The following is a 57,671-nucleotide window of genomic DNA, read 5'->3' as shown; positions in this document are numbered from 1 at the left end:
CCGCATCGGCGACGGAGATTCGATCTTCCTCGAAATCGATCAGCACGCGCATGTCCTGCAAGGTATCGAGCCCGAGGATGCCGTCCGCGCCTATATTCCGCCGGTCGAGCAGGGGAGAGGTCAGGCCGCTCAAGGTGCGGTCGGCGAACTCGAGCTGGTCGATCGCGATCGTATCGACCAGCCTGCGCGACCCCATGGCGACAAGCATCGCGCGTCCCGAAGGTTCGAGGGCGAGGTCGTCCGTTATACGGTCAGTGACAACGGTGGCCTGCGCGCCGGTATCGATAAAGAAGCGGTAGGGCCCCTGGCCGGCAATAGTGACAGGGACCGTCATTCGTTCGTAGCGATCGCGGTCGAAGGCGATGTCGATCACATCTTCATCGGGGAGCGCAGGCTCGGTCACCGGGGCCTCTGGCTGCGCGGATGACTGGGCCGACGTGACGCTGCCGAGCAGCAGCGCAATTGCGGTGACGATAGATCTGGCGGCCATGTCTCTCTCCCATGGACCGGGCGCATCTGCCCGATGCCCGCATATATATACACGATCGACTCACAGCGGGCGAATCTGTCGGCAGATTCGATTCCTGCCTTCGTCGGAGCGTCCGCGGAGGTGGTGAATCGCCGATTCAGGGGCTCTGAATCGGGCGATTCACCCGGATCGGGGCACTTTCCTTGAAAATCGCTGCGGGCTCCCCACATTGGGGTCACGGGTCATTGGACGGCAAACCCGCGGAATTCTGCGGGTTTTCAAAAAAGTTCAAAAAACTTTCGAAAAGGGTGTTGACCGAATCCAACACCACGCCTAGATGGCCTCCACCGACGCGGCGCTGACGGCTTCCACCGCCGCCCGCTTCGGTCGCCAACACTAACGGATAGCCGGCTCCCCCGGTGTAAATCGGGGAACCAATCGCTGTCCGCTTTTAAGTGTCTCGGCGGCTCTTTGACATTGTTAGTTTTTGATGAAGGGACATGTGGGCGACGGCGCCCGGTCCGGGGACCTCAAGGCTCCGAGTACCGGTTAATTCAAGCCGATTGCCACATCCTTCCAGGCTCCACAGTCTGGTCGTGATGATGCATGTTCATTCGTATCCATTACGTTTGACAGTGCAGGTATCGGCTCCTTGAAGCTCATGCCAAGCAGGTTAGCGGGGTTTTCCCCGTGTCTGTTTAGTATGTGACACAAACTTGAGAGTTTGATCCTGGCTCAGAACGAACGCTGGCGGCATGCCTAACACATGCAAGTCGAACGAACCCTTCGGGGTTAGTGGCGCACGGGTGCGTAACGCGTGGGAACCTGCCTTTAGGTTCGGAATAACTCAGAGAAATTTGAGCTAATACCGGATAATGTCTTCGGACCAAAGATTTATCGCCTTTAGATGGGCCCGCGTTAGATTAGATAGTTGGTGGGGTAATGGCCTACCAAGTCGACGATCTATAGCTGGTCTGAGAGGATGATCAGCCACACTGGGACTGAGACACGGCCCAGACTCCTACGGGAGGCAGCAGTGGGGAATATTGGACAATGGGCGAAAGCCTGATCCAGCAATGCCGCGTGAGTGATGAAGGCCTTAGGGTTGTAAAGCTCTTTTACCAGGGATGATAATGACAGTACCTGGAGAATAAGCTCCGGCTAACTCCGTGCCAGCAGCCGCGGTAATACGGAGGGAGCTAGCGTTGTTCGGAATTACTGGGCGTAAAGCGCGCGTAGGCGGCTTTTCAAGTCAGGGGTGAAATCCCGGGGCTCAACCCCGGAACTGCCCTTGAAACTGGATGGCTAGAATACTGGAGAGGTGAGTGGAATTCCGAGTGTAGAGGTGAAATTCGTAGATATTCGGAAGAACACCAGTGGCGAAGGCGACTCACTGGACAGTTATTGACGCTGAGGTGCGAAAGCGTGGGGAGCAAACAGGATTAGATACCCTGGTAGTCCACGCCGTAAACGATGATAACTAGCTGCTTGGGTTCATAGAACTTGGGTGGCGCAGCTAACGCATTAAGTTATCCGCCTGGGGAGTACGGTCGCAAGATTAAAACTCAAAGGAATTGACGGGGGCCTGCACAAGCGGTGGAGCATGTGGTTTAATTCGAAGCAACGCGCAGAACCTTACCAGCCTTTGACATCCTAGGACGGTTTCTGGAGACAGACTCCTTCCCTTCGGGGACCTAGTGACAGGTGCTGCATGGCTGTCGTCAGCTCGTGTCGTGAGATGTTGGGTTAAGTCCCGCAACGAGCGCAACCCTCGTCCTTAGTTGCCATCATTTAGTTGGGCACTTTAAGGAAACTGCCGGTGATAAGCCGGAGGAAGGTGGGGATGACGTCAAGTCCTCATGGCCCTTACAGGCTGGGCTACACACGTGCTACAATGGCATCTACAGTGAGCAGCGATCCCGCGAGGGTTAGCTAATCTCCAAAAGATGTCTCAGTTCGGATTGTTCTCTGCAACTCGAGAGCATGAAGGCGGAATCGCTAGTAATCGCGGATCAGCATGCCGCGGTGAATACGTTCCCAGGCCTTGTACACACCGCCCGTCACACCATGGGAGTTGGATTCACCCGAAGGCGGTGCGCTAACCTTTTAGGAGGCAGCCGACCACGGTGGGTTCAGCGACTGGGGTGAAGTCGTAACAAGGTAGCCGTAGGGGAACCTGCGGCTGGATCACCTCCTTTCTAAGGATGATCACGAAAGCGCCGGTGCTAGCCATCGGAAGTGCTTCGCGATTTCCAAAGAACATTGCCGTCGTCCTCATGTCCTTTCATCAATCGGATACAGCCTAACGGGCATAGCCTCGTTAGATGCTGTTTGCCTGAGCTGGCTCATGCCGCCTGCGGCCGCAAGGCCCGCGCTGGCGCATAGGCCCGTAGCTCAGTTGGTTAGAGCGCACCCCTGATAAGGGTGAGGTCGGTGGTTCAAATCCACTCGGGCCTACCATTTACCTGGTCTTACGGGGCCTTAGCTCAGCTGGGAGAGCACCTGCTTTGCAAGCAGGGGGTCATCGGTTCGATCCCGATAGGCTCCACCAGGTAATGCAATCCGATAGATGAAACGAAAACAGATACCGCATCTGGCGGTTAGGTGGTTTCGACCACCGCTCTTTGACATTGTGAATGGGTTTTTAAATCGATGCCGTGGCGCATGGATTGTACGGTTTGCCTTCGGGCAGATCATGCAAGCTGTGCATCACAACAAGATCAATCAAACGATTATCTGGCTGAGATATTCCTCCGCACCTATCCCAACGCAGCTTTTATGCAGGCTTGTCGTTGATGGTGTGGATTCTCAAGCGTGAGGTAAGAGCATTTGGTGGATGCCTTGGCATGTGCAGGCGATGAAGGACGTGGCACGCTGCGATAAGCGTCGGGGAGATGTGAGCAATCTTTGATCCGGCGATTTCCGAATGGGGAAACCCACCCTCACCATTTCCTTTCGATCGACCTTCGGGTCGGCCGGAAAGAGGTGGATAGGGTATCACCAGACTGAATACATAGGTTTGGTGAAGCGAACCCGGGGAACTGAAACATCTCAGTACCCGGAGGAAAAGACATCAACAGAGATTCCCGTAGTAGTGGCGAGCGAACCGGGACCAGGCCAATGCTTCTTCGTTAATTAGCAAAACACTTTGGAAAGAGTGGCCATAGTGGGTGACAGCCCCGTATGCGAAAGTGACCGAAGAAGATTCGAGTAGGGCGGGACACGTGAAATCCTGTCTGAACATGGGGGGACCACCCTCCAAGCCTAAATACTCGCACATGACCGATAGCGAACACAGTACCGTGAGGGAAAGGTGAAAAGCACCCCGATTAGGGGAGTGAAACAGTACCTGAAACCGGATGCTTACAAGCAGTTGGAGCCCCATAGGGGGTGACAGCGTACCTCTTGCATAATGGGTCAGTGACTTAATCTACCATGCAAGCTTAAGCCGTTAGGTGTAGGCGCAGCGAAAGCGAGTCTGAATAGGGCGACTGAGTATGATGGATTAGACCCGAACCCCGGCGATCTAGGCATGGCCAGGTTGAAGGTGCGGTAACACGCACTGGAGGACCGAACCGGTGAATGTTGAAAAATTCTCGGATGAGCTGTGTTTAGGGGTGAAAGGCCAATCAAGCCGGGAAATAGCTGGTTCTCCGCGAAATCTATTGAGGTAGAGCGTCGGATGTATGCCGATGGGGGTAGAGCACTGGATGGGCTAGGGCTGCGCGAGCGGTACCAAACCTAACCAAACTCCGAATACCATCGAGTCTTATCCGGCAGACAGACGGCGGGTGCTAAGGTCCGTCGTCAAAAGGGAAACAGCCCTAACCTACAGCTAAGGTCCCCAAGTCATATCTAAGTGGGAAAGCATGTGGGAATCCCAAAACAACCAGGAGGTTGGCTTAGAAGCAGCCATCCTTTAAAGAAAGCGTAACAGCTCACTGGTCTAAATAAGGGTTCCTGCGGCGAAGATGTAACGGGGCTAAAGATATGCACCGAAGCTTAGGGTTGCAGTTTACTGCAGCGGTAGCGGAGCGTTCCGTAAGCGAGTGAAGGCGAAGGGTAACCGACGCTGGACGTATCGGAAGTGCGAATGCTGACATGAGTAGCGACAAACAGGGTGAGATGCCCTGTCGCCGAAAGACCAAGGGTTCCTGCGCAACGCTAATCGGCGCAGGGTTAGCCGGCCCCTAAGACGAGCCCGAAGGGGGTAGTCGATGGGAACCACGTAAATATTCGTGGGCCTGAAGATGTGTGACGGATGGTGGAAGTTGTTCAACCTTATTGGATTGGTTGGGCAGCCAGACTGTTCCAGGAAATAGCCTCTTCACTATAGACCGTACCCGAAACCGACACAGGTGGTCAGGTAGAGTATACCAAGGCGCTTGAGAGAAGTATCCTGAAGGAACTCGGCAAATTGCCTCCGTACCTTCGGAAGAAGGAGGCCCTGGATCGAGGCAACTCTTTTCAGGGGGCACAGGCCAGGGGGTAGCGACTGTTTAGCAAAAACACAGCACTCTGCTAAGTCGGCTTCAAGACGACGTATAGGGTGTGACGCCTGCCCGGTGCTCGAAGGTTAAGAGGAGGAGTGCAAGCTCCGAATTGAAGCCCGAGTAAACGGCGGCCGTAACTATAACGGTCCTAAGGTAGCGAAATTCCTTGTCGGGTAAGTTCCGACCTGCACGAATGGCGTAACGACTTCCCCACTGTCTCCAGGATATGCTCAGCGAAATTGAATTCTCCGTGAAGATGCGGAGTACCCGCGGTTAGACGGAAAGACCCCGTGCACCTTTACTGCAGCTTCAGAGTGGCATTAGGAAAGAGTTGTGTAGCATAGGTGGGAGGCTTTGAAGCGAGAGCGCCAGTTCTCGTGGAGCCATAGGTGAAATACCACCCTGCTGTTTTCTGATGTCTAACCAGCTACCGTTATCCGGTAGTGGGACCCTCTGTGGCGGGTAGTTTGACTGGGGCGGTCGCCTCCTAAAGAGTAACGGAGGCGCGCGATGGTAGGCTCAGGACGGTTGGAAACCGTCTGCAAGAGTGCAATGGCATAAGCCTGCCTGACTGCGAGACTGACGAGTCGAGCAGAGACGAAAGTCGGTCATAGTGATCCGGTGGTCCCTCGTGGAAGGGCCATCGCTCAACGGATAAAAGGTACGCCGGGGATAACAGGCTGATGATTCCCAAGAGCTCATATCGACGGAATCGTTTGGCACCTCGATGTCGGCTCATCACATCCTGGGGCTGGAGCAGGTCCCAAGGGTTTGGCTGTTCGCCAATTAAAGTGGTACGTGAGCTGGGTTCAGAACGTCGCGAGACAGTTTGGTCCCTATCTGCCGTGGGCGTCGATACTTGAAAGGAGTTGCCCCTAGTACGAGAGGACCGGGGTGAACGTGCCTCTGGTGTACCTGTCATCCTGCCAAGGGTGCCGCAGGGTAGCTATGCACGGACGGGATAACCGCTGAAAGCATCTAAGCGGGAAGCCTCCCTTAAGATAAGGTATCTTCGAACCGTCGTAGACCACGACGTTGATAGGCCGGGTGTGGAAGCGCAGTAATGTGTGGAGCTAACCGGTCCTAATAGTTCTTTTCGCGCTTGTAGGATCCATACCATCAACGACAGCCCTGTGCTGTCCGAGAGGTGGAGGAAACTCTAGCCGGATAAGCCCAGAAAAGCTCAAAGCATCGATTTAAACCCATGTCCGCCAGCTCTATTGCTTGGTGACCTTAGCGTCTGTGACCCACCCGATCCCATCTCGAACTCGGCCGTGAAACCGGACAGCGCCGATGGTACTAGTGCTCAAGCACTGGAAGAGTAGGTCGTCGCCAGGCATTAAAGCCGGCGGGCATGTGGTATAAACCCATTCACGATTTCAAAAGCCGCTGCCGGTGCATACCGCGCGGCGGTTTTTTCGTCTCTGGCCTCCATGGCCAAGACGAACACACGGTGCCGCGGGGTGGAGCAGTCCGGTAGCTCGTCAGGCTCATAACCTGAAGGTCGTTGGTTCAAATCCAACCCCCGCAACCACCGTCTTCCCAAAAATAACAAAGAGTGTCAGCCCGCTGCTTCCAGCGGGCTTTTTGTCGTGTCCCTATGTAGGCCGATCTCATGTGTTCTGCCATGAAGTGTTCGAGATCATGAGCGTCTTGGACGGCGGTTCGATGTGGCGGTATGAAACAGGAATTGGCGCGACCGCCGATGTCAGACCGTTGGCTCGCGCGCTCGAGACCCGTATGGGCCTAACATATGAAAGCAGCTCGACTAATCGTAATCGCTGGCGTGTCCGGGAGCGGTAAGTCGACGGTGGGACGCGGTTTGGCGGAACGGCTTGGTCTGCATTTCTTGGAGGGTGATGATTTTCATGGCCCGGCCAATGTCGCAAAGATGGCCTCTGGCAAGCCTCTGCAGGATAGCGACCGCAAGTCCTGGATCGAGGCATTATGTCACGCTTCCAATGCGCATTCCGGCGATGTTGTCGTGTCCTGCTCGGCGCTCTCTCGTCAGGTCCGCGATTGGATCAGGTCCGGTAGTGAAAAGCGAGTGATCTTCCTACTTCTCCAGGCTTCGGAGGAAACCCTGACCCAACGGCTCTCGGAGAGGCGCGACCACTTTATGCCTGCCAGCTTGCTTGCGTCGCAGCTTGCTGCTTGGGAAATGGGCGATGATCTGCTGGTGCTCGATGCCGAGGGTTCACCGCTGCAGATTATCGGGCAAGCCGAGCTCATGCTCGCCTCATCCGATTTGCCATAGCAGGGCGCACATCACCAATCCCGTCACGCCGACCAGCGTCGAGGCGATGGTCCAGCTGCGCAGAGTTTCGCCGGTCTCCTGTTCGAGGTAGCGATTAACCAGCCAAAACCCGCTATCGTTGATATGGCTGGCAAGTGTGGCCCCGCTACCGATTGCGGCGACCAGTAACGCCGTCTGCCATGCTGAAACCGGCGACACTTGGAGCAAGGGGGCCGTGAGGCCTGCTGCGGTAACCATTGCGACGGTCGCGCTGCCCTGGCTGATCCGCATGGCTGCGGCGATGGCAAAGCTCAGCAACAGGATGGGGAGACCGGTACCGGCAAGGGTATCGGCCAGTGCCTGTCCGCCTTCGCTATCGACGAGAACCTGCTTCAGCGCTCCGCCTGCGCCGGTAACGAGAACGATAATCCCCGCCGGCTCGAACGCTCTCGCCATCGCTTCGCGAATGTCGTGATGCCGGACGCCCGGAATGCGCGAAAAAAGAACCATTGCCAACAAGCACGCAAGCAGCAGTGCGGTAAAGGGATGGCCAAGGAAATCCGTGATCTTGGAAAACGGGGAACCCGGCAGGGCAAATCGTATCGCAGCTGCACCTACCATCAGCGCGAGCGGGACGAGAATGACGATAGCAGAAGCGGCGGCCAACCGACCAAGGCGGCCATCCTGCGGTGGTTTTGGGGCAGCATCTTCTCCGGAAAGGCCATCGTCCAAATGGCCGGCGGCGAACCGCACGAACAGGGGCCCACCCACCAGCATTGCGGGCACTCCGGTTGCGAGGCCGGCAAGAATGACCAGTCCGATATCGGCCGAGATGAGTCCTGCCACAGCTATCGGGCCGGGCGTCGGCGGTATGAAACTGTGTCCGACCGCCAGCCCCGCAAGAAGCGGTATGGCAAGGGTTACCGGTTTGACCTCCAGCCTTCGCGCGAGGGCAAGGATGAACGGAAAAAGTATTATGAAAGCTACGTCGAAAAATATCGGTATGCCGACCAGTACACCGAGAAAGCCGAGCGAATACCGACTGCGGGCGACGTCGCCGCGCTGCGTCAAGCGATCTGCCAACGCACCAATTCCGCCGCTGGATTCGAGTATGGCCCCTATCAGCGCGCCGAGCCCGACGATCACCGCGACGAAGCCCAGCGTTCCGCCCATGCCGGACTGGATCGAGCTCAATACCGCTTCGCCAGGGAGTCCGAGTGCCAGCCCACCGACGAGTGAACAGGCGATCAGCGCGAGAAAGGCCGGCCAGCGAAACTTCAGGACCAGCACAAGCAGCAGCGCGATGATCCCTGCAATCGCCAGCAGCGGTATCATCGTGCGAAATCCGCTCCGGTGATAGTGACGGGGATCCGCATCAGTTTGTCGTGCACGGTGAGGTAGAGCACCTTCCCGTCGCTTCCTCCGAAGGTGACGTTGGCTACCGCCCGCGGCGTGCGGATCATGCCGAGATGGGTTCCGTCGGGTGCGATCAGATGCACGCCGCCGGGGCCGGTCGCGAACAGCGTTCCGTCTGCGGCGATCGCCATACCGTCGGGCAATCCAGGCGCATTCTCGCCTACCATGCCGGTGGCATCGAACAGGACTTCTCTCGCTCCCCAGCCGGCGCCCTCTCGCCGGTAACGCACCCAGATCGCCCGCTCGGGATCGCTGTTTGCGACGTAAAGCGTCTGTTCGTCCGGAGACAGCGCTATGCCATTGGGCCGTGACAGGCTGGCCTCCAGCAGTGTCACCTTTCCATCGGGAGCCAACGCATAGACGCCGTTTTGTTTCTGTCGCTTGAGCTCAGACTGGTCCTGTCCGGCAAGACCATAGGGTGGGTCGGTGAAATAGATCGTCCCGTCGCTTGCCAGCGCAAGGTCGTTGGGGCTGTTGAAAGGCTCACCTGCGTATTCCGAGGTGAGCAGGCGCTTCTCTTTCGTAGCAAGGTCGACTTCGAACAGCCCCCGATTCCCGTGATCGGCCATAAGGATGTAGCCCGGCCTGCCTGCACGGATCAGCCCGTTGCTCCCCGCTTCGCGGAAGCTTGCAGCGTCGGCGCCGGCATAGCCAGAGGGGGCGAGCCACACCGACAGGCCCTCGTGCTGCGACCATTTGTAAGCCTTGTTTGCCGGGACATCGGAGAACAGCAGGTATCCGCCGTCGGGGCCCGTTATCCAGACCGGGCCTTCCGACCACTGGAAGCCCTCGGCGAGAGTTTCGAGCTCCGCACCGCCAGGCAAGAACCTGTTTGCCTGTTGGGTGGTCACCACCGCGGACTGCGTCAATATCGAGGCAGGCGACTGCTTGCCTTTCGCGCTTCCGACAATCTCGAAACTTGCGCGACTGCGGATGTCGTCGGAGGCGCTGCCGATCATCAGTTCGATCGCACCCGGCTCGATCAGCCACTTCTCATCGAGGCTCCACAGCGCAAACTGCCCGGAATCGAGGGTGAAGCTGACCGTCTTGGTCTCCCCTGCTGTGAGCGCAACGCGTGCGAAGCCGCGCAATTGCATGACCGGGCGCGACACGGAAGCGACCGGATCGCGCATATAGAGCTGGACCACCTCGTCGCCTGCGCGCTCGCCGGTGTTGGTAACGCGCAGGCTGACGGTGATTTTGCCACCTTGCGCCGGGATTGACGCTGCGCTCAGAGCCGCTGCCCCGTAATCGAAGGTGGTGTAGCTCAGTCCGTGGCCAAAGGCGTATTGGGGCGAAATCGGCAAATCCATATAGCGGGCAGTGTCTTTCGACAGGTCCGGATCTGCCGGTCGCCCGCTGGGAAGGTGATCATAGGTGAAAGGGACCTGCCCTGTTCGCCGCGGGAAGGTTGCTGGCAATTTGCCACCCGGGTTCGCATTTCCGAGCAGCGTGGCCGTGATGGCGGGTCCGGCCTCGATCCCGGACAACCATGTCGCCAGCACTGCATCAGCCTCTTCAGCAATTTCGGGTATCGCCAGGGGCCTCCCGCCCATGAGAACGACAACGATCGGCTTGCCGGCTTGCTTGACAGCACGGAAGAGCTCGAGCTGCCTGCCCGGCAATGTCAGTTCGCTGCGCGCCCGCGCTTCACCGGACCAGTCGTAGTCTTCACCCAGCGCAATGACGACAACATCGGCGTTGTGGGCCGCGCGTACTGCAGCCGCTATACCGCTAGCATCGTCGCTGCGGCTGTCTGCGCCGGCGGTATAGCTCGTTCCCGGCAGGGCCTCCTGCAAGGCGGCGCGAAGGGTGACAACATCCTCGGCCTTTCCCTGCGCGCGCCACGAACCGAGTTGGGAGAGGGCATCGTCGGCAAGCGCTCCGATCAAGGCGACACGTTGGCCTTGTCCTGCAAGGGGTAAGGTCGCGCTGTCATTCTTGAGCAAAACGAAGGATCGTTCGGCGATCCGGCGCGCAGCAGCGCGGTGATCCTCGGTCAGTATCACTTCCGCTTCGCGAGCGGTGTCGTGATAGGCCAAGGGATCATCGAACAGGCCGAGCTTCTCCTTCGCGACCAATATTCGCGTGACGGCAGCATCGAGTTGATGCTCTAGCGAAGGCCTTGCCTCAATCGCAGTCTTCAGGTCCGCACCGAAGACATCGGCGACCATGTCCATGTCGACACCGGCCTCGAGGGCAAGGCGCGCCGCATCGCTGCGGGTTCCCGCGACCCCGTGCGCCATAAGTTCCTCGATCGCGCGCCAGTCGGACAGCAGAACGCCGCAATAGCCCCACTCCCCACGCAGGAGATCGTTCAGCAGTTGCTTGTTGGCGGTCGTCGGCACTCCGCCGACGGCGTTGAAGGCAGTCATGTAGCTGGCCGTGCCGGCATCGGCTGCGGCTCGAAAGGGAGGCAAATAGCTTTCGCGCAGCGTCCGCTCGGAAATATCCGCCCCTGCATAGTCACGTCCACCCTCGGCCGCACCATAGGCACCGAAATGCTTTGTCGTGGCCATGATCGTGGCGCTGTCGGAGAGGTCCTCGCCCTGGAAACCGTGGACCTGGGCGGCCGCCATGGCACTGCCCAGATAGGCGTCCTCGCCAGACCCCTCGACAATCCGGCCCCAGCGCGCATCGCGGGCGATGTCGACCATCGGTGCGAAAGTCCAGTGCAAACCCGAGGCCGCCGCTTCGCGCGCGGCAATCCTGGCGTGTTCCTCGGCTGCCATCGGGTCCCAGCTCGCCGCGATGCCGAGCGGCACGGGGAAAATCGTTCGATATCCGTGGACTACGTCCATCGAGAAAAGGAGGGGGATGCCCAACCGGCTTTCCTCTACCGCCACACGCTGCAATTCGCGCAAGGGCTCGGCTCCGGCGACATGCAGATAAGAACCCACCTCTCCGCGTCGCACGCGTTCGAGTTCTTCGGGACCAAGCCTCGAATTCAGGTTTTTCGACCGTCCACCTGCTCGCTGGACCAGCTGGCCGATCTTTTCATCGAGGGTCATCCGGGCCAGCAGGGACGAGACCCGTTGGCTGGCGCCAGGTTGGCAAGTGCCATACGACTTGTCCGCTTCAGCGGAAGCTTTGTCGCCCGCCGACAGACCAGCGAGCGGCATACTCGCCGCTGCAATGGCGATGGCAATATTTGTCAGCCTCACTCCCGCCCCCCCTTGGAGATTTCCCTAGTCTCGCCTTGGTCGAAGATCGAGTAAGGAAAGACCATCTCTTACCTGCTCTTGTAACCGAATATTGCGTTCGATCGAGAAAAAGGGGGCGGATGAATTGGTATTCAGGAACAATGCAATGCCGTTCTCATGGCAGGAGTGCGTTCCCGCTTTAGAGGGTGTCCTTCCTCTCCCGCTGATATGGTATCGATTCCTGCGAAGCGGTCTTTAAGAAGGCAGGACGAGACCGGAAACGGCCGGGAAAGATGGCGACGGGGGAGGAGCCAAGGCATGAAGAAGATTGGGTTGTCGGTAGCCGTTCTGGCCTTCTTCGCACAATCGGCCTGTACAAGCGTAGAAGGTGCTGGCGCACCCCGCCCAGCGGCGTCCTTACCTGTTGGCACCTGCATCAACATGGGCAACATGCTTGAGGCCCACCAGGAAGGATCCTGGGGAGGCAAGCTGATCGAGCAGGCCGACTTCGAGCGTATCGCGGCTGCCGGTTTCGATACGGTCAGGATCCCCGTGCGCTGGCATAACAAATCGCTGGATACGCCGCCTTACACCGTCGATCCTGCGTGGATGGCGCGTGTGGAACAGGTTGTCGACTGGGCCCTGGCGAGCGACCTCAATGTCATCCTCAACAGCCACCATTTCGACCCGATCTACGAGGACCCGCTCGGTACCGCGGAGTGGCACGGCGGTGTCTGGAAGCAGATCGCTGCACGCTTTGCCGACCGTCCAACGGAACGACTCTGGTTCGAGCTGGAAAACGAGCCGCATGGCAATTTCGACGATTCCAACCTGCTGGAAACGCTCGCTCCATCGCTCGCGGCGGTGCGGGAAACCAACCCCGATCGGCCAGTCATCATCGGGGGAGAAAACTGGAGCGGGATCGACTCGCTCGCAACGCTGCACCTACCCGATGATCCCAACGTGATTCCGACTTTCCATTATTACGAACCATTCGCTTTCACCCATCAGGGTGCCGAATGGGTTGCTCCGGATATTCCACCGCCCGGTCGCCGATATGGTGGACCCGAAGACAAAGAGCGCCTCGTCGCGGATGTGGAAAAGGTCAGAGCCTACACCGAGCGCACCGGGAAGGTGCCATTTATGGGTGAAACGGGGGCTTACGGGAAGCACGTCTCGGTAGAAGAGCGCGTGGAATATCACCGGGCCGTTAGCCAGGCCTTTGCCGGTACCGGCGTCGGAATCTGTGTCTGGGCCTACGCCAATACCTTCCCGTTCTGGGATCAGGGAGTGGGCGAATGGGAACCTCTGCTTATCGGGTCCCTGGAGGCCCGCTGAATTTGCGAGAAAGCAGTAATCGCAAGGCGTGGCGTCTATCGTACCAAGAATATCGGTAACTTTGTCCTCGCCGACGCCCACCCTGTTCGCTAGCACCACTTGATGGTCGGCACGCTAGCCTACACTCTCGTCAGTTGCATTGCCGTGATGGCGTTCATTGCGTGGGTCAGCTGGCGAAAGACGCGCGGGACGGTGGAAACCCGCGATGGATATTTCCTCGCGGGCAGGGGGCTGACGGCGGGGTTCATCGCCGGATCCCTGTTGCTGACCAACCTTTCCGCCGAGCAATTGATCGGCCTCAACGGCTCTGCCTACGGTTTCAACCTCTCGAGCATGGCTTGGGAAGTAACTGCAGCCGTTGCGACGGTGGCGATGGCGTTCCTTTTCCTGCCGAGGTATCTGGCCGGGGCATTCACCACGCTCCCTGAGTTTCTTGCGGACCGCTTCGACCCCATGGTCCGCCGCATGTCGGTCGTGTTGTTCATGCTCGGCTATGGGCTCGTGACTATCCCGTCGGTGCTCTATTCCGGCTCGCTCGCGGTGATGCAGTTCTTCGACGTGCCGCGGTTGAGCGGGCTAGATATCTTCCCATCGCTGTTCCTTACCGTGATGCTGATCGGCGCGACGGGCGCTGCCTACGCCATTTTCGGCGGGCTGAGGGCGGTTGCAGTGTCGGACACGCTGAACGGCATCGGGCTGCTCTTCATTGGCCTTCTCGTCCCGGTCCTGGGTATGGTTGCGCTAGGCAATGGAGATTTCGGCGCGGGGCTCGACCGGCTACTGGCCGAGCACCCCGAAAAGCTGAATGCAATCGGGTCCGCCGATGACCCGACGCCTTTCGGCACCATTTTTACCGGGATGATTTTCGCCAACCTCTTTTACTGGTGCACCAACCAGTACGTAATCCAGCGCACGCTCGGCGCGCGATCGCTTGCCGAAGGCCAGAAGGGCGTTCTCGCTTCCGGCTTCTTCAAGGTCCTGGTGCCACTAATGATGATGATCCCCGGGGTCATCGCCTTCCACCTATACGGCCCCGGCCTAGGCACCATCGACCAGGCCTATCCGCGCCTGATCGAGGATGTGTTGCCGGCTTCGCTGACGGGCGTTTTCCTGGCGGTGCTGCTCGGCGCGGTGTTCAGTTCGTTCAACTCGCTGCTGAACAGCGCGGCGACGCTTTTCACGCTCGACGTCTATGCCCCCGCGCGCGGCGGCGAGGTGAGCGATGCGCATCTGGTGCGGGTCGCCAAGATCGCCAGCGTGGTCATCGCGCTATTCTCGTTCGGCGTCGCGCCGCTGCTCTACTTCGCCGAGGAAGGCCTGTGGCAGATTGTGCGCATCTTCACCGGCTTCTACAACATTCCGACTGTGGTGATCGTGATCATGGGCCTGTTCACCCGGCGTGTTCCGGCGATCGGGGCGAAGCTGGTCATACTCTTCCACGTCATTGCCTACGGTTTGCTGCGGTTCGTTTTCGATGATGTGGTGACACTTCACTTCATCCATCAGTACGCGGTGCTTTTCGTGATCGAAGTCGGGATCATGCTGGCATGCGGCTACCTTGCTCCGCGTGCGCAGCCCTATGTTGCGCCGAGCCGCGAGGAAGTGGACCTTACCCCCTGGCGCTTCGCACGGCCGACAGCCTTTACGCTGCTGTCCTGTGTGGTCGGGCTTTACCTTGTTTTCTCACCCCTCGGCGTCGCAGGCGCTGGGACCGCTACTATCGTCTTTCAGGCTTTGATGGCCGCGCTTCTGCTCGCCAATCTGCTCGTTTGGTTCTGGGCCCTGCGTCGGGCTTCGATCACCCGATAAGCGAAGCGAGCACCCTGCGCTTTCCGGAGAAGGGCTTGCGCCCGTGCATCACGGTGAAGTTGTCGACCAGCACCACATCGCCTGCCTGCCAGGCGTGGTCGTAGGTCAGTTCTTCGGACAGTGAGATTGCGCCAGCCATATGCTCATGCGTAATCGGTTCGCCATCGCCGAAGGTGACCGTACGCGCGGGATCGTTGCGGATGTCGGACCAGCCACAAAATGCCGCGATCAGCTGGTTGAAGAAGCTTTTCCGGCCATCGCCGAGTTCGCGGACGGCGGGCAAGACAGGCGTTCGCGCACGCAGGCTGTCGTCACCGCGCCATTCCCATTCGTAGCCGAGGTTCGCCAGTCGAGCCTCGGCCTCTTCACGTGTGTCCACGCCGAGGGTGCTGCGCCAGCTACGGCCCTGGCCGCTTGCCGCGTCGTTCTCGCCGGGCATGACATTTGAATAGCGCACCCCGCGCGTCTCGAAGGCGGAGGCGATTTGCGGATCCGCGTCTTCGAGTCGCGCAAAAAGATGGTCGGAGCGGCATAGCGGCGTCGCCCCGCCTTCGTCCGGGGCCACTTCGCAATAGAAGAACAGCTTGCTCGGATAGAGCGGGGTCTGCGCCATTTCGTGGTGGAGGAAGATCGTGGTCGAAGGGGGCGCTTCGTTGGCGGTGAACACGCGCTCGGTCACATTGACCCGTACCGCATTGCTGAGCGATTCCTCATAGGTGAAACCCGGCTCGCCATAGCCCGCGACGGCAGCATCGAAAGCGAAGGGATCGGGAACGTCGAAGCCCCGAAACAGGACGGCGCCTTTTTCCGCGAGCTGCGCATCGATCGCTGCCTTTGCCTTGCCGAGGTGCTCGGCAAGATTGCCGCTGCCTGCCACTATCGCCGGATTGCTGTCCATTCTCGTCGCCTCAGTCGTAGATCGGATTGAAGGTGCCGAAAGCCTTTTCGGTGAAGATGCCCGGATCGTTGAAGCGCCGGCCCTGGTCGAGCGCCGAGATCGCCTGCATTTCGGCCTCGCTCAGTTCGAAATCGAAGATGTCGAGATTCTCGCGCATCCGTTCCGGCTTGGATGTCTTCGGAATGATCGAAGTGCCGCGCTGAATGCCCCAGCGCAGCACCACCTGTGCCGGCGTTTTGCCATGCGACTGGGCTGCGCGTGCCACCACATCCTCGGTCAGCACGCTGTCGCTTTTCCCGGCCATGTCGAGTTCGACATAGGAAAGCGCGCCGAGCGGGGAGAAGGCCGTGACCTCGAGGCCGTAATCTTTCGCCAGCCTGATCAACTTGTCCTGTACGAGGTAGGGGTGCGCTTCGATCTGGAGCGCATAGGGTTGGACCTCCGCATAGCTCATCAGATCGTGGAGCAGGCCGGAATTGTAATTGCACACTCCGATACGCCGGGTCAGGCCGACCCGGACCAGTCCTTCCATTGCCTCCCAGGTCTTGTGTAGCGGCACCCTGGCGCGGCGCATTGCTGGATCCGATGCTTCGGGATCGTGAACCCATTCGGGCGGGTAGCGGGTCTCGATCGGCACATATTCGAGCGCGATTGGGAAATGGATCAGATAGAGGTCGAGGTAGTCGAGGCCGAGGTCGCCCATCGACTTGCGGCAGCCTTCCTCGACATGTTTCGGTGCGTGGAAGGTGTTCCAGAGCTTGGAGGTGACCCACAGGTCGTCGCGCGTGACCAACCCGTCTTCGATGGCGCGGGCGATCCCCTGGCCGACCTCGATTTCGTTGCCGTAGTCCGCGGCGCAATCGAGATGGCGATAGCCAGCGCGGATGGCTTCATATGCGACGTCGGCCGCATCATCGCGCGCGACCTTCCAGAATCCGAAACCGATGGCGGGGATGGTATCAGGCAAGTTCGTCTCCATTGTCGGTGAAATCGAGCGCGACGGGTTGCCCGCTGGCGATCGATTGCTGGGCCGCTGCGCCCATCTGGACCGAGCGCAATCCGTCGAACGCGGTCAGTTGCGGCGGTCCACCGGTGTCCAGTGCATCGAGGAAATGGCGCAGCTGGAAGTATGTCGCGCCGTGATGGTCACCTGCCGCCAGCGCGTCTCGCGGGGTTTCGACCTTCTCGACCAGAGGCCCACTGCGGTCGCGTGGGGACCAGGTGACTTCCGCAGCGGGGATGGCGACGTCGAGACGCCCCCGGGCGCCCAGCGCGTAAATTTCCTCCTGCTGCTCGGCCCCTTCGGCGAACATGCACAGGTCGAGCACTGCGCGCGCCCCTCTGGCGAAATCCACTGTCACGAAGGCGTTGTCGAGGATGTCCGGCACCTCGCCATCATATCGCTCGTCGAGGTGGTTCACATCCTGCCCGCCGCTGGCGAAGATGCGTACCGGCTCGTCTTGCAGCGTGTGCCGCATGAGGTCGAAGAAATGGCAGCATTTTTCCACCAGCGTACCACCGGTGTTGCGGTTGAAGCGGTTCCAGTCGCCGACCTTGGGGAGAAAGGGAAAGCGATGCTCGCGAACATAGAGCATCCGGACATCGCCCGTTTCGCCGCCATGTACCCGTTCCACGAAACGCGTCACCGGCGGCATGAAGCGGTATTCGAGGCCGACCCAGAACAGGGGGGGATACGCGGCCGCACGCTGCGCGATTTCGCGCGCATGCGCCACGGTCGTGCACAGCGGCTTTTCGACAAGAATCGCCACCTCATGGGGCATCACCTGTCCCAGGACGTCGAAATGGGTGTGATTGGGGGAGGCGATGATAACCGCATCGGGACTGGCTTCCTCCATCAAGGCGGCGCCTGTATCGTAGAATTCCGGATGCTGCCCCAGTGACAGCGCAAGGGCGCGAGCTTCCTCACGCGAACCCGCGTACGGATCGGCGATGGCAACCAGTTCGGTGTCACTCACAAGCGCGATATTGCGCATATGCTCGCGGCCCATCATCCCGCAGCCGATAATGGCGAGTCTACGCTTGGCAGTCATTGCTGCTCCCATGCTTTCCAGTACGGCTTGGCGCAAGCAGGTTCGTTATTGTCCATATGTACAGTTGGTATGGCCCAACCAATCCGCGATGGCGGGCAATCGATTTTTCCCGTTGGAGTGGGCGACCCGGTCAGTCTTGTCGAAGCGGGTGCTTGCGGGCCATGTAATCCGAACGGATCGCGGCAAATGCGCCGATTATCATGGTAGAGGTGAGATCTTCCAGCTCGGCCAATCCAATTTCGCGCCTCAGCAGGTAAGCCCCGGCATTTGCGGGAAGCCCGAAGCTGATATCGGTCACGGCATGCGCGATTTCGGGCGGGAGGTCGAAATGCCGGGCGGCAATGGCCGCGAGATATTCCACGGCGCCGTCACGGCCATATTCGGTCGGGTCATGAATTGCGCTGACCGACGGTTCGGACTGCAGCCGTTCGATGATTAGGCCGCGTTCGTCGATATAGTTGAGGTATTCGTGCGTCACCGCGCGGACCAGCCCTTCGAATGTTTCCACATTCTCCGCAGCCTTGCTCTGCGCGCGGCGCTGGCGGCGCAATTCGCGTTCGAGCAGTTCGCTGAGTACCTCGCGGGTATTCGAGAAGTAATTGTAGACCAGCGACTTGCTGATCCCTGCCTTGCGTCCCAGCGTCTCCATCGTCAGCACCGCCACGCCTTCCTCGGCCACGATTTCCGCAGCGCTGTCCAGGATGAGCGACCGGCGGGTTTCCGGGTCGAGACGCGTGCGTCGCTTGGTGGCGGTGCCTGGCATAGCGATGTTCTAGCAGACCCGCCCGGACATGCCAGTTCGTGTGCCAGCTTCATCGGCGCCCCGGCCAGTTACCATTCGCGCGAGAGAGATTACGTCGAAGAAGCCCGAGCGGAAAATCCGCATGCAACAGTTTCGCGGAACGATGAAGTCCAATAGGGGTGGCTGTCGGCTTTAGGGATCTCGACATTTGTCCATCAAACTCGCTTGCGGTGAATTCGAACTGTCCGTCGGCCCGCAGGCTGGCGGTTCGATCGAGACGGCGCATTGGAAAGGGCGGCAAATACTCGACCGTCGGCCCGGCAATTCGGTGCTGGATATGGCCTGCTTTCCCTTGGTCCCTTTTTCCAACAGGATTGCCGGGTCTTTCTTCGATTTCGATGGTCGTGAGGTCGCGCTATCCCCGAACCATCCTGCCGATACGGCATGCCCGGTGCTCCACGGCTTCGGCTGGCTGAGCCCTTGGGAAGTGACAGACAAGAGCGAGAGCAGTCTCGAGCTTTCGCTCGATTGCAATCCGGCGGATTGGCCGTGGCAGTTCGCCTCTAGTCTATCTTATGCGGTATCTCCCGGTGGCTTCACGGCGGAACTCGGGATCACGATCCTTTCGGAAGACGAGATGCCGGTGGGCCTCGGCTTCCATCCGTATTTCCCGCGCAACAAGCACACGCTGTTCAGTTCGCTGCACACGGGAGAATGGCAGACCGACGAGAATTGCATCCCGATGCACCTCGATCAGCATTCGCAGGCCATCGACTGGTGGTTCGGCCGCCCAGTCGCCACCCGCAAGGTCGATACCGTCTACACGGGGCGCGAGGGTGCGATGGTGGTGCAATGGCCCGACCGTGGAATTGGCGCCCGTATCTTGCCATCCGACGAGCTGACATTCACGACGGTCTATGTCCCGGAAGGGGAAGACTATTTCTGCGTCGAGCCGGTCAGCCACATGACCGATGCCTTCAATCGCGAACGTGACGACAGCGGAATGCGGGTCCTTGGCCCAGGCGAAAGCTGGAAAGTCTCGATGCGGATCGAGGCTTTCGACTTCTAGGTCACCCGGAGAACCTTGCCGTCACCTGCTCCGTCGATCTCGGCGGCGCGGCTTTCTGGAAGGACGACCACTACCGATCCGCCGAAGCCAGCCCCGGTCATGCGCGCGCCCCCGCTCGCACCCACTTTGCCTTGCAGGCGCTCGACCAACTCGTCGACGACTGGATGCGACACTTCGAACAGGTCCCTTAGCGAGGCATGGCCTTCCTGCAGCAACGTGCCGAAGCGGGCGAGGTCGCCCGTCTGCAGGGCTTTGGCAGCTTCTCGCACGCGGGCGATTTCTCCCACGACATGGGTTGCACGGCGAGCCTCGAGCTGGGGCAGGGCGGCGGCCACGAGTTTTTCCATCCGGACATCGCGCAGGCTGTCGACCCCGAGCGCTCTCGCTGCCGCCTCGCATTGCTGGCGGCGGGCGTTGTATTCGCCATCCACAAGCCCTCGCGTCACGCCGGAATCGACGATCAGTACTGCCCAGTCACTGGGTATGGCAAAATGCTCGTAGCTGAGGTCGCGGCAATCGAGCAGCATGGCGTGTTCCGGTTTGCCCGCGGCAATGGCCATCTGGTCCATGATGCCGCAGGCAACGCCCGCGAATTCGTGCTCGGTTCGCTGCGCCTGCCTGGCGAGGCTTGTGGGATCGATTTCCGTTCCCGTGGCAGCCGCGAAGGCACGGGCCAGCGCGATGCAGAGCGATGCCGAAGACGATAGGCCGCTTCCCCTTGGCAGGTCGCCCGTGATGAGCAAGCTGAGTGCAGGCAGCTCGCCATCCCATTGCGCTGCCATTCCGCGAACGTAGGAGCGCCAGCTTACCTCGCCGGGCTTCGTCGGCGCGTCGGGTTCGAAGCTGTCGCCTTCCCCGAGATCGGCCGCGTGGACGTGAATCCTGCCGTCATCGCTGCGCGCCCATGCAACCGCAGTTCCGGCATCGATCGGCATCGGCAATACGAGCCCGTCGTTATAATCGACATGTTCGCCGATGAGGTTCACGCGGCCCGGCGCAAAGGCAATTGCTTCCGGCTGGGCACCAAATTTTTCCGCGAAAAGAGTTCTCGCTTTTTCGGCCAGGCCGTCGTTCACTGTACAAGCTCCCTCAATCTGGCCGCCGCAGCCTCGGGCGTCAGGTCGCGCTGGACTTCGCCAAGCAATTCGAACCCGACCATGTGTTTGCGGATTTCCGCCGAGCGAAGCAGCGGCGGATAGAAATGCGCATGCAGCCACCAGTGGTCGTTATCCTCGCCCAGCGCGTGCGGCGCGCCGTGCCAGCCCATCGAATAGGGAAAGTCGGTGTCGAACAGCGCGTCATAGGCGTGCAGGAGTTTGCCGAGAAGCGCGGCCAGGGATGACTTCTCGCTCTCCGTCAAATCTTCCAGTCGGGCGATTTTTTTGCGCGGGAGCACCAGCGTCTCGAACGGCCAGGCAGCCCAGTACGGGACAATCGCGATCCAGTTTTCGTCCTCGGCCACCACCCGCTCGCGTGCCTCGATTTCGGCGGCGAGGACATCGGCCAGCAGGGTCGACCCCTGCTCCCCGGCATAGTGGCGCTGGTGCCTGTCTTCGCGCTCGACGATGGTGGGGACGAAGTCGCTCGCCCAGACCTGCCCGTGGGGGTGGGGCGATGAGGCTCCCATCATCGCGCCCTTGTTCTCGAATATCTCGACATGCGCCCAGCGCTTGCCGAGTTCGGCCGACTGGGCGCACCAGTTCTCGATGACGGACTGGCGCGCTGCATCATCCATCCGCGCGAGCGTCGAGGAGTGGTCGGGCGAATAGCAGATGACCCGTGCTTCCCCGCGTGCCGGCTCTTGCCTCAACAAGCTTCCGGCATTCTCGCCTGCCTCCTCGGCGAGGAGGGCGGGAAAGTCGTTGGGGAAGACATGCGTGCCGGAATAGGCGGGGTTACGGGTGCCTCCCATGCGCTCGTTTCCGGGGCAGAGGTAGCAAGCGGGATCGTGGCTTGGCCGCTCGGTCTCGGCGGCGGCTTTGCGCTCCCCCTGCCACGGCCGCTTCATGCGCTGCGGACTGACCAGAACCCATTCGCCAGTAAGGCGGTTGAGCCGGCGGTGGGGGAGTTGCTCGGATGTCATCGCTGGGCCTTCAGGTGGAAGATCATCGCGCTCTCGGCGGGAAGGGCGGGCACCGGCAGGCCCGAATGGGCAAGCCAGCTTCCGGCAAAGCCGTGCGGCTTGTCGCGAAGGTCATGGAAGAAGGGCGTTGCGCGAGGCGTGAGGACGCCGCCCGATACCGCGCTCCGCAAGATGCGGACCTGCCAGTCGGCCCCCTTCGCGAAGGATAGCGGCACGGGCTGCGCGCGGCGATCCTCGGCGTGACCGGCACGGGTGACCCACAGGAGGAGCTCGTCATCTGTCCCCTGCGCCTGCCACACCAGCCCGTCATTCGCCTCGCCCAGCAGCACCTTGCCGCCATGGATGAGGTGGCGCCATTCCTTGTAGAGGCGCACCCATCCAGCCAGTTTCTCGCGCTCCTGCTGTTCCATGGCCGCAGGATCGAGTTCGATGCCGAAGTGCCCCTGGCATGCGATGGCTGCGCGAAAATCGAGCGATTGGACACGGCCCGTCGCATGGCTGGGGCTCGCGCCAACATGCGCGCCCATGAATTCCGGCGGCATGAATGCGAGGAAGCCGCGCTGCATCGGGATACGGGCCAGCGCGTCGATATTGTCGCTGGTCCAGAAGCGATGGACGTACTCGAGAACGCCGGCATCGATCCGCCCGCCGCCGCCCGCGCAGCTTTCGATTTCGACTTCGGGATGCGCTTCGCGAAGGCGGGCGAACAGTTCGTAGCTCCCGCGTATCTGCTCGGACCCGCCGGAGGGCGAATGGTCGCGGTTGTGGTCCAATTTGAGATAGGAAATTGGCGCCGAACGCAGGATCGCATCCAGTCGCTCGAACAGGTGATCGCGGACATCCTCGCGCCGCATGTCGAGGACGAGCTGGTTGCGGGCGGTAGGCGGCTCGCGGCCATCTATGGCCAAGGCCCAGTCGGGGTGCGCGCGGTAGAGGTCGCTTTCGGGATTGACCATTTCGGGCTCGACCCAGAGGCCGAATTCCATGCCGAGCCCCCGGACCCTCTCGGCGATCCGGGCGAGGCCATCGGGGTATTTTGCCGGGTCGGGGATCCAGTCCCCGAGCCCCGCGGTGTCGTTCCCGCGCCCGCTGAACCATCCGTCGTCGAGCACGAAACGTTCGGCGCCGATGGCTGCGGCCGCCTCGGCAAGTTCGCCGATCCGCTTTTCGTCATGCGCAAAATAGACAGCTTCCCAGCTGTTCGAGTGAACCGGGCGCGGCGTCATCTCGCCTCCTGGCCATCTGGCGATAGCTCGCGCCATTGCATGCATGATTGCCATCGCCCCGTTTCGGCCGGCATCGCTGATCGCCAGCAAGACGGGCGGGGCGGAGTGTGAGCTGCCCGGCTCGAGCGTGACTTCGCCGGGCTTGATGAGAGCCTCGGCCTGCAAGGTCCAGAACCCCTCGTCGTCGCGCTCTATCGCAATCCGGCTGTCGCCCGACCATGCAAGTTGCGCCGCGAAAACCAGTCCGGAATGATGGTCGGCACCGTCGGCCAGAACATAGGCGCCGCAAGGACCACCGTGTCCGGTCAGCCCGCGCCTGGTTTCGCGCGACCAGCCATGCTGCGGCATCGGCTCCACGCATTCGACGAATTCGGCATTGTGACGCCCGCGCCATGATATGATGCGCTCGCAGCGGGCGGGGAGGGGCAAGCTGCAGCTAGCCAAGTGCTGGACCGAAAGCGGCGCACTACCGCGGTTTTCGAGCGAGGTTTCGATCCGGAACCCGCCCGAAACCGCGCGGTAATCGACCCGGACCTCGAGGCCGTGCTTCTTGTCCGAGAAATCGCATGTCAGCCGGTCATGTCCGCTCTCGATGCCGGTGCAATCCAGAATGAGGTCGAGGGCCTTCCCGTCTTTGGCGCAGACCAGCAGTGCGGCACGCAAAAAGGAGCCGTCACCAGGGAGTGGCAAGATGTCAGGCGCGCGGTCGGCATCCATCGAAAAGGTTGCTCTGCCGCGCGTCCGGTAAATCGATGGAATATCGCGCGCATCGACCGACAGTCCGAGATGACGCCAGAGCGGCACCCGCTCCCCGCCGGCCTCCAGCACGAGGCTCGCGCCTCCGGAATGCAGCGCAACGATGTCGCTGGACCTCATGCGAATTCCCTATCCAATGCGCTGTCCGGTCACCCGGCTGCGCTAGGCCGTTTCCCCGGCATTGTCAGCAGGTCCCGCGTCCCCGCGGAACAGTTCGAAACCGATCCACTCCGCCCTGCGGCTGAGCGCAAGGTGGTTGAAGGCGAGCGCGGCCAGCACCGAAGTGACGAGCGTGACGACCATGAAGTCGATGTAATGCAGACCGATTGCGGCGGAGAACCCGTCGAGGAAGGTGTAGGCCGCATAGAGTCCGATGCCCCAGACCACGCCCGCGATCGCAGAGCGTGCCGCGACATTGCGGAACAGCAATCCGACGATGAAGGCCGAAAGGATCGGCATGGAGGACAGGCCGTTCAATTGCTGGAGCAGGTTGATGATGCTCTCCGCATTCATGAAGACCGGAACCATCACGATGGCCAGCACGGTGGCGAAGAGGCTCATTACAGCGCCCAGCTTCCAGTGGTTCTTCACTTCGCCCACGAATTGTTCATGGAAATCGACCGAATACAGCGCCACCGTCGAGTTCAGCACCGCGCTGAAGGTGGTGATGACCGCGGCTGCGACCATGGCGGCGAAGGCGCCCGATAGCCAGCTTGGCAGGACTTCGGCAACCAGGCGTCCGTATGCCGCATCGCCGACATCGCCGAACAGCTTGTAGGCGACGACGCCCGGGATCACCACGATGGGCGGGACCACGAGTATCCGCACAGCTGCCGCCGCAAACACGCCCTTGCGTGCCTCTTTTACCGTCGGCGCGGCCATCGCCTTTTGCGTGATGTTCTGGTTGGTCGACCAGTAGAAGATCTGGATAAATGCCATGCCGGTGAACAGCGTGTGGAAGGGGATCGGGCTGTCGGCTGAGCCGACCATGCTCAACCTCTCGGGAGGAACGCCGGTGACAATGTCGAAATCGACCGCCGCCAACGCGAGGAAAACGATCAGCAGGGCAAGGGCGAGGATGCCGATGCCCGAGAACGTGTCCATCACCGCGACAGCTCGCAGGCCTCCGAACACGGTATAGGCTGCTCCGATCAGTGCCAGACCGATCGAGAAGCCAATCAGCGGGATTTGCGCCCCGAACAGGGATTGCAGGAACAACCCGCCCGAATAAAGCGCGGCTGGAAGGTAGATCAGCAGGTTTCCGGCGATGAAAATTGCCGAAATGAGCGTCCGGATCGAACGGCCGTCATAGCGCCGCTCGAGCAGCTCGGTGACAGTCGTGCAATTGTATCGATAATAGAGCGGCACGAAAACGAAGGCGAGCGTCATCAGGCCGATGAAACCGGCGATCTCCCACCAGGCGAGCAACAGCATCTGGTTGCCGTTCATCCCGACAAGCTGGTCGGTCGAAAGGTTGGTGAGGGTTATGGCGCCGGCAACGAAGACCCAGCTCAGGCCCTTGCCCGCAAGGAACACATCCTGCTCGGACCCGTCGTGCCGCGCACTGCGGACCTTCCACCAGGTCAGCAGCCCGACCAGCGCAGTCAGGCCGATGAAAACCGCGATCTGCGGCAGGTTACCGAATTGCGCCGTGTCACCGAACATTGAGACCCTCTTCCCCTTTTGCCGACTGCCTAGCCCGTCAGTCGCCAGAGGAACAGTGTCTCTAATTGGACAGTTCGTCAATAAACTCGATTGACCTTGCGAGGCGATTGGCGGATGGGAACGGCGATGACCCAGTCCGATCCCGCGATGCACCTCGGTGTCTGCTATTATCCCGAGCATTGGCCCGAAGCGCGCTGGGCCGAGGATGCGCGGCTGATGCGCGAGACCGGGCTCACCCGCGTGCGGATCGGCGAATTCGCATGGAGCCGGATCGAACCCGAGCCGGGCCTCTTCGACTGGGGGTGGCTCGACCGGGCGGTGGACACACTCCACGAGGCCGGCCTCGGTATAATCATGGGTACGCCTACCGCTACTCCGCCGAAGTGGCTGGTCGATCGCATGCCCGACATGATCGCCCTCGACAGGGAGGGAAAACCGCGCGGTTTCGGATCGCGGCGCCATTACTGTTTCAGCCATGAGGGGTATCGCGCGGAGGCCGCGCGCATCACCCGCGAGGTGGCCGCCCGGTACGGGGGTCATCCCGGCGTGGTAAGCTGGCAGACCGACAACGAGTATGGCTGCCACGACACGGTGCAGAGCTTCTCGCCGGCAGCACGCGATGCCTTCAGGGCCTGGCTCGAAGAGCGCTATGGCGACATCGCGCGTCTCAACGAGGCCTGGGGGAATGTCTTCTGGAGCATGGAATACCGCTCTTTCGAGGAAGTCGAGCTACCCAACCTTACCGTAACCGAGGCCAATCCGGCCCATTGGCTGGCCTTCCGCCGTTTCTCTTCGGACCAAGTGGTGAGTTTTAACCGCGCGCAGGTCGAAATCCTGCGCGATTTGTCGCCCGGGCGAGACATCACCCACAATGCCATGGGCTTCTACACCGGCTACGACCACCACGATTTGTGCGACGACCTCGATGTGCTCGGCTGGGACAGCTATCCGCTCGGCTTCCTGGAGATGTTCCGTTTCACCGAAGAAGAAAAGCGGACCTATGCGCGGCAGGGCCACCCCGACATCGCAGCCTTCCACCACGATCTCTATCGCGGCTGCGCGAAAGGTGGTCGCTGGTCGGTGCTCGAACAGCAACCCGGTCCGGTGAACTGGGCGCGTTACAATCCTGCGCCGCTCCCCGGCATGGTCAAGCTCTGGACGCTTGAAGCCTTTGCCCACGGCGCCGAGATGGTGAGCTATTTCCGCTGGCGCCAATTCCCCAAGGCGCAGGAGCAAATGCACGCCGGGCTCCTCCGGCCCGATGGCAATCCCGCGCCCGCCCTCGCCGAAGCGCGTGAGGCGGCAAATATCCTCAGCCGGATCGACCCAATAGCGGAAACGCCAAAGCAGACGGCGATCGTCTTTTCCTACGAATCCGAATGGATCACCCAGATCCAGCCGCAGGGTGAGGGGTACTCCGCCCTTTGGACGACCTTCGGTTGCTATTCGGCCTTGAGGCAGTTCGGACACGACATCGACATCGTTCCGCCAACAGCGGATCTTGATGCTTACTCGCTGGTAGTGGTGCCTTGCCTGCCCATCGTTCCCGAAGACCTCACCCGGAAGCTGGAAGCCTTCGAAGGCCAGATCGTGATAGGACCGCGCACAGGCAGCAGAACCGAGGAATTCGCCATACCGGACGACCTGCCGCCCGGACCGCTGGGAGAACTGGTCGGCGGGCGCATCATCTTGTCGGAGACGCTGTCGCCCCGGATGTCCGGAGACCCGGTTCGGCCGGGCGAAGGCCGATGGATCGATCATTACGAGGGGGCGGCCGAAGCCGAAGTCACCGATGGCGAGGGCGTCGTAATTTCGCGGGTTTCTGGCAATGTGCGCCTGCTGTGCTGCTGGCCTGACAAGCCAGGTCTATCGACTGTGCTGGCGGCGGCTTCCCGGGATGCGGGTTTGCCGAGCGAATGCTTGCCCGAGGGAATACGGAAGCGAACGCGAGGAGATTTGGCTTTCAAGGCAAATTACCTGACCGGCGATTGCGCCTGGCTTTCCTCCAGCGACGAGGATCTTCCGAAAGGCGGCGGGTGAGCGCAGGTTCAGGAACTGTGCCGAGACCGAATTGGCGCGGCGCGGTTCAGCGGCCTACTGCGATGCCGAGCCAGAGTGTGCGCGGAGCACCGTAATCGATGGAGCCGCCCTGGTTGCGGGTGAAGACCTTCTCGTCGGTCAAATTCTCGCCGCGCAGGACAAGCGAAAACGCACGAGATACCGGGATTTTCGCATAGGCATCGATGGTGGTCGCGGCGGGCAGGACGAAGGTTTCAAGGTCGTCTTCGAACTGCTTTCCGACATGGCGTACCGTCGCAGCGGCGAGGCCGCGTGCGCCGATCCGATGGCTCAGCGTCGCGCCTCCAACCCACGCTGGGGTTTGCGAAGGCCGGTTCCCGTCGAACTCCGCGCCGTCCTGCCGGGCCTCGGCCCCGGTGTAGGCGATCGACCCGTCGAAACGCAGCGCGCCGAGCGACAGGCCTGCGCTGGCCTCGATGCCGCGGGCGCGGATCGCGTCGATGTTCTGCCGCTGCCGGGTTACGGGATCGAGGGTGACATTGGCGATCGCGTCTTTCACCCGGTTGTCGAAGACGGTGAGGGAGAGCTCGGTCGCATTATTCGGCTCGAAATCCACCCCCGCTTCGAATCCTTCCAGCCGCTCGTTTTCGAGCGCAGCATTGGCATTTGTGGTGACCGGAAAGACCACGAACGGCCGGTACAATTCATTCAACGTCGGCAAACGCAGGCCGGTATAGGCTGCCGCGCGTAATTTCACTCCGCCGCCCGCTTCGAACACCGCGCCGCCGCGAAAGGATTCCTCCCAGCCTGCCCTGTTGTCGTAGGCGAATTCGCGCAGCGATGTGCCGCTCGAATCGACGGCAGCGTAGAAACCCTCGCGGATCGTGTAGCGGTCGAGCCTCGCCCCGGCGGTGAGGGTGAGCGGGCCGAGCAGGAAATCGTTCTCTACGAAAAAGCCGAGGTCGGTATTGGCCCCGCCGGCATTGCGGCGTTCGGTAATGTTGCCGCTGAAGGCGCTGATAGCGATTTCGTAAAGTTCGCCCTCGCTCTTGCGATAATCGGTGCCGAGGCGAAGGACGTTTCTATCGCCCACCGGAGGCCGGATTTCGAATTTTCCGCCAAGCCCTGTCGAGGGGGTGTTGCGCTGGTCGAGCACGGGGACGAAGCGGGTCGAGCTGATCACGACATTGGAGAAGTTGCGCGCCTGCAGGTAGGCGAGTGCATCGAACTGCCACTCGCCCCGTCCGACAAGGCGCAGGCTCGCATCCTGGCCGGTACTCGAACTGTCGGCCCCATCGAACCGCAATGTGCGGCGGTCGTCGTATATAAGGCCGCGCGCCTGGAGCTCGAGCGTGTCGGTCAGCTGGGCGACACCGCGCGCCTGGAAGGAATAGCTGTCGAACGCCGCGCGCGCGGTCGCATCGACGCGGTCGGCCTCGGGCGTGGTGTAAAAGCCCTTGCCGCGATCCCAGCGCCCGGAAACGACGCCGAAGCCGCTGCCGAGATTCCCGGCAATATGCGCCGCCGCCTCGGTCTCGCTGCGGTCGTTCAGGAGGAGATGGGCGCCGAAATTCCCCAGTGTCGCTACATCGGCGCTGGCGAGTTCGATCGTCCCTGCAAGCGCACCTGCGCCGAACGGACCCGAGCCACCGCCGCGCGTTACGCGGGCGCTGGCCAGCCGCTCGGGCGCGATGGCGGTGAAGGGAATGAAGCCGAAGAAGGGGTCCGCCATCGGCACCCCGTCGAGCAAAACTGCGGCGCGGCTTGAGGCATTGCCGCCGAGCGAGCGCAAGGTAGCCCCTTGCGCGCTGGGATTGGACGAGCGGCTGTCCGAGCGACGGAACTGCTGGAAGCCCGCCACAGCTGCGAGCGCGTCCTCGATCCGGCCCGAGCCGGTGGCTACGAGCTGCTCGCGCTCGATGACCTGGGTGTCGTAGGCAGGAGTGGCGGGAGTATCCGCAAGCCCTTCGCCGGTGACGACGATCACGCGAACGGGCTCACCTGCCTCCTCGGCTTGGTCACCAACCTGCGCGCCCGCGCTTGCGGGGAACGTGGCGAAGATCGCCGCACCTGCCGTCAGGATGGTTTTGTCGACCCGAATTTGCGAAATCATCTGGACCCCTTGACCTTGCTCCCGTTTCAGCGGTTCCGCTGCCGGCGGTCAAGGGACCACCGAAAACCCCGGTCCAGACCGTTTCGACCTTCCTCCGCCCGCAGAACGAGATAGCCTTGGCTGACCTCGACGGATTGGGGTGTCTTCGCCTGAACCGGGGCCGTGACGACTGCCTAAGGCAGTGTCCGGGGAGAGGGGCTGGAATTTCAGTGGCAGTATCCTTCGGTCGTGGGGCAAAAGAGGTTCAGGGTGGGCCGGGGATCCCGGCTTAAACCAGAACCTCCCGTGCGGTGTCGTGGCTGGCTGCATAGTTCATGGCAGCGACAGTGCCGGTGAAGACGGTGAGCGTCAGCAGCACGGCGGTAAAGCTTGCGAGCGATTTGGTGATCATCGGTATTCTCCCTGGGGGCTGGAATGGGCCGGTCCGGCTCAGGCGATATTTTCCTGCGCGCTTTGCTGGCTGGCGGCGTAGTTCATCGTGGCGATGGTGCCGGTGAAGACGCTGAGCGTCATCAGGACGGCGGTGAAGCTTGCGAGGGTCTTGCTGATCATTTGAAATCTCCTGCTCCGTTCGACTTGATTGCCGATGAGATTTTTCTAGCTCGCTGCCTTGCGCACATCCTGCGACGGGGCTGGAAAGATTCTGTGACAGATTCTTTTCACAATTGACCCGAGCGGGCTCGAAGGGGCGGACCGGCGGCGCGTATAGGTCTCCGCGATCTCTCCAGGCGCCTGATTTTATTAATGGTTCTGGCGAAACCGGCGGCGGCACGAAAGGCGTCGGACGCCTGTTTCGCCGTTGTAAGTTTGCGGGTTATGGCTTAGTACTCGCCGCATCGGTCGCGACGATCTGGCTTGTCCAGTGAGGAGGACGTTCGAATCGCAATCGAGCAGCAAGTCCAGTTTGACCGCTATCTCCTCGATCGCGGCGATGAACGGGTGATCGGGCCCGATGGACCTGTTCACCTCGGAAACAAGGCCTATCAGGTCCTCGAAGCGCTGATCGAATGCGACGGCAAGCTGCTGACCAAGGATTCGCTGTTCGAAACCGTGTGGGACGGAATGCATGTTTCCGAATCCGCGCTGACGTCCGTGATCAAGGAACTGCGCCGCGCTCTTGGCGATACGCCGCGCAATTCGCGGATCATCGAGAGCGTATACGGCCGCGGTTACCGGCTGGTCGCTCCGACGAAACAGGTCGATGCATCCGATGCGCTCCAGCAGGCGCCGGTGGCACAGATGGGCGCGAAAGCCTGGAGCCTGCAGGCCCCGCGAGAGAAACTGCTCCCGCGCGAACTGCCTGCCAGCATCAGTTCGAAGCCGTCGATTGCCGTAATCCCCTTCCAGCAGGTCGGCGACCAGACCGACGATTGGTTTCCCGACGCGATCGCCGACGAAATCACGGTCGCGCTGGCCCGCTTCCGCGAATTCTTCGTCCTGTCTTCGGTCACCTCGCTCCATCCCAAGAACAGGGACCGCTCGCCGGCCGAAGTCGCGGCTGACCTTGGCGTGCGTTATGCATTGAGCGGGACGATCCAGCGTTCCGCCCAGCGCGTGCGCTTCATCGCCCACCTCGACGATGTGATCGAGCAGCGCATGATCTGGACCGAAAGGTTCGACGAGGACCTCGACGATATCTTCGCACTGCAGGACCGCATCGCGCGGACCGTAGCGAAACGGATCGGCGTTTCGATCGGCGATGCGGAAGCCTACCGCGCCCGGCACCTGCCATCGCGCGATGTGCGCGACATCTACTGGCAGGCGAACCTCTTGATCCGGCGTATCGAGCCGAAGTCGATTGCAACCGTGCTGAAGCTGGCTGACCGGGTACTCGAGCTGGAACCGGACAATTCCTGGGCAGCGGCGATGGCGGCGCTCGCGAGCGGGTTCCAGTTCCTGCTCGGCTGGACTTCGGATCGCGAATTCAAGCGCGAGAGGACGATCCATTATTGCGAGATCGCGCTGAAGGACCCTAATGCCGACGAGCGGGTTTTCGGCCTGTGCGGCCCGGCGCTCAATTGCGTCGGACACAAAATCGAACTGGCGCACCAGCTCACCGACAAGGCGATCGAGATCAATCCCTGCGATGCCGGCAGCCTGTTCTGGGGCAGCTGGATGGATGTGACCGCCGGCAATGCTGAACGTGGGATCGAGCGGGCGCAAACTTCGCTCGCCGTCAATCCGGACTCCGGCATCCGGCACCTCGTCAATATCCCCTACGCCATTGGTCTCATCCAGCTCGGCGAGCTTGAAGAAGCGGTGGACCTACTGGGCAGGGTGGTCGAAATCTCGCCGCAGGGCGATGCCTTGGCGGCCCTCGCAATAGCCCTCGTTCAGCTGGACCGGGTCGACGAGGCCAGGGAAGTCTACGCGCGGCTCGCCGCTTCGGGCGGGGCGATCGGCGGCCTGGCCCTCATGCGCAAGCCCGAACATGTCCGCATGGTCGAAGAAGGTCTCGCTATCGCGTCCGGGGCCTAGCGGTCGAAGCGCACTTTCAGTTCGGCGGGGAACAGCCCCTTGAAGCTCAGATGCCCGCCGGGCCCTTCGGCCCGCCGCAAGTTTTTGCGGCGCAACAAGGGCATGCAGATGGCCGGGAAGATAGCCCGGTTGATATGCCGCCCGAAACATTCGTGCAGCCCGAGCCCGAAATGCATGTATTCCCAGTGTTGCCGCGTGGGTATGAACTCCTTTGGCGCCGGGATTCTCCGCGGATCGGACATGGCCGACTGGATGGCGACGACGACGGTGTCGCCCTTGCTCACCTTGTGGGCGCGCCTTGTGCCCTCGGCTATGATATAATCCCGCGTCGCCTTGCGCGGCAGGATCGGGGAAATCGGATCGAACCGCAGGGCCTCGAAGATGTGGCCGAAAACCAGTTCCTCGTCGCCCTTGGTAGCCGCTTCATGGGCAGTGGCAAGGGCGCCGGGACGGCGCAGCAGCTGCTCGATCGCCTGCGGCAGGACCATCGGCGGTTGTGGTGGCCCTCCTATCATCAGCGCCGACAGCATGGTGCGGATGAAGAGATCGTCCCAATCTTGCGCGTTTTCCCTTTGCTTGGCGAGCGCGCGGCCGAGGTAGTCGTCCTCGCTGTCGTCGCCGTTGGCGAGGCGGCCCTGTATGATGTCCTCGATGTGCCGCAGCAGCGATGGCGCCAATTGCAGGATTTCGTCCTTGAGCGATTTGTCGGAGGCGAGAAACTGGTATTCGAACATCCGGGTCGACCAGACGCGCATGTCGCCTTCGCGGGGCGGAGTGACACCGAAGTATTCTTCCAGCACGTCGAAGGTCACCGTGCGGAACAGCGTGTCGACGACTTCCAGCTCGCCCTCGGCCGCGGACACGATTTCCTCTGCACGCTCCTGCGCAGCGGCCGCCAATCGCTCCATGTCGCCCTTGCGGGCCAGCGACTGCAGCCGGTCGAGCTGCGAGCGATATCCCGGGGAATCGCGCATGCCGACGAACACCGTCTGGCCCTCCATCAGCACCTTGAGCTTGGTGCCGTAGGGGACTTCGAAGGCGCAGTCGGTCAGCATGACCTCGCGTACGTCATCGTGGAGGCTTACCAGATGCGTCTTGCCGATCTTGGCGATCGGCCAGACCGCGCGCAGGAGGGCGAAGATTGCGGGAAGGGCCGCCCGCAGGCGTCCGATCACCCACTGCTTGAACTTTCCCGGGCCCGAGCGGAGGACATGTTCCTGGCAGGGGCTCATAGCTCGGACAGCCACTTGATCGCGGGAAGGCTCGGCAGGAAGAAGTATTCGCCGCCAGCCAGCTTGGTGAAGTTCGCGATATCGGCACGGCGGCGCACGGGTTCTGCGCCTATCGTGAAGCGGGAACCGGGGCCGATCAGCGGGTCGGTTTCGTCGAAGAGCGTGCCGAAAGACGGGCTCATCATCCAGACCTGCTGCACGAATTCGAACTGGCGCTCGATATCGGCGTTGACGATGAGGAAGATCAGCCCGCGTTCGGCACCGTCGTCCACCATGGGATCGGCGATCCTCGGTCCGAACTTCCTGCCCCGCCTCAGGAAGCGGTGCCGGTTGCTCGATGCGAGCAGCGAATCCTTTTGCGAGGCCTTGGTCGCCAGCCCGTCGCGCGGATTGCCGCGCCGCATATGGGATCCCAGCGGACAGCCGAGGCCGCGGAAATCATCGTCGAAGAACAGGAAATCATTGGCGGGCGCCTTCGGGTCATAACGATCCGCAACACCGCCCGGGCGCAGCACGTCGCCGCTCATGGCGCGGCCGATTATGCGCTCCGCTACCCACGTCCCCGGCCGTTCCTTCCGGGCTTCGCTGTCGAGACCAAGCTCGCGTTCGACCTCGGCCGCATTGTTCCAGAACCCCGCCACATCCTGCCATAGCTCGCGCACGACCAGGTAGCTTCCATTCAGTCCGAGATCGAGATTGTCGGGATCGTCCGGGTCATCGAGATGCGTGGAGCCCCTGGTAACCATCGGCCCGACGGTCGTTTCGTGATGGCCGTCGACATGCCCCAGCAGGATATCGCCCAGCGCGATGCCATTGACGTGATCGGGCGCCCGCCCCGCACCCTCGATGGCTTTGGGGTCCCACGGGATCGGCTGCGACAGGCCGTCGCCGAAGCCGAAGTGCTCTCGCACCATATCATGCTTGTCGAACTCGAGATTGGTTTCCCTGTGGCGCACCACCTTGACGCCGCATCGTGCCAGCACTTCGGTCACCCGGTCGGACCATGTCCGTCCCTCCCGAGAGTCCTTGCAGAACAGGATCAGCATCGCGTCGACGGTGATCGGGGTCGTGATCGAAGTGTCGTCGCGCCTCGGGAGGGTGGACATGAGGCCCGATGTGTCGTGGACCTGCGGCGGGGGCGTATTCGCGCTCCACAGGGGTCCTCCCTCGCGGACGCAGGAACTCCATTCGGTGCCGACGCGGTCGTTCAGCCGGCGCATGCGGTCGACCTGGAACATGCCTTCGAGGAAGGGCGCCGAAAAGCCCGCCATCACGCTTTCCTCGACGCCCATCTTGATAAGCCCGGTGGCAGTGATGCCGAGCCCGACCGAAGGGTCCTTCTTGCCGTCGGCTGCAGTGACGGGGGCAATGCCTTCCAGAGCCTTCAGCCATGCCCCGCCGCTTGTGGAACTGTCCCAGTCGAACTCGAGAAACAGGGTCTGCGAGACGGGCAGGTGATTGTAGCCGCTCACGATCATGCCCTGCGCCTGGCTGGCATGCGGCTCGGCCAGTTTCCAGGAATCCGCGGATGTCGCCGGGTAGCTCACAGGTCGCCCGCCCATGCATTGGCTGCCTTGGGCGACAGGCGCCTCGCGCAAAGCCCGTTGGCGATCCGGTTGTTGCGCTCGATCTGGTCGACGGTGAGGTCCGGGTAGGCGCTTACCCAGAACCGCGTGGGCGACATCGAATGCCGCGCCCAGCGCTTGAACGCACGTCCGTGCGCCGCGCCGTCCTCGATCAGCATGGTGGTGGGCGGGAAACCCACGCTTCCGCCCCAGATCGCGGTCACGCCTTCATGCGCCTTCTCGATGAAATCGTCGAAATAGGCCTCCCAGCTGAGGTCGAAATTGCTCAGGAAGAGCATTCGCGACCCGTTGTTGATGAAAGCCCAATGCGCACAGTGGATGGTGCGCATCGATCCCAGGTATCCGTCGCGCACCGCTGCACGCAGCGCCAGATGGATCAGCAGCGTTCCTACATAGGCGACCAGGCGGCGGGGGATATTGGGCCGCAGCGAGACCACCGACGCCATGTGGTTCTGCGGTATCCAGTCCTCGAGCTCGACCATCTGTCGCAGCATCACCGGATCGGTCTGCGGCGCTTCCTGGCTCGAATCGTGGCGTTCGAGATAGCGCATCCACACCAGCAGTCCGGGCAGGATGAAAAGCATGAGCCAGCCGATGCCCCAGCCAAGCTGGCGAGCCGAATTCTTCCATGCTGCCGACCATTCGAGGTCCAGCGCGAGGACATTGCCCGCCGCGACTATGGGCCAGCTGAAGAGGAACAGTGCCGCCAGCACCGCAAGGACGATGTGGGCGTTCGACACCAGCCTGGACAGCAGCAGTCCGGGCCTGGTGGTCGATACGCCTTCGAGCGGCTTGCGAAACTTGTTGAACACTGCCCACATCGCGACGGAGGCAGCACCAAGCAGCAGCGCGTGTTTCCCATCGCCGATAAGTCCCGCGATGACCGCGCCGGGCACGAGGCACAGGTGCAGGAACAGGAATAGCGCCGCTGCAAGCTTCAGCCAGTCGAGCGCGGTTTCGCCGAGAGGTATCCGCGGTTTGGGCTTTTCGGCCAGCCACGGGAATTTCGGCATCAGCTCTGTTCTCAGGCCTTCGCGCAATTCCTCTGCCGTCTTGTCGCGGCCGGCCTCGCCATTACCCAGACGATCCTGGACGGCATTGGCGAGGCTGGCCTCGGCGAGGATCCGGTCTCGCGGCATCCCGCGATTGCCGTGGAAGAACGCCTTGGGCCGCATGACATGGCATTCGAGGAAGGGCGCGGGATCGCGCCGCGAACCCGGCTCGGTTATGCTGTCGTAGAGCTTGCCGGAATGGTCGAGCGGGCGTTTGCAGCACCGCAGCGCTTCGCGCAGTTCGTCACCGACGAGATGCTGTAGGCAGGCCCAGAACGGCCCGGAATCGCCATCGTAATTCGCCTCGATCACGAGCGTGGGATCGTAATCGGCGGATTCGAATACGCATAATGACAGGAAATGGCAGGTAGGCAGGCGGGCCAGCACGTCCGGGTAATAGCCGGGCTCTCCTTCCCGCCCGCGCGAGCGCCCGCCGCGCAGATTTACGAGGATCCCGACCAGCTTCGCCTTGTGGGACGGGCGCACTTCGAGTGCGATCGAACGTGTCCGCAGTCGCATGCTACTCCCCCTCCCGTGGAAAGATGCGACCGCATTGTCTTTTGATCACCGATAGCAGTATTCCGCCGAAAAGTCACCGAATTCGAAAGGGTTTCCTTTGCGGGTGGGGGTGCCCGGTCTTTCGGCGAAGATGAATAGCGGGCTTGACCGGACGGCACCTATCGTTCGTATGGCGATCCGAAACGAGAGGACGATCCCGCTTTGACTACTGCCGCGCGCCTGCCTGCCCGTTCCCGCTCATGGCTCTTCGCGCCTGGAGACAGCGACAAGAAGATGACCAAGGCGACCGAGGGGGAGGCCGATATCGTCATCTTCGACCTCGAGGATGCGGTGGCCGAAGACGCCAAGCCTGCGGCGCGGCAGGCGATCTGCGAATTCCTCAAGACCCGCGACAATGGCGAACACGACCGGCTCTGGGTGCGGGTCAATCCGCTGGACGGGCCGCATACCGCCGACGATCTTGCCGTCATCATGCCGGCGCGGCCCGGCGGGATCATGCTGCCCAAATCGCGCGGGCGGCACGATGTCGAGGAACTGGACCGGCTGCTGACGCCGCTGGAAATGGAACTGGGCATCGCACCCGGCTCGACACCGGTGATTGCGCTTGTCACCGAAGTGGCTGCCGCCATGTTCACCACCGGCGATTATGCAGGTGCGCCGAGGCTGGTCGCGATGACCTGGGGCGCGGAGGATCTTGCGGATTCGATCGGTGCCATGTCCAACCGCGGCGAGGACGGCGAATACAGCTTCACCTATGAACTTGCACGTAGCCTGACGCTGCTGGGCGCTGCGGCAGCAGGCATCCCCGCCATCGAGACCATCGACGGCGACTTCCGCAATCTCGAAGGGCTGAAATCACGCGCGGAAAAGGTCCGCCGCGACGGCTATCGCGGGATGCTGGCGATCCATCCGGCGCAGGTGCCGGTAATCAACGAGGCTTTCTCGCCCAGCGAGGAGGAAATTGCCGAGGCGCGCGAGATCGTCGCGCTGTTCGAGGCCAATCCCGACAAGGGGACCATCGGCCATAATGGCAAGATGCTCGACCGTCCGCACCTCAGCCGTGCACGGCAGCTCTTGGCGCAGGTCGGCGATTAGGCGGAGAGCTTCGCCACTTCTTCCAGCACGCGCTCGGCCCATTCGGGGCGGCAGATTAGCAGGTCGGGCATGTAGGTATCGGCCTGGTTATAGGTCAGCGGGCTACCGTCGATGCGGCTGGCATGCATTCCGTGGGCGAGGGCGACCGCTGCAGGCGCAGCGCTGTCCCATTCGTACTGGCCCCCGGTGTGAAGATAGATCTCCGCCTCGCCGCGGACGACGGCCATGGCTTTCGCTCCTGCCGATCCCATGCCGACCAGTTCGGCACCGATGGCTTCCGCCACGGCCACCGCTTCTGCAGCGGGACGCGTGCGGCTGACGACCATGCGCGGGCGAGCCGCAGCGGCGGGCACCTCGATCGGCGCATCGGTGCGCAGGACCGTATCGAGGCCGGGCAGGGCTACCGCGCCGGTTTCGGGCTTGCCGTTCACGCAAAGGGCGACATGGACTGCCCAGTCGCTGCGCGCCTCGCCATATTCGCGGGTGCCGTCGACCGGGTCGACGATCCAGACGCGTTCCTTCGACAGGCGCTCGTCGGTATCCTTGCTTTCCTCGGACAGCAGGCCGTCTTCCGGGCGCTGCTGGGTGAGCGCATGACAGAGGAACTGGTTGGCCGTCTGGTCACCTGCCTTGCCGAGGGCCTTGCCCTCGAACATGCCGCTCTCGCGAACCTCGATCAGGATCTTGCCCGCCACTTGTGCGAGGTGGGCGGCGAGTTCGGCGTCGGTCATTTCTGCGTCCCTGCAGGCGTAAAAGAAATCGGGGGCCGCATGGCAGACCGAAGCCTCCTTGCGAACCCCCGAAGAGCGCTATGAATGCGAATTCTTACGCCACGGCAGGACGCCTTGCGAAGATGCCGAACAGCGCGATGATCGCATAGCAGGCAATCGGCAGGATCATTGCGAAGCCGAGGCTGCCGCTCGCATCGGCGATCACGCCGTAAAGCAGCGGAACCACGGCGCCGCCGAAGATGGCAACGTTGATGATACCCGAGCCGTCTGCCGCACGCGGTCCGAGCTTCTCGCAGGCGAGCGAGAAGATCGTCGGGAACATGATCGAGTTCATCAGGCCGACGGCGAGCAGGCTGTAAGCCGAAACCTCGCCCACGGTCAGGATGCTGATGAGGATCAGCACGATCGAACCGGTCGCGTTGAAGGCGAGGATCTTGCCCGGCGAGAAGATACGCAGGAAATAGGAGCCGATAAAACGGCCCACCATGGCGCCGCCCCAGTAGAGCCCGATCATCCAGCCGATGACGCTTTCAGGCTCGCCGAGAACGCGGTCTTGCGCGAGGTAGTTGATGATGATCGAGCCGATCGAAACTTCGGCACCGACATACAGGAAGATGCACAGCGCGCCGAAGCTGAAGCGGCTGCGGCGCAGCAGGTCGTTGTCGTAGAGCCAGGTGAAGGGCGCTGCGATGATCAGCAGCACGCCGAGCCAGGCATTGACATTGATGGCGAGCAGCGCGCCGACGACGATGATCGCGAGGCCGACGAGATAGCGTCCGTTCGATACGAACTCGTTCTCGCCCATCATCTTGGGATCATGCGGCAGGCGCTTGCGGAAGAGCCAAACGGCCAGCGCGACGATTGCGATGAGTGCAGCGACCCCGAGATATCCCTGCCAGATCGCTTCGCTTTCGGCCTGGCGATAGGCAACGAGTTCCGCACCCGAAAGCTGGTCTGCAGTGACGTTCGCGAGACTGCCGAGGATGACCGCGGCGCCGACGATCGGGAAAACCGTGGTACCCAGCGAGTTGAAGGCCTGTGCGAAAGTCAGGCGGCTATGGGCGGTTTTCTGGGGCCCAAGCAGCGAGATCAGCGGATTGGCCACCACCTGCACGATCACCACGCCGCTGGCGAGGATGAACAGTGCGAAGAGGAAAACCCAGTAGGTCGCGTTCTGGCTGGCGGGGATGAACAGCAGGCAGCCGACCATCATGGTCAAGAGGCCGGCAACCGCTCCGCGCATGTATCCCAGCTTCTTGACCAGCTTCGCACCGGGGATGCCGATGACGAGATAGGCGAAGAAGAAGCAGAACTGCACCAGCATCGCCTCGGTGTAGTTGAGCGTGAAAAGCTCTTTCAGCTTCGGAATGATCACGTCGTTCAGCGAGGTGATGCCGCCGAAGATGAAGAACAGGCCGAAGACGAAGTAATTGAGGCCCGGCGCGTTGATGCCGCCGTCCTCAATCTCGATCGGACGCGAATCCGTACTCGAGGATACCTCAGGTGCGAGTGCCATTGTCAGTTTCTCCCAAGTCCCGGCATTGTTCTAGCCCGGGTTCTTATTGCTGGCCCTTGTCTGCCAGTATTTCACCGGCAGACAAGGGAAATACGATTGTCGCTCAGAACGAGCAGGCCGTGCCTTCTGCCACATCCTCGCGCACGACGCTGGCGATGCGGAAGGTGATATTACCCTGCGTCTCGAAGCGGATGCGGTCGCCAAGACCCGGTGCGCAGGCTTCGGTGACCAGCATTTCGCGCCAGCCCTTGCCCTGGGCGACTGCGAAATGTTCGGTCAGGTCGACCAGCGCGTCCTCGCCCACGCGCAGCATGATCGGCGCGGTGGGACGGGTGACGACTTCATACACGATCCGGTAGGCGCCGCCGGTGTCGGGATCCTGCGAGAGGCCGAACATCGCTCCGCTGTTCATGCGGATCTCGCGCGCGTCTTCCTGCGCATTGCGATCGTAGCCCTTCACGAACACGCCGGAATCGGTCAGGTCGCCGCGGAACTGGACGAGGTATTCGCCGTCGCCCTCGACATTCGGTTTGGCCGCGAAGACGACCGTGCCATCGGAGAGACGTCCGGATTCGAACAGCGCGCGCGAGGGTCCTTCCATCAGCGGTGCACAGGTCTCGTCGAGTTGCGGGGTTGCCGAGGTGTCGGTGAGCGAGCGGCCATAGCCGACCGGGAAAAGCGCGCCGTCAGGGCTGTTGAGAGGACCGAAATCGCAGGTCGCGGGCCAGCTGAAGCCGAGCTTGCCGGTCGCGGGCATCGCGCCGGTCAGTACATCGGCAATGCCTGCACCTTCGCCGCCCGGCAGCCAGCTTGCCACGAAGGCATCGGCAGCGTTCATCTCGCGGTTGACCCACATCGGGCGGCCCGAGAGGAACACGGCAACGGTCGGCACGCCGTCGGCCTTGAATTTCCTGAGCAGGTCCAGCCCCTCTTCGTCGGCGAAGCCGAGGTGCTTCCGGTCACCGGCGAATTCGGCATAGGGCTGCTCGCCGAACACCACCACGGCGACATCGGGCTTGGCCGAATAGCTGCCGTCGGCAGAAAGGGTGGCCTTCCCGCCGCTTTCCGCGACCGCATCCTCAAGGCCCTTCCAGATCGAAGTCGCGCCGGGGAAATAGTCATTGGTCAGGTCGCCGCCGCCCTGCCAGGTCAGCGTCCAGCCGCCCGCAGCTTGTGCGATGCTGTCTGCTGCGTTGCCCGCGACGAGGACATTCGCCCCGGGCTTTAGCGGAAGCACGCCATTGTTCTTGAGCAGCACCTGCGATTTCGCGACCGCCTCGCGGGCAATCGCGCGATGCTCTGCCGAGCCGAGAAGCTCGTACTGTCCGGCATTCGGGCGACCGGAGGGCTGGACGAAGGTGTCGAGCAGGCCGGCGCGGTATTTGACGCGCAGGATGCGCTCGACCGCCTGGTCAAGGACTTCCATCGGGATGGTGCCGTCTTCGACCTGCGCCACCGTGGTTTCGAGCAGGCCCTTCCAGTCGTCGGGCACCATGTAGATGTCCAGACCGGCCAGAAGCGATTGCGGGCAATCGGTGTTGGTGCAACCCTTGACCTGGCCGTGGCCGTTCCAGTCGCCGACGACGAGGCCGTCGAAGCCCAGTTCGCCGCGCAGAACGTCGGTCAGCAGCGATTCGTTACCGTGCATCTTGACGCCATTGATCGAATTGAAGCTCGCCATGATCGTCTCGACGCCCGCAGCGATGGTGGCGGGGTAGGGCGCGGCGTGGATCTTTTTCAGTTCTTCGATGTCGCCATCGACGTCGCCCTGGTCGACACCCTGCGTCGTCCCGCCGTCGCCGAAGAAATGCTTGGCGGTGGCGATGACATGGCCCTTGCCGAGGCGGTCCGGATCGCCCTTCGCGCCCTGAAGCCCCTCGACCAGCGCGGCGCCCAGCGGGGCGACGATGGCCGGGTCTTCGGAATAGCTTTCATAGGTGCGGCCCCAGCGATCGTCCTGCGCCACGGCCACCGTGGGAGAGAAGTTCCAGTCGATGCCGGTCACTTCGATTTCGACAGCCGTCGCGTGGCCGATCCGGCGGATCAGGTCCGCATCGCGAGTAGCGCCGAGACCGATATTGTGCGGGAAGATCGTCGCCTTCACGACATTGGTGTGGCCGTGGACCGCGTCGGTACCCCACATGGTCGGAATGACCGGCTCATCGCCTTCCATCGGCTCGATCGAGGCGAGATACATTTCGTCGGCGTAGCGGAGCCATTCGCTGGCAGGTGCGAATTCGTCGCCGTAGGGGCCGCCGTTGCCGCCATTGAGATAGCTGCCGAAGCGATAGCGGCGCATGTCGTCGGGAGTGAAGCTGTTGATCTGCGGCTGGATGAGCTGGGCGACCTTGCGTTCGAGGCTCATGCGCGAAAGGAGATCCGCCACGCGGATATCCTCGGGCGATTGGGCCTGTGCGACCGGGGTCGTTTCGACTTCTGCCGGGACCGTGCTGCAACCCGCCAGGGCCACCGCAGCAGCCGTTGCCATCCAAAAAGCTTTCATATCCATCATCCCTCTGCGTCCTCTATTGATTGAGAACGTTCTCAATCTGCAGGACTGCCATGGGCGAGGTGCAAAATCAAGCTTCAGTTGGTGCGCTGCATGGAGACCAGCAAGATGGTTGCCACTGCAGCCAGAACGGCAAGCACAAGGAAAAGCGCATCGAAGCCGAAAACCGGCACCAGCGCGAGCGCGAGCCAGGGCATTACCAGGCTCGGCACGGTGTTGGTAAGATTGAAGAGTCCCAGATCCCGCCCGCGTGTCTGTGGCTTGGGCAGGACCCGCAGGGTCTGGCTGGAATGGAGCGCGAGGAACACGCTCGTCGACAGGCCGAAAACCACATATCCCGCCACCGCCCCGGTTATCGTGTCTGCCAGCGCCATAATAACGAGACCGCATGCCCCGATGCCTGCCCCCCATGCCAGCGGCAGGATGGGCTGGTCGCTCCGATCCGACCAGCGTCCGGCCGCAAGTGCGAGGGGCACCGACAGGGCGAGCACGGCCGCGAAGATACGGGCGGTATCGCTGTCGGTGAAACTTTCGTCGATCGAGACGAACCAGATGAGGAGATAGGCGAACAGGGCCGCTTCGGCGATCTGCACGAGCAGGCGGGCGAGCCACATGCGCGCCACTGCGCCGCGGCTGGACGAAATGGTCGGATCGTCCGCTTTTTCTACCGGTCTCATCAGGTGCGGCATGGCATGCGGCTTGCCGAAGAGCAGGACAGGAAGCACCATTGCCGCAACGAGGCCGGCGACCATCACCAGTCTTTCATCGGCACTGGCAAGGCCGGGCAGGGTCACCAGCGCTCCCGAGGCCGCTCCGAGCGCAGGCGCGAATGCCAGCAATCCTCCCAGCAGCCCTTTCTGCTCATCGGGGATGACATCCCCCGCCCAGGCGGCGAGCGGCCCGAGCATCATGTTGAGACCCAGCTGCCATGCGACCAGCAACAGGATCAACTCCAGCGGCTGCTCTACCGACCGGACCGAGACCAGCAACAGGCAGGAGATGGCGAGACCGCTGTAGATCCACGGCTTGCGGGTGCCGGTGAGGTCGCTCGCCCAGCCGAAAAGGATATTCCCCGCGCTGGCAGCAATGGCCCCTGCAAAGGCGATATAGGCGAGCAGGGTGATGGCTTCCTGGCCAGCGAGAGCGGTCACGCGAACCGGGAGCAGCAAGGTGAGAAAGGGGACGTAGGAAACCGCGCCTCCGGCCACGGCAAGCGCGTAGAGCCACAGGAATCGCAGCGACTGGCGCTGTGCCTGTCCCGCTTCAGTCAGCGCCACGCGCCCTTGCCCGTGCAGTCGAGCCGCGCACCACCAGCTCGCCGTGGACCGATATCACATCGGCAGGAGGAGCCTCGTCGCGCGAGCGGATCAGCAATTCCACGGCGCGTGAAATCGTGTCCGAGATCGGCTGGTCGACAGCAGTGAGCGGCGGCTGGGTGAAGCGCGCGATGGGAGAATTGTCGAAACTGACCAGCGACAGGTCCCGCGGCACGTCGAGCCCCCGCTTGCGGGCAAGCTCGAGTGTAGCGAGTGCCATCTGGTCGCTGCTGGCGATAATCGCCGTGGGACGATCGGGCAGGTCGAGCAGCTTGCGCGCCGCTTCCATCCCCGTTTCGAACCCGAAATCGCCGCGTTGGGCGAGGCCATCATGGGCGAAACCGGCGTTGTCCATCGCCTCGATCCAGCCGTTCATGCGCCGGTCGGAGAGGCTGAACTCTTCGGGGCCAGCGATGAAGCCGATCCGCTCGTGACCCAGCTCGATGAGATGGTCGGTGGCCAGCTGGGCATTGAACTTGTCGCCCATCGTCAAGGCTATGCCTGGGCCCTTTTCGGTGGTCCCGATACGGGCAAAGGGTATCTGGCGCTTGGCCAGCAGGCCGGTGATTTGCGGATTTTCCGAATGCGGCGGCGTCAGGATCACACCGTCGGGCTGGAGGGCGGCGATCGCCGCGCCCAGTTCGCGTTCGACATGATCGCTATGCGTGTCGACCAGTTCGATCAGCATCCGGTAGCCATGTTTGGCGCAGGTCAGCATGCCGCCGAGCAGCATCTGGTCGACCCAGTCGCGCCCTTCACGCGCCCGCCAGTCGGCAATGGTCATGTCGCGATCGTTGATGGCGAGGATGAGGTAGGAGCGCGAACCGCTCATGCGCTGTGCAGCGATGCTGGGCACATAGCCGAGCTTGTCGATACTCGCCTGCACGCGTTCCTTCATCGCGGGGCGCACGTTGGGCTCGTTATTGATGACACGGCTGACCGTTTGCAGGGATACCCCCGCATCGGCCGCCACATGCTTGATCGTCACCGACTGGCGTCGCCGACCCATGTCTTTCCCCTCATTCGTCCAATACACACCGGCGCGCCCTGTCTCAAAGAAGCGCTTATCACTGCGCCTTGCAATTCCGATCGATAAATTCCTGGTGGCCCGGCATCCGGTCCAGGCAGTTTTTCCACACGCGCCGGATATCGTCCATCCGTTTGTCCAGTTCAGCCTCGGGCATCATCTCGGTCAGGGGATGATACCGTTCGGGGGCAAGGTTCTGCCCGTGCATGACTGCAAGCCAGCTGTGTTCGCCGAAGAGCTCGTTGTCGTGTCGGTAAAGCCTTCCGTTTTCTTCATAAAGCGCGATCCGTTCCCGCAAGGTATCGGGAATGTCCATGTCCCTGCAGTACTGCCAGAACGGCGTGTCGTCGCGCTCGGTGGCCTTGTAATGCAGGATGAGAAAATCGCGCACCTGCTCGAATTCCAGGAGAGTGCGCGAGTTGTAATGATCGATATCCGCAGCGTTGAAATGGCGATCGGGGAACAAGGTCATGATCCGCGCGATCGCGGTCTGGATCAGGTGGATCGATGTCGATTCCAGAGGTTCCATGAAGCCGGCAGCGAGGCCCAAGGCGATTACGTTCTTGTTCCAGGACTGTTTGCGAATTCCGCCGATAAAACGCAGAATTCTGGGTTCGCCGAGAGCGTCGCCGTCAAGCCCCTGTAGAAGCGTGGCGGCAGCCTCGTCGTCGCTGATGTGATCGCGCGAATACACATAGCCATTGCCGGTGCGCGACTGGAGCGGGATGCGCCATTGCCAGCCTGCCGGTCTGGCGGTGGATCGCGTGTATGGGATCGGATCGGCCACGCGCTCGCACTGTACGGTAACGGCGCTGTTGCAGGGCAGGTATCTCGACCAGTCCTCATAGCCCGATTCCAGCGCCTGCTCGATCAGGAGACCGCGGAAACCGGAACAGTCGATAAAGAGCTCGCCCTCGATCTTCTCACCCGATTCCAGCGTCACACTCTCGACGAAACCGGTTTCGGCGTTCTGGTCGACCGAAACGACCTTGCCCTCCTTGCGCACCACGCCGCGATTTTCGGCGAATGCGCGCAAGTATTTCGCGTAGAGGTTCGAATCGAAGTGGAAGGCGTATTCGATCTGGCCGAGCGGGGAATTGGGTTCGGGTACGGGCCGCTGGAACTTGCCCGCCTTGGCCGCCATGACCTGCAGATTATAGTCGTCGAGCGAGTGGTGCCGACCGAGCGCCTTGTGGCGCAACCAGAACTGATGGAAGCGAAGGCCCTCCATATCCACGCCATAGGCTCCGAAGGGATGGATGTAGCTTTCGCCCAGTTTCCCCCAATCCACGAACTCGATGCCCAACTTGAAGGTCGCATTGGTCCGGCGGACGAAATCGTCCTCCTGCAAGCCCAGCAGCTGGTTGAAATAGCGGATGTGCGGGATCGTGGCCTCTCCCACGCCCACCGTGCCGATGGCTTCCGATTCGATCAGGCAGATCTCGATGTCGGGATGGACCAGCAACTTGCCGAAAGCGGAAGCGGCCATCCAGCCTGCGGTGCCGCCACCGACAATGACGATTTTTCTGATGGATGCATCTGTAAGCATTACGCTGGCTCGCTGGGCTCCCGGATCGTTCAACCGGCTGCGCTGGGGCAGTATTTCTGGATGTATTGCTGGTGGGTCGGCATCTTTTCGGTCGCCGACCTGATCGACGCACGCATCGAATTGAGGCTGTGCTGCACCTGTTCGGGCGGTAGCGCAGCCACGATCGGATCGACAGTGGCCGGGTAGAGGTTCTGTCCGATGCCGACCGCCAGCCAGCTGTCTTTTGAGAAGAGGTCTTCTTCATACCTGAAAAAGCGCCCCGCCTCCTTCAGCAGGTCCAGCTTGTATTGCAGGCTGTCAGGCAGGCTCATGTTACGGCAGTAATCCCAGAAGGGATCGCCGACCCTCTCGTTCAGATAGTAATGCAGGATGAGGAAGTCCCTGACCTGCTCGAAGGACAGCGATATCTGCCGGTTGTATTCCTTGCGAACGATGGGAGACAACGACGCGTCCGGATAGAGCGAGATGAACTTGCTGATGCCGATCTGGATGAGGTAGATCGATGTGGACTCCAGCGGCTCGAGGAAGCCGGCAGACAGGCCGACCGCGATACAGTTCTTCGTCCAGAACTCCTCGAGATGCCCGGTGGTGAAGCCGAGCTTCCGCGGCTCGGCAAGGGCCTTGCCGGGAAGATCTTCCATGAGCGATTGCCGCGCATCGTCGTCGGATATGAACTTGCTGCAATAGACGTGCCCGTTGCCGAGGCGGGTCTGCGTGGGGATGCACCATTGCCAGCCCGCGATCTTGGCAGTCGATCTGGTATAGGGGAGCGGCGGACCATCATGTTCGCAAGGCGCCACCTGCGCTGAATCGCAAGGGAGCCAATGGCTCCAGTCCCTGAAGCCAACCCCGAGCTTCTGCGCCATGAGGAGCGAGCGAAAGCCGGTGCAATCGAAGAAGAAATCGCCTTCGATCTCCTGACCGGATTCCAGCCGTATCGATTGTATGCCTCCCGATTCCGGCTGGAGCTGGACATCCTGCACCTTGCCTTCGATCCGGATGACGCCGTTCTTCTCGGCATAGGCCCGCAGGTACTTGGCATATAGCGTCGCGTCGAAGTGATAGGCGTAGCGCAGTTGCGAGAGGGCCGAGCGCGGATCGCCGGTGGGATGGCTGAACTTTCCGGCCGCCGCCGCCACAGAGCAAATGCTGTAATCCTGCAGCGGCGCCCGGTCGCCATGCTGGCGCGCATGGAGCCAGAACTGGTGGAAATCGATGCCCTGCATATCGGCGCCGTGAACACCAAAGGGGTGGAAGTAGGTATCGCCCTTCTTGCCCCAGTTCCTGAATTCGATGCCCAGTTTGAAGGTCGCGTTCGTGGCCTTCATGAACTCGTCTTCGGGTATACCGAGGATCCGGTTGAAGTTCCGGATGTCCGGGATGGTCGCTTCGCCGACGCCGACCGTGCCGATCTCTTCGGATTCGACCAGGGTGATCCGGACATCCTTCGGCTTGAGCAGGCTCGAGAGGGCAGCTGCGGTCATCCATCCCGCAGAACCGCCGCCGACGATCACGATCGACTTCAGACGGGAGCTCGAACTACCGGGCATGTTGCTTTTCCAAATAGCGCATGAAGTTGGTCAGATATCTCTCGTGAGGTGGAACCTTCAAGCTGAGCTTCCGGATTGCTTGGCTCATTTCGTCCAGTCTGCGCTGGGCCGCTGGCATGTCGATCCCGTCGAGGAAAGGGTGGCTGCGTTCCGGTTTCCGCTTCATCCCGTAATGGAGGATCGTCCAATCCTCCTTGTTGAAGGGCTCGAGATCGTAGGACACGAGGATTGCCCTGGATCCGAACTGCTCCAGCTTCCGCTCGAGCTTGGAGGGTAGTCGCCGCGCCCGTGCCTGGCGCCAGAAATCGGTTTCGGGCGCATTCTCGACTTCGTAGAATGCCCGCCCGAAAATTCCGCAATGTTCGATGTCGTCGCCGAGCAGGCGATTAAACTCGCGCGCTTCCACCTCCATGTCCGTCGTAATCGGGACAAGCTGCAGCAATCGCTCGATATCCCTCGACAACAAGATCATCGGGGCAGGGGTGAGCGGTTCGATGACGCAATTCGCATGGCCGATCGAGGCACAATTGCCCCGCCATCCTTCTGCTCTCGCGCCCAAATCCAGCTGACCGCTCAAGGCGCCCGAATGGGAGCCAAGTGCGGGATTGACCGCTCCGGCCTGATCTGGGTGGAACAGCGCGAAATTCAGTATTCGCCCTTGCAAATGGGTCTGCGATTGCCAGCCGTATGGCTTTTCCTGGACAAGGCGCAACGCGCTTCCGAGCTGGTCGCATTCTTGCGCGCTCTGGGCGAAACCGACCGTCCTTTCGGCTTCGAAGCCGTTGCCCAATGCATCCATCAGCCTGCCCGATGGCCCCGTCGCATCGATGAAGAATTGCGCATCGACGACATTGCCATCCGAGAGGACGATCGAGCGGATCCTGCCCTCGTCGACCTCGATCGATGCGATCTCTCCGCGGATGCGCGTGACGTTACCGGGCAAGTCCTTGCGGGCGAGCAGATCGGCCAGATCAAGCGGATCGATCTGATAGCCGTATTCGGCGCGCGACAGCGGGATATTCGGATCGGCAGGCGGGTGGGCGAAGCGTCCGGCCCGGCCGCATACCGCGCTCACCAGATGCGGCTCGAGCGATGCTTGCAGGTGGGCGAGGTAGAAGTGGAATTCGATCCCGTCCCATACCGGCAAGGGGAGGTGATAGGCCTGTGTCCAACCCAGTCGTCCGGCCCAGTCGGAATAGAAGGTGCCGTAGCAAAAGCTGCTGCCGGTTCGCAGAAGGAGCTCGGGTTCATCGATGCCCCAGAGGGTGAAGTCGTCGAAAGCCGTGGGCGGGGTCACCGTGCCGTAGAGCGGATCGAAGGATTGTTCCTGCTCTAGCTCGAGCGCGGTGATGCGGATCCCGGGATCGAGATTTCTCGCCAGGGCCGCGAGGCAGGCTTCGAACGCGAGCCCCGAGCCGCAAATGGCGATATGGTCTACGGCTGCCTTGCTCATCACGCTGTCATGTTCGTCGAAGCGCCGAATGCCTGGATGCTTTCCAGGTGCCCCGGCAGGCCTCGCGCCGAGCTGGAAATCCTCGCCTTCAGTCCAGCTGCCAGTTCGACGAGTTCCCGCCGTTGCAGCGCGTCGACCCGCCTGTCGAAATGGGCAGGGAGCAGGTTCTGCCCGGCCATGACCGCAATCCAGCTCGGTGGAAGGAAAGCACCGAACTCGTATTTGATGATGTGACCGCGCAGCAGCCAGGCGTCCAGTCTCTCCTGCAGGCTGTCGGGCAGCTTCATGTTGGTGAAGTATCGCCACATCTCGCTGTCGGCGCGTTCGGTCGCGATGTAATGCAGGATGAGGAAATCGCGCACGCGCTCGAAATAGAGCTCCATCCGGCGGTTGTATTCATCGGCATCGGACGCGCGGAAATCCTTGCCGGGGAACAGTTCGAGGAGAGCCGTGATCCCTTCCTGGATGAGATAGATCGATGTCGATTCCAGCGGTTCGAGAAACCCGGCCGAAAGCCCGATGGCGACGACATTCTTCTTCCAGAATTGCTGTAGCCGACCGGTCTGGAAATAGAGCTGGTTGGGCTCTGCCAAGGCCTCGCCTTCGAGGTTGGCGCACAGCACATCGCATGCCTCGTCATCGGAGATGTACTCGCTGCAATAGACGTGACCGTTACCGATCCGGTGCTGCAGCGGTATGCGCCATTGCCAGCCGGCCTTTCGCGCCGTTGCGCGCGTGAAGGGCGTTATCTGTCGGTCTGCGGCGCGGCACGGGATCGCGATCGCGCGGTTGCAGGGAAGCCACTTGGTCCAGTCGACATTGCCCGCTTCCAGCGTCTGCCTGATGAGCAGCCCCCTGAAACCCGTACAATCGATAAAGAGGTCGGCTGCAACGCTGGCGCCGCTTTCGAGCTTTACCGAAGAGACATGGCCGGTCTCGCTGTCCTGTTCGACCCCGGTAACCTTGCCCTCGACCCGCTTTACCCCGTTTGCCTCGGCATAGCGCCGCAAGAGCCGGGCGTAGGCGCTGGCGTCCATCTGGTAGGCATAGCCGAAGCTCGCTTCGATCTTTGCCGGATCGGGGTCGGGGAACTGGAACCGGCCCAGTTCCGACATGATGATGGGGTAGGAATAATCGTCGAGGCGCGATGCATCGCCCGAGAGCCTCAACCTGGTCCAGTAATGGTGGAAATCGACATTGCGGATCTTCTCGCCGAATTCGCCGAAGGGATGGATGTAGCGGTCGCCGATCCTGCCCCAGTCGCAGAACTCGATGCCCAGTTTGAAGGTCGCACTGGTTTCGCGCATGAAGGTCGCTTCATCGATACCGAGCGTATTGTTGAAGAACCGGATGCTCGGCAGGGTGGCCTCGCCCACGCCGACGGTTCCGATCTGTTCGGATTCGATGAGGGTTATTTCGGTCTGCGAACCCTTTAGCTTGTGGGACAGTCCGGCCGCGGTCATCCAACCCGCCGTTCCGCCTCCCAGGATGCAGACCTTCTCTATTTTCATTTCGGCTCCGCAATGTCGTAACGCGATTTCCGTCCCGGTAAATTGTCGCCGGAATCCGTCTCGATGAGAGCGGATCGATCAACCATCGTCAATCAATTCAGCGCCGATCCGACGAGGAAGCGCCTGGCGCTCGGGCAGCTTCTTAAGCTGCTGTCGATAGCGTCGACACTCTCGCCAGCGATCGACAAAAAAGAAGAGGGGAGATTTCTCCCCCCTCTTCCCAAGATTACCAATTCTTAGAACTGGATCAGGACACCGACCTTGACCCTGCTGTCGGCCTTGACGCGAGCTCGAGGCAGGAGCTGGCCGGTCAGGTCGACCTGCTGCAGCTGGTCCTGGATGGTCCCGAGAATGTTGGAAGCCTGTGCACGGAATTGCACGTTCTCCGAAGCATTCCACTTGAACGATCCGTCCAGCTGGCCACCATCGTCGACGAAGATCGGCGAGCCGGTGACGAAGTCCGCACGGGAGATCAGGAACTTCGAGCGGTAGTTGTAGGCCAGGCGGAACTCGAAGGTTTCGTCCTGGTAGATACCGACCAGGTTCGCGTTGTGCTTCGACGTTCCGAGGAAGTTGTCGAGATTGTAACGCGCGATCAGGTCGTCGTCGGGGATGCCGTCGCCATTACCGTCGGGCCCCGAGGCATCGGGAACGCCATCGCCGTTCGTATCGATATTCGGGACCGGCGGATTGGTGTCGGCTTCGATGTAGGTGTAGTTCGCCTGGACACCGAAGTTGCCCCAGATGCCGGGCAGCGAATCGAAGAAGTGCTGGACGGCGAACTCGACGCCCAGGAAGCTTGCTTCATCCTCGTTCAGATCCGTCGTGAAAAGGACCGGGATCTCCACGCCATCCAGGGTCACGAAGTCGACAGCCTGCGTGTCCGTAATGATGTTGTTGGTGATGTCCTTGTAGAACCCGGTGACCGAGATGAAGTTGCTGGCTCCGTAGTAGTGCTCGAAGCCCAGATCGTAGTTCCAGGACTCGATCGGCTGCAGGTTCGGATTGCCACCATACTGGTTCAGCTGGGTCGCTTCCACGTCGTTGATGACCGGCGGCACCACCGACTCATCGACATCATATGCGAAGCTGGCACCAATCGCTCGCGACGAGTTCAGCTGATCGATACGCGGACGCGTGATGTTCTTGCTGACGGCCAGACGGATAAGCGACTGGTCGTTCAGCCCGAACTTGACGTTCAGCGACGGGAGGAAGTGCTCCTGCGCCTCGAACTCTTCGGTGATTGCGCCTTCATCGGCCTGAGCGAGGAATGCGGTCGTCTCCGGGTTGAATCCCGCCGCGACCGGATCCTCGACGTTGATGTAGGTGATGCCGCCCGTGCCGGTGATCTGCGCCCGCGTATAGCGAAGGCCGATATTGCCGGACAGAGACATGCCGTTGTCGAAATACTGACCGAAGTTCAGACGGCCATAGAGAGCCATCACTTCCTCGGTAACCTCGCTGACACCCAGCGCACCTTCGCGGAATACTCCATTGGCCCTGAGCGGGTTCCAGGCACCCGAGTAGGTCCCCGTATTGCCGGTCACCGGGTTTACGGCAGTGCCGTCACCACCGAAGTACAGCTCACCGCCGTCTTCGAAGATCAGGGGGTCGGTGAAGATCGCCCGCAGGAATGCCTGATAGTCGTTCAGCAATGCACGCGGCGTGAAGAGGAACGAGGTCGGCGTGTCCGCGCTGTTTGCATTGAGCAAGCCACCGCCGAAGAAGTCCGAGAAGTCGACCGACTGATACCCTACCTGGGCTTCGGAGACCGGCAGGTGGGTCAGGCCGTATTGATCGTTCCACGGCGGAGAGATGCCGCCCCAGTTCAGACCCGAGGTACGGTTGACCTGCTCGCGCTCGGAGTAACGCCCGCCGAACTGGACCGATTCAAACCAGCCGTCATTGTCGAACTCGTATTCCACGTCGCCGCGGATCGCCCAGGCGTCACCGTCGTTGACCTGGAATTCGTCAGCCGCCGCGAGGAAGAAGTTCGACCCCGGATCGGTCAGATCGGTCGAGACGGGAGCTCCGAAATTATCGAAGAAGCTGGATTCGGTCCCGGGAACAATCGAACCAACCGTGTTGCCCTCCGACCCTCGGAACCGCCGGATGGGGGCGTTGCCCGCCTGCGGATACAGCGTGATGTTCGGGTTTTCGATGTCCGCGATGTTCAGCGAATAATCGGCGAAGAAGACGTTGACGCCCCAGACCTGGCTGAAGTCCGTGCGGGACTTCGTCTTGTGCGCATCGAGAGTGACGTGCCACTGATCGGTGGGCGTCCAGTCGAGGTTGAGGCTGATATCCTGCGTGCGGGTATCGATGTTGCGATCGATCGCGGTGTTCTGCGCACGCGCGCCCTGCGCACCGGTCCAGTCGCGGAACTGGTTGGAGATGATACCGGTCTCGAACAATCCGTTCACAGCACGCGTGGGAACGCAGGAATCGTTCGGGAAACCTGCCGTGCCCGCGCCGCAAACGGCGAGGCCGTCGGACTGGAACGGCGTGGTGGTGAAATCGCCAACGATCCGGTTGCCGCCGTCGATAGTCCGCTCGGCGTCCGCAAAGTTCTCGTGGGTGAACTCGTTACGTTCCTGAAGGTTGTCGATCCGGTAATACTTGAAGGTCGCCTTCAGGGTGTCGGTGTTGTTGCGCCACTGGCCGGCGACATAATAGCTCTGACGCTCGCGATCGATTTCATCGAGGCGCAGCTGGTAACCGGCCGGGATGGCGATCGGCGTGTCGAGAACGACTTCCGAACCGTCCGGCTGCACTACCCGGTCTTCGGGAAGGATCGCGCCGATCTGGAAGTTGTCGATCCGCGAAAGCAGCTCCGAATGGGTGAAGGCGGCAAGCAGGCCGAATTCGCCGATACCGGTGTTGAAACGCTTGCTCGCCGTGACCGTGAAGTCGGGCGAAAGCTCTTCGCGAAGTGTGGTGTAGGTGCCGTCGGCACTGATGGCGAGGAAGCTGTCCTTCTTGTCGAAGGGCTCGATCGTCCGCAGGTCGATCGTACCGCCGATACCGCCTTCGATAAGGTCGGCAGTGGAGTTCTTGTAGACGAGAACCGCGCCGATCAGTTCGGGAGGAACGGTGCCGAAGTCCAGGGCGCGGCCCTGGTTGGCCGAGAAGACTTCGCGGCTGTTGAATTCGGAACGGACGAAGGAAAGGCCGCGGATCAGGTTGTTGCCGCCTTCAGGGGACGGGAAGTCGCCGCTGTTGGGGTCCGACAGGTCGAACTGCTGCACCGTGACGCCCGGTACGCGGGCCAGCGCTTCGGCAACCGAAAGGTCGGGAAGCGTTGCGACGTCCGACGCGGTGATCGAATCGACCGTCGTGTCTGCATCGCGCTTCAGGTTACGGGCGGTCGTGAGCGACCCCCTGATGCCGGTGACGACAATGACGCTGTCGTCATCGTCGGTTGATTCCTGCGCGGTTTCGTCTGCAGGAACGTCGTCCTGCGCCATTGCCGAAGTTGCACCGAGACCCATCGCCATGACCGAGGCACCGGCCAAATACTTGGCGAACGCGGGCTTGCGTCCAAAAGCCATTTCTGATTCTCCTCCCAAAACAGGCATTTACCTCACGCAAATGCCCTTTTGTTAACGTTCACCTATTTGATAACGTTCTCTTGGTCAACGCGCGCAGTCGTATGCGTGACACAAAACTGCGCCAGTGTTGCATTCTTGTTTCGATTGATTTCGCGAGGGTCGGAAATCCATACGAATGCGGAGTCATAATCTTGCGTGTTGCCCTGACCGGCCAGCGCGTTTAGCGCGGTGCCACGCATGTTCGACCCGCACGCCTTCCGTAATGCACTCGGCTCTTTCGCTACCGGTGTGACCATTGTCACCGCGCGCGATGGCGAGGGGCGACCCGTGGGCCTGACGGCCAACAGCTTCAATTCAGTGAGCCTCGATCCGCCGATGGTGCTGTGGAGCCTCTCGTTGCATTCTGGCAGCCTGCCGGTGTTTCGCGATGCGGAGAACTGGGCGGTGCATGTGCTGGCGGCCGACCAGCAGGAAATGTCCGACCGCTTTGCCACGCCCGCCATCGACAAGTTCGATGGCCTGGACCTTGCCGACGGAACGGAAGGCGCGCCGCTGATCGAAGGTTGCGCGGCCCGTTTCGGCTGCCGCGCGCGCTTCGAATACGAGGGCGGAGACCATGCGATCTTCCTTGGGGAAGTGGTCGACTTCGACCGGCGCGAGGCCGAACCGCTGATCTATCACGGCGGTCAATACGGCCGCATCATGCGCGCACCCACCAGTGCAGATCTCGAACGCGAAGGACTGGCCGAGGATACGGCCTCGGGCCTTTCCCTTACGGATCGCGGGCGCGAATTGCTGAGCGCGCTGGAGCGGGTCTCGAAGCGCTAGACTCTGCCCTGTCCCGCCGATACCGGTTGCAAAACGCAATCAGAAAGGGAGAGAGCCCGTGAAAACCCGCATTACCGAAATGTTCGGCATCGAGCATCCGATCATCCAGGGCGGCATGCATTATGTCGGCTTTGCCGAAATGGCGGCGGCGGTATCCAACGCGGGCGGGCTGGGCATCATTACCGGCCTGACGCAGGGCACGCCCGAAAAGCTGGCGAACGAGATCGCGCGCTGCAAGGACATGACCGACAAGCCCTTCGGCGTGAATCTGACCTTCCTGCCCATGGTCAACGCGCCCGATTATCCGGGGCTCGTGCGCGTCATCATCGAGGGCGGGGTGAAGATCGTCGAGACCGCAGGCAACAATCCCGCGCAGGTGCTCCCCTATTTCAAGGATGCGGGCGTCAAGGTGATCCACAAATGCACCAGCGTACGCCATTCGCTGAAAGCCCAGTCGATCGGCTGCGATGCGGTCAGCGTCGACGGTTTCGAATGCGGCGGCCATCCGGGCGAGGACGACATTCCCAACATGATCCTGCTCCCGCGCGCGGCGGACGAACTGGAAATCCCCTTCGTCGCCAGCGGCGGCATGGCCGACGGGCGCAGCCTCGTCGCGGCGCTCGCCATGGGGGCGGACGGGATGAACATGGGCACGCGCTTCATCGCCACCAAGGAAGCGCCGGTGCACGAGAATGTGAAGGCCGCCATCGTCGCGGCCTCCGAGCTCGACACCCGTCTCGTCATGCGCCCGCTTCGCAACACCGAACGCGTGATGACCAATGACGCGGTCGAGGAACTGCTCAAGATCGAGAAGGAAAAGGGCGCCGACCTCAAGTTCGAAGACATCATCGAGCAGGTCGCGGGTGTCTATCCGCGCATCATGACCGAAGGCGACATGGATGCAGGCGCATGGTCCTGCGGCATGGTGGCAGGCCTCATCAACGATATCCCGACCTGCCAGGAGCTGATCGACAGCATCATGGCGCAGGCCGACGAGATCATCACCCAGCGCCTCGCCGGATTCCAGGCGGCATGACCGGCCCGCTCGACTATTCCGGCAAGACCGTCCTCGTCGTCGGGGGCACGAGCGGGATCGGCAACGGCATCGCGCAGGGCTTTCGCAAAGCCGGGGCGAGCGTCCATGTCACCGGCACGCGCGGTTCTGCCGAAGACTATCCCGACAGCGAAATGGAGGGGCTGGCCTTCCATTCGCTCGACGTGTCCGACCGCGATGCGGTGGACGCTTTCGACTGGCCCGACACGCTCGATGTCGTGGTGCTGTGCCAGGGCATCGCCCGCTATGGCCGCGAGGAGTTTACCCGCGAAGGTTGGGACGCGGTGATGGAGGTCAATCTCGACAGCCTGCTCGATTGCGCCAATGCCACGCGGCAGAAGCTCGCCGATACGGGCGGCTCGCTGATTATCGTCAGCTCGGTCGGCGGCTACAAGGGACTGGTCGGCAATCCGGCCTATGGCGCGAGCAAGGCAGGTGCGATCAGCATGGTGAAATCGCTCGGCGTCGCCTTTGGCGGCGAAGGCATCCGCGTGAACGGCATCGCGCCGGGCTATGTCCACACCAAGATCAACGACGCCTTCCTCAAGGACGAGAAGATGCAGAAGCAGATCATCGCCAGCACCCCGCGCGGGCGGCTCGGCCTGCCTGCCGACATGGCGGGCGCGGCGCTGTTCCTCGCTTCGCCACTGGCGGATTACGTGGTTGGACAGACGATCAGCGTCGATGGCGGGATGAGCGTGGCCAACTGAGAGCGTCCTTTCCTACCGGCCAGCTTTCGTGGCATGGGTATGGAATGATCGGTGAGCGCGTTCTCCGGCCCTGTGTCAACTTTGATCCTACGGTAAAGTGCAGCGATACCATGGGCTTATCAGCCATCCGCAGGGGTGACATGGTGTCGCTTTTGTCAACTTCGTAGGAAACGGGAGCAGCCGGACAATGGAATACGCAAACCTCGGACCCAGCGGCCTCAAGGTCTCGCGCCTGTGCCTTGGCTGCATGAGCTATGGCGACACCACCAAGGGGTGGCACGGCGACTGGGTGCTGGGCGAAGAGGAGAGCCGCCCCTTCATCCGCGAGGCGGTGGAAGCGGGGATCAATTTCTTCGACACGGCCAACATGTATTCCAGGGGCGCGTCGGAAGAGGTGATCGGCAGGCTGCTGCCCGAATTCACCCACCGCGACGAAATCGTGGTGGCGACCAAGGCCTATCTCCCCTGGCGCAACACGCCCAATGCCGGCGGCCTTTCGCGCAAGAGCCTGCTGCAGGCGATCGACGACAGCCTGAAGCGGCTGGACATGGACTATGTCGACCTGTTCGAGATCCACCGCTGGGACGACAGCACGCCGATCGAGGAAACGATGGAGGCGCTGCACGACATCGTGAAGGCGGGCAAGGCGCGCTATATCGGGGCGTCCAGCATGGCCGCATGGCAATTCGCCAAGGCGCAGGAGGCGGCGCGCAGCCGCGGCTGGACCACTTTCGTCTCGATGCAGAACCATGTGAACCTGCTCTACCGCGAGGAAGAACGCGAGATGATCCCGCTCTGCCGCGACCAGGGCGTGAGCCTGATCCCGTGGTCGCCGCTCGCGCGCGGGAAGCTGGCACGCGGCTGGGACGAGAGCACGG

Annotated in this window: 38 protein-coding genes, 3 tRNA genes and 3 rRNA genes (2 of these 44 cut by a window edge); 17 read left to right on the top strand and 27 right to left on the bottom strand. The window is 61.7% G+C overall.

The features are described 5' to 3' along the window. Positions 1–490 carry the 5' portion of an aspartyl protease family protein gene (locus K3178_RS09585; protein ID WP_221571165.1) on the bottom strand. Its footprint begins 485 nt before the window's first position, so only the first 490 of its 975 coding nucleotides appear in the window; it begins with the start codon at positions 488–490; its stop codon lies off the left edge, out of view. A 691-nt stretch (positions 491–1,181) separates the two neighbouring features. On the opposite strand from K3178_RS09585, the gene K3178_RS09580 reads away from it, so the two are divergent. The 7 genes from K3178_RS09580 (at position 1,182) to K3178_RS09550 (ending at position 7,219) form a co-directional block, all read left to right on the top strand. After that, positions 1,182–2,667, top strand: a 16S ribosomal RNA gene (locus tag K3178_RS09580). A 185-nt stretch (positions 2,668–2,852) separates the two neighbouring features. Continuing rightward, positions 2,853–2,929, top strand: a tRNA-Ile gene (locus tag K3178_RS09575). Between the two features lie 15 nt (positions 2,930–2,944). Then, positions 2,945–3,020: transfer RNA gene (locus K3178_RS09570), tRNA-Ala, on the top strand. Between the two features lie 258 nt (positions 3,021–3,278). Next, positions 3,279–6,069: ribosomal RNA gene (locus tag K3178_RS09565) — 23S ribosomal RNA — on the top strand. Positions 6,070–6,185: 116 nt separating this feature from the next. After that, positions 6,186–6,300 (top strand): 5S ribosomal RNA (rrf, locus tag K3178_RS09560). The 16S, 23S and 5S rRNA genes sit together here with 3 tRNA genes alongside, the layout of an rRNA operon. A gap of 119 nt (positions 6,301–6,419) precedes the next feature. Beyond that, positions 6,420–6,496: transfer RNA gene (locus tag K3178_RS09555), tRNA-Met, on the top strand. A 219-nt stretch (positions 6,497–6,715) separates the two neighbouring features. Continuing rightward, positions 6,716–7,219, top strand: coding sequence for a gluconokinase (locus K3178_RS09550; protein WP_221571164.1), 504 nt, complete (start codon positions 6,716–6,718; stop codon positions 7,217–7,219). On the opposite strand, the gene K3178_RS09545 is transcribed toward K3178_RS09550, so the two are convergent. Next, the gene (locus K3178_RS09545; protein ID WP_221571163.1) at positions 7,202–8,533 is read right to left on the bottom strand and encodes a GntP family permease; all 1,332 of its coding nucleotides are present in this window, start codon (positions 8,531–8,533) and stop codon (positions 7,202–7,204) included. The two genes, K3178_RS09550 and K3178_RS09545, sit on opposite strands and share 18 nt — an antisense overlap. Then, positions 8,530–11,625, bottom strand: a complete 3,096-nt coding sequence (locus K3178_RS09540) for a glycoside hydrolase family 3 N-terminal domain-containing protein (RefSeq protein ID WP_221571162.1) — start codon at positions 11,623–11,625, stop codon at positions 8,530–8,532. The genes K3178_RS09545 and K3178_RS09540 overlap by 4 nt, the downstream gene beginning before the upstream one ends. Before the next feature lie 450 nt (positions 11,626–12,075). Between K3178_RS09540 and K3178_RS09535 the strand changes: the two genes are divergently transcribed. Together K3178_RS09535 and K3178_RS09530 are read left to right on the top strand one after the other, a co-directional pair. Continuing rightward, the gene (locus K3178_RS09535; protein ID WP_221571161.1) at positions 12,076–13,095 is read left to right on the top strand and encodes a glycoside hydrolase family 5 protein; all 1,020 of its coding nucleotides are present in this window, start codon (positions 12,076–12,078) and stop codon (positions 13,093–13,095) included. A gap of 102 nt (positions 13,096–13,197) precedes the next feature. After that, positions 13,198–14,904, top strand: coding sequence for a solute:sodium symporter family transporter (locus K3178_RS09530; RefSeq protein ID WP_221571160.1), 1,707 nt, complete (start codon positions 13,198–13,200; stop codon positions 14,902–14,904). On the opposite strand, the gene K3178_RS09525 is transcribed toward K3178_RS09530, so the two are convergent. The 4 genes from K3178_RS09525 to K3178_RS09510 all read right to left on the bottom strand — a co-directional run bounded on the left by K3178_RS09525 (position 14,894) and on the right by K3178_RS09510 (position 18,616). Beyond that, positions 14,894–15,802 (bottom strand): TauD/TfdA family dioxygenase, encoded by a 909-nt coding sequence (locus tag K3178_RS09525; protein ID WP_221571159.1) that lies wholly within the window; start codon positions 15,800–15,802, stop codon positions 14,894–14,896. The genes K3178_RS09530 and K3178_RS09525 overlap by 11 nt on opposite strands. Before the next feature lie 10 nt (positions 15,803–15,812). Next, positions 15,813–16,769, bottom strand: a complete 957-nt coding sequence (locus K3178_RS09520; protein ID WP_221571158.1) for an aldo/keto reductase — start codon at positions 16,767–16,769, stop codon at positions 15,813–15,815. Next, positions 16,762–17,853 carry a Gfo/Idh/MocA family protein gene (locus K3178_RS09515; protein WP_221571157.1) on the bottom strand — a complete coding sequence of 364 codons (1,092 nt, stop codon included), beginning with the start codon at positions 17,851–17,853 and terminating at the stop codon, positions 16,762–16,764. Before K3178_RS09515 ends, K3178_RS09520 begins: the two co-directional genes overlap by 8 nt. 130 nt (positions 17,854–17,983) lie before the next feature. Next, positions 17,984–18,616 carry a TetR/AcrR family transcriptional regulator gene (locus tag K3178_RS09510; protein ID WP_221571156.1) on the bottom strand — a complete coding sequence of 211 codons (633 nt, stop codon included), beginning with the start codon at positions 18,614–18,616 and terminating at the stop codon, positions 17,984–17,986. 187 nt (positions 18,617–18,803) lie between these two features. Between K3178_RS09510 and K3178_RS09505 the strand changes: the two genes are divergently transcribed. Further along, positions 18,804–19,664 carry an aldose 1-epimerase gene (locus K3178_RS09505; protein WP_221571155.1) on the top strand — a complete coding sequence of 287 codons (861 nt, stop codon included), beginning with the start codon at positions 18,804–18,806 and terminating at the stop codon, positions 19,662–19,664. Here the strand turns inward: K3178_RS09505 and galK are convergent. Genes galK through K3178_RS09485 form a run of 4 tightly spaced genes read right to left on the bottom strand, consistent with a single transcriptional unit; the run spans position 19,661 to position 25,394 of the window. Continuing rightward, complete coding sequence (galK, locus tag K3178_RS09500; RefSeq protein ID WP_221571154.1) at positions 19,661–20,740, bottom strand: galactokinase; 1,080 nt, start codon at positions 20,738–20,740, stop codon at positions 19,661–19,663. The two genes, K3178_RS09505 and galK, sit on opposite strands and share 4 nt — an antisense overlap. Beyond that, complete coding sequence (locus K3178_RS09495; protein WP_221571153.1) at positions 20,737–21,747, bottom strand: UDP-glucose--hexose-1-phosphate uridylyltransferase; 1,011 nt, start codon at positions 21,745–21,747, stop codon at positions 20,737–20,739. The genes galK and K3178_RS09495 overlap by 4 nt, the downstream gene beginning before the upstream one ends. Then, positions 21,744–23,849 carry an alpha-galactosidase gene (locus K3178_RS09490; protein ID WP_221571152.1) on the bottom strand — a complete coding sequence of 702 codons (2,106 nt, stop codon included), beginning with the start codon at positions 23,847–23,849 and terminating at the stop codon, positions 21,744–21,746. The genes K3178_RS09495 and K3178_RS09490 overlap by 4 nt, the downstream gene beginning before the upstream one ends. A gap of 42 nt (positions 23,850–23,891) precedes the next feature. Next, complete coding sequence (locus tag K3178_RS09485; protein ID WP_221571151.1) at positions 23,892–25,394, bottom strand: sodium:solute symporter family transporter; 1,503 nt, start codon at positions 25,392–25,394, stop codon at positions 23,892–23,894. Between the two features lie 126 nt (positions 25,395–25,520). On the opposite strand from K3178_RS09485, the gene K3178_RS09480 reads away from it, so the two are divergent. Continuing rightward, positions 25,521–27,434: a beta-galactosidase gene (locus tag K3178_RS09480; protein WP_247713674.1), complete on the top strand. Its 1,914-nt coding sequence runs from the start codon at positions 25,521–25,523 to the stop codon at positions 27,432–27,434. A 46-nt stretch (positions 27,435–27,480) separates the two neighbouring features. Here K3178_RS09480 and K3178_RS09475 read toward each other — a convergent pair whose 3' ends face one another. The 3 genes from K3178_RS09475 to K3178_RS14310 form a co-directional block, all read right to left on the bottom strand. Beyond that, positions 27,481–29,526: a TonB-dependent receptor plug domain-containing protein gene (locus K3178_RS09475; protein ID WP_221571150.1), complete on the bottom strand. Its 2,046-nt coding sequence runs from the start codon at positions 29,524–29,526 to the stop codon at positions 27,481–27,483. A 268-nt stretch (positions 29,527–29,794) separates the two neighbouring features. Beyond that, a complete protein-coding gene (locus K3178_RS14315; protein ID WP_282098854.1) occupies positions 29,795–29,917 on the bottom strand; it encodes a hypothetical protein in 123 nt (40 codons plus the stop codon). A 38-nt stretch (positions 29,918–29,955) separates the two neighbouring features. Further along, positions 29,956–30,078 (bottom strand): hypothetical protein, encoded by a 123-nt coding sequence (locus tag K3178_RS14310; RefSeq protein ID WP_282098853.1) that lies wholly within the window; start codon positions 30,076–30,078, stop codon positions 29,956–29,958. Between the two features lie 303 nt (positions 30,079–30,381). Here K3178_RS14310 and K3178_RS09470 point away from each other — a divergent pair, with 303 nt between their 5' ends. After that, positions 30,382–32,004: a winged helix-turn-helix domain-containing protein gene (locus K3178_RS09470; RefSeq protein ID WP_221571149.1), complete on the top strand. Its 1,623-nt coding sequence runs from the start codon at positions 30,382–30,384 to the stop codon at positions 32,002–32,004. Here K3178_RS09470 and K3178_RS09465 read toward each other — a convergent pair. The 3 genes from K3178_RS09465 to K3178_RS09455 are packed head-to-tail and all read right to left on the bottom strand — an operon-like array spanning position 32,001 to position 36,393. Then, positions 32,001–33,236: a cytochrome P450 gene (locus K3178_RS09465; RefSeq protein WP_221571148.1), complete on the bottom strand. Its 1,236-nt coding sequence runs from the start codon at positions 33,234–33,236 to the stop codon at positions 32,001–32,003. The genes K3178_RS09470 and K3178_RS09465 overlap by 4 nt on opposite strands. Further along, entirely contained in the window at positions 33,233–34,798 is a 1,566-nt protein-coding gene (locus tag K3178_RS09460; protein WP_221571147.1) for a Dyp-type peroxidase, read from the bottom strand. Before K3178_RS09460 ends, K3178_RS09465 begins: the two co-directional genes overlap by 4 nt. Beyond that, entirely contained in the window at positions 34,780–36,393 is a 1,614-nt protein-coding gene (locus K3178_RS09455; protein WP_221571146.1) for a hypothetical protein, read from the bottom strand. Before K3178_RS09455 ends, K3178_RS09460 begins: the two co-directional genes overlap by 19 nt. A 201-nt stretch (positions 36,394–36,594) precedes the next feature. Between K3178_RS09455 and K3178_RS09450 the strand changes: the two genes are divergently transcribed. Next, complete coding sequence (locus tag K3178_RS09450; RefSeq protein WP_221571145.1) at positions 36,595–37,488, top strand: HpcH/HpaI aldolase/citrate lyase family protein; 894 nt, start codon at positions 36,595–36,597, stop codon at positions 37,486–37,488. On the opposite strand, the gene K3178_RS09445 is transcribed toward K3178_RS09450, so the two are convergent. The 10 genes from K3178_RS09445 to K3178_RS09400 all read right to left on the bottom strand — a co-directional run bounded on the left by K3178_RS09445 (position 37,485) and on the right by K3178_RS09400 (position 54,201). Beyond that, entirely contained in the window at positions 37,485–38,219 is a 735-nt protein-coding gene (locus K3178_RS09445; protein ID WP_221571144.1) for a 3'(2'),5'-bisphosphate nucleotidase CysQ, read from the bottom strand. The genes K3178_RS09450 and K3178_RS09445 overlap by 4 nt on opposite strands. Before the next feature lie 94 nt (positions 38,220–38,313). Then, a complete protein-coding gene (locus K3178_RS09440; RefSeq protein ID WP_221571143.1) occupies positions 38,314–39,735 on the bottom strand; it encodes a sugar MFS transporter in 1,422 nt (473 codons plus the stop codon). Between the two features lie 103 nt (positions 39,736–39,838). After that, complete coding sequence (locus tag K3178_RS09435; RefSeq protein ID WP_221571142.1) at positions 39,839–42,238, bottom strand: glycoside hydrolase family 3 protein; 2,400 nt, start codon at positions 42,236–42,238, stop codon at positions 39,839–39,841. Between the two features lie 83 nt (positions 42,239–42,321). After that, positions 42,322–43,521 carry an MFS transporter gene (locus K3178_RS09430; RefSeq protein ID WP_221571141.1) on the bottom strand — a complete coding sequence of 400 codons (1,200 nt, stop codon included), beginning with the start codon at positions 43,519–43,521 and terminating at the stop codon, positions 42,322–42,324. Continuing rightward, complete coding sequence (locus K3178_RS09425) at positions 43,508–44,569, bottom strand: LacI family DNA-binding transcriptional regulator (protein ID WP_221571140.1); 1,062 nt, start codon at positions 44,567–44,569, stop codon at positions 43,508–43,510. Before K3178_RS09425 ends, K3178_RS09430 begins: the two co-directional genes overlap by 14 nt. A gap of 58 nt (positions 44,570–44,627) precedes the next feature. Continuing rightward, entirely contained in the window at positions 44,628–46,136 is a 1,509-nt protein-coding gene (locus K3178_RS09420; RefSeq protein WP_221571139.1) for a tryptophan halogenase family protein, read from the bottom strand. Between the two features lie 29 nt (positions 46,137–46,165). Next, positions 46,166–47,686, bottom strand: a complete 1,521-nt coding sequence (locus K3178_RS09415; protein WP_221571138.1) for a tryptophan halogenase family protein — start codon at positions 47,684–47,686, stop codon at positions 46,166–46,168. Beyond that, on the bottom strand, positions 47,676–49,139 hold the full coding sequence (locus K3178_RS09410; RefSeq protein WP_221571137.1) for a tryptophan 7-halogenase: 1,464 nt from the start codon (positions 49,137–49,139) through the stop codon (positions 47,676–47,678). The genes K3178_RS09415 and K3178_RS09410 overlap by 11 nt, the downstream gene beginning before the upstream one ends. Continuing rightward, positions 49,139–50,650: a tryptophan halogenase family protein gene (locus K3178_RS09405; protein ID WP_221571136.1), complete on the bottom strand. Its 1,512-nt coding sequence runs from the start codon at positions 50,648–50,650 to the stop codon at positions 49,139–49,141. Before K3178_RS09405 ends, K3178_RS09410 begins: the two co-directional genes overlap by 1 nt. 236 nt (positions 50,651–50,886) lie before the next feature. After that, entirely contained in the window at positions 50,887–54,201 is a 3,315-nt protein-coding gene (locus K3178_RS09400; RefSeq protein ID WP_221571135.1) for a TonB-dependent receptor, read from the bottom strand. 237 nt (positions 54,202–54,438) lie between these two features. Here K3178_RS09400 and K3178_RS09395 point away from each other — a divergent pair, with 237 nt between their 5' ends. The 4 genes from K3178_RS09395 to K3178_RS09380 form a co-directional block, all read left to right on the top strand. Further along, complete coding sequence (locus tag K3178_RS09395; RefSeq protein ID WP_221571134.1) at positions 54,439–55,029, top strand: flavin reductase family protein; 591 nt, start codon at positions 54,439–54,441, stop codon at positions 55,027–55,029. A 58-nt stretch (positions 55,030–55,087) separates the two neighbouring features. Next, positions 55,088–56,065 carry an NAD(P)H-dependent flavin oxidoreductase gene (locus tag K3178_RS09390; RefSeq protein WP_345719885.1) on the top strand — a complete coding sequence of 326 codons (978 nt, stop codon included), beginning with the start codon at positions 55,088–55,090 and terminating at the stop codon, positions 56,063–56,065. Next, positions 56,062–56,793 (top strand): SDR family NAD(P)-dependent oxidoreductase, encoded by a 732-nt coding sequence (locus tag K3178_RS09385; RefSeq protein WP_221571133.1) that lies wholly within the window; start codon positions 56,062–56,064, stop codon positions 56,791–56,793. The genes K3178_RS09390 and K3178_RS09385 overlap by 4 nt, the downstream gene beginning before the upstream one ends. A 187-nt stretch (positions 56,794–56,980) precedes the next feature. Beyond that, a protein-coding gene (locus tag K3178_RS09380) for an aldo/keto reductase (RefSeq protein WP_221571132.1) crosses the window boundary here: on the top strand, positions 56,981–57,671 show its 5' portion. It continues 332 nt past the right edge of the window; the window shows 691 of its 1,023 coding nt (coding positions 1–691); it begins with the start codon at positions 56,981–56,983; its stop codon lies beyond the right edge, outside the window.

Source organism: Qipengyuania sphaerica (genome assembly GCF_019711595.1).
Classification (GTDB): Bacteria; Pseudomonadota; Alphaproteobacteria; order Sphingomonadales; family Sphingomonadaceae; genus Qipengyuania; species Qipengyuania sphaerica.
The sequence above is the reverse complement of the archived record's forward strand: the minus strand, read 5'-3'. Positions and strand labels throughout refer to the sequence as shown.

Coding starts and splice junctions, on each gene's coding strand:
- K3178_RS09395 (WP_221571134.1), top strand. CDS start 54,439: ATGTTCGACCCGCACGCCTTCCGTAATGCACTCGGCTCTTTCGCTACC.
- K3178_RS14315 (WP_282098854.1), bottom strand. CDS start 29,917: ATGATCACCAAATCGCTCGCAAGCTTTACCGCCGTGCTGCTGACGCTC.
- K3178_RS09485 (WP_221571151.1), bottom strand. CDS start 25,394: ATGTTCGGTGACACGGCGCAATTCGGTAACCTGCCGCAGATCGCGGTT.
- K3178_RS09405 (WP_221571136.1), bottom strand. CDS start 50,650: ATGAAAATAGAGAAGGTCTGCATCCTGGGAGGCGGAACGGCGGGTTGG.
- K3178_RS09465 (WP_221571148.1), bottom strand. CDS start 33,236: ATGAGCCCCTGCCAGGAACATGTCCTCCGCTCGGGCCCGGGAAAGTTC.
- K3178_RS09545 (WP_221571163.1), bottom strand. CDS start 8,533: ATGATACCGCTGCTGGCGATTGCAGGGATCATCGCGCTGCTGCTTGTG.
- K3178_RS09400 (WP_221571135.1), bottom strand. CDS start 54,201: ATGGCTTTTGGACGCAAGCCCGCGTTCGCCAAGTATTTGGCCGGTGCC.
- K3178_RS09445 (WP_221571144.1), bottom strand. CDS start 38,219: ATGACCGACGCCGAACTCGCCGCCCACCTCGCACAAGTGGCGGGCAAG.
- K3178_RS09460 (WP_221571147.1), bottom strand. CDS start 34,798: ATGGGCGGGCGACCTGTGAGCTACCCGGCGACATCCGCGGATTCCTGG.
- K3178_RS09410 (WP_221571137.1), bottom strand. CDS start 49,139: ATGAGCAAGGCAGCCGTAGACCATATCGCCATTTGCGGCTCGGGGCTC.
- K3178_RS14310 (WP_282098853.1), bottom strand. CDS start 30,078: ATGATCAGCAAGACCCTCGCAAGCTTCACCGCCGTCCTGATGACGCTC.
- K3178_RS09550 (WP_221571164.1), top strand. CDS start 6,716: ATGAAAGCAGCTCGACTAATCGTAATCGCTGGCGTGTCCGGGAGCGGT.
- K3178_RS09515 (WP_221571157.1), bottom strand. CDS start 17,853: ATGACTGCCAAGCGTAGACTCGCCATTATCGGCTGCGGGATGATGGGC.
- K3178_RS09385 (WP_221571133.1), top strand. CDS start 56,062: ATGACCGGCCCGCTCGACTATTCCGGCAAGACCGTCCTCGTCGTCGGG.
- K3178_RS09440 (WP_221571143.1), bottom strand. CDS start 39,735: ATGGCACTCGCACCTGAGGTATCCTCGAGTACGGATTCGCGTCCGATC.
- K3178_RS09510 (WP_221571156.1), bottom strand. CDS start 18,616: ATGCCAGGCACCGCCACCAAGCGACGCACGCGTCTCGACCCGGAAACC.
- K3178_RS09490 (WP_221571152.1), bottom strand. CDS start 23,849: ATGAGGTCCAGCGACATCGTTGCGCTGCATTCCGGAGGCGCGAGCCTC.
- K3178_RS09530 (WP_221571160.1), top strand. CDS start 13,198: ATGGTCGGCACGCTAGCCTACACTCTCGTCAGTTGCATTGCCGTGATG.
- K3178_RS09425 (WP_221571140.1), bottom strand. CDS start 44,569: ATGGGTCGGCGACGCCAGTCGGTGACGATCAAGCATGTGGCGGCCGAT.
- K3178_RS09540 (WP_221571162.1), bottom strand. CDS start 11,625: ATGACCCTCGATGAAAAGATCGGCCAGCTGGTCCAGCGAGCAGGTGGA.
- K3178_RS09475 (WP_221571150.1), bottom strand. CDS start 29,526: ATGATTTCGCAAATTCGGGTCGACAAAACCATCCTGACGGCAGGTGCG.
- K3178_RS09435 (WP_221571142.1), bottom strand. CDS start 42,238: ATGAAAGCTTTTTGGATGGCAACGGCTGCTGCGGTGGCCCTGGCGGGT.
- K3178_RS09480 (WP_247713674.1), top strand. CDS start 25,521: ATGACCCAGTCCGATCCCGCGATGCACCTCGGTGTCTGCTATTATCCC.
- K3178_RS09415 (WP_221571138.1), bottom strand. CDS start 47,686: ATGCCCGGTAGTTCGAGCTCCCGTCTGAAGTCGATCGTGATCGTCGGC.
- K3178_RS09420 (WP_221571139.1), bottom strand. CDS start 46,136: ATGCTTACAGATGCATCCATCAGAAAAATCGTCATTGTCGGTGGCGGC.
- K3178_RS09495 (WP_221571153.1), bottom strand. CDS start 21,747: ATGACATCCGAGCAACTCCCCCACCGCCGGCTCAACCGCCTTACTGGC.
- K3178_RS09525 (WP_221571159.1), bottom strand. CDS start 15,802: ATGGACAGCAATCCGGCGATAGTGGCAGGCAGCGGCAATCTTGCCGAG.
- K3178_RS09535 (WP_221571161.1), top strand. CDS start 12,076: ATGAAGAAGATTGGGTTGTCGGTAGCCGTTCTGGCCTTCTTCGCACAA.
- K3178_RS09455 (WP_221571146.1), bottom strand. CDS start 36,393: ATGCGACTGCGGACACGTTCGATCGCACTCGAAGTGCGCCCGTCCCAC.